The 57,671-nt window shown below is 70.2% G+C and carries 46 protein-coding genes and 1 riboswitch (1 of these 47 running past the window's edge); of the genes, 15 read left to right on the top strand and 31 right to left on the bottom strand.

All coding sequences use genetic code 11. From position 1 onward, the window contains the following. Positions 1-41: the end of a hypothetical protein gene (locus tag MRBLWO14_RS04050; RefSeq protein WP_341935182.1), read on the top strand. 763 nt of this gene lie to the left of the window's left edge; the window shows 41 of its 804 coding nt (coding positions 764-804); the start codon falls outside the window, past its left edge; its stop codon occupies positions 39-41. Between the two features lie 190 nt (positions 42-231). Here the strand turns inward: MRBLWO14_RS04050 and MRBLWO14_RS04045 are convergent, their stop codons facing one another. The 7 genes from MRBLWO14_RS04045 to MRBLWO14_RS04015 all read right to left on the bottom strand — a co-directional run bounded on the left by MRBLWO14_RS04045 (position 232) and on the right by MRBLWO14_RS04015 (position 8,942). After that, a complete protein-coding gene (locus tag MRBLWO14_RS04045; RefSeq protein ID WP_341935181.1) occupies positions 232-1,680 on the bottom strand; it encodes a GH1 family beta-glucosidase in 1,449 nt (482 codons plus the stop codon). Beyond that, positions 1,677-3,908, bottom strand: coding sequence for an alpha-xylosidase (yicI, locus tag MRBLWO14_RS04040; RefSeq protein WP_341935180.1), 2,232 nt, complete (start codon positions 3,906-3,908; stop codon positions 1,677-1,679). Before yicI ends, MRBLWO14_RS04045 begins: the two co-directional genes overlap by 4 nt. Then, positions 3,908-4,795, bottom strand: coding sequence for a carbohydrate ABC transporter permease (locus tag MRBLWO14_RS04035; protein WP_341935179.1), 888 nt, complete (start codon positions 4,793-4,795; stop codon positions 3,908-3,910). Before MRBLWO14_RS04035 ends, yicI begins: the two co-directional genes overlap by 1 nt. After that, on the bottom strand, positions 4,795-5,772 hold the full coding sequence (locus MRBLWO14_RS04030; protein ID WP_341935178.1) for a sugar ABC transporter permease: 978 nt from the start codon (positions 5,770-5,772) through the stop codon (positions 4,795-4,797). The genes MRBLWO14_RS04035 and MRBLWO14_RS04030 overlap by 1 nt, the downstream gene beginning before the upstream one ends. 55 nt (positions 5,773-5,827) lie before the next feature. Beyond that, positions 5,828-7,135, bottom strand: a complete 1,308-nt coding sequence (locus MRBLWO14_RS04025; protein ID WP_341935177.1) for an extracellular solute-binding protein — start codon at positions 7,133-7,135, stop codon at positions 5,828-5,830. 125 nt (positions 7,136-7,260) lie between these two features. Further along, entirely contained in the window at positions 7,261-8,274 is a 1,014-nt protein-coding gene (locus tag MRBLWO14_RS04020) for a LacI family DNA-binding transcriptional regulator (RefSeq protein WP_341935176.1), read from the bottom strand. Between the two features lie 209 nt (positions 8,275-8,483). Next, positions 8,484-8,942, bottom strand: coding sequence for a GNAT family N-acetyltransferase (locus MRBLWO14_RS04015; protein WP_341935175.1), 459 nt, complete (start codon positions 8,940-8,942; stop codon positions 8,484-8,486). Positions 8,943-9,063: 121 nt separating this feature from the next. On the opposite strand from MRBLWO14_RS04015, the gene MRBLWO14_RS04010 reads away from it, so the two are divergent. Continuing rightward, on the top strand, positions 9,064-11,283 hold the full coding sequence (locus tag MRBLWO14_RS04010; protein WP_341935174.1) for an NADP-dependent isocitrate dehydrogenase: 2,220 nt from the start codon (positions 9,064-9,066) through the stop codon (positions 11,281-11,283). A 78-nt stretch (positions 11,284-11,361) separates the two neighbouring features. Here MRBLWO14_RS04010 and MRBLWO14_RS04005 read toward each other — a convergent pair whose 3' ends face one another. Next, positions 11,362-12,867: a L,D-transpeptidase family protein gene (locus MRBLWO14_RS04005; RefSeq protein ID WP_341935173.1), complete on the bottom strand. Its 1,506-nt coding sequence runs from the start codon at positions 12,865-12,867 to the stop codon at positions 11,362-11,364. Between the two features lie 129 nt (positions 12,868-12,996). Then, a complete protein-coding gene (locus MRBLWO14_RS04000) occupies positions 12,997-13,401 on the bottom strand; it encodes a RidA family protein (protein WP_341935172.1) in 405 nt (134 codons plus the stop codon). Positions 13,402-13,426: 25 nt separating this feature from the next. Here MRBLWO14_RS04000 and MRBLWO14_RS03995 point away from each other — a divergent pair, with 25 nt between their 5' ends. From MRBLWO14_RS03995 to nagB, 5 genes are all read left to right on the top strand, one after another. After that, complete coding sequence (locus MRBLWO14_RS03995; protein ID WP_341935171.1) at positions 13,427-14,644, top strand: alanine racemase; 1,218 nt, start codon at positions 13,427-13,429, stop codon at positions 14,642-14,644. Continuing rightward, positions 14,635-17,883 (top strand): family 20 glycosylhydrolase, encoded by a 3,249-nt coding sequence (locus MRBLWO14_RS03990; protein ID WP_341935170.1) that lies wholly within the window; start codon positions 14,635-14,637, stop codon positions 17,881-17,883. Before MRBLWO14_RS03995 ends, MRBLWO14_RS03990 begins: the two co-directional genes overlap by 10 nt. A 98-nt stretch (positions 17,884-17,981) precedes the next feature. Next, positions 17,982-19,169 (top strand): ROK family transcriptional regulator, encoded by a 1,188-nt coding sequence (locus MRBLWO14_RS03985; RefSeq protein WP_341935169.1) that lies wholly within the window; start codon positions 17,982-17,984, stop codon positions 19,167-19,169. Between the two features lie 40 nt (positions 19,170-19,209). Further along, on the top strand, positions 19,210-20,175 hold the full coding sequence (locus tag MRBLWO14_RS03980) for an ROK family protein (RefSeq protein WP_341935168.1): 966 nt from the start codon (positions 19,210-19,212) through the stop codon (positions 20,173-20,175). Then, positions 20,168-20,947 carry a glucosamine-6-phosphate deaminase gene (nagB, locus tag MRBLWO14_RS03975; protein WP_341935167.1) on the top strand — a complete coding sequence of 260 codons (780 nt, stop codon included), beginning with the start codon at positions 20,168-20,170 and terminating at the stop codon, positions 20,945-20,947. The genes MRBLWO14_RS03980 and nagB overlap by 8 nt, the downstream gene beginning before the upstream one ends. A gap of 13 nt (positions 20,948-20,960) precedes the next feature. On the opposite strand, the gene MRBLWO14_RS03970 is transcribed toward nagB, so the two are convergent. The 6 genes from MRBLWO14_RS03970 to MRBLWO14_RS03945 form a co-directional block, all read right to left on the bottom strand. Further along, positions 20,961-21,365 (bottom strand): NUDIX domain-containing protein, encoded by a 405-nt coding sequence (locus tag MRBLWO14_RS03970; RefSeq protein WP_341935166.1) that lies wholly within the window; start codon positions 21,363-21,365, stop codon positions 20,961-20,963. Then, on the bottom strand, positions 21,358-22,740 hold the full coding sequence (locus tag MRBLWO14_RS03965; protein ID WP_341935165.1) for an FAD-linked oxidase C-terminal domain-containing protein: 1,383 nt from the start codon (positions 22,738-22,740) through the stop codon (positions 21,358-21,360). Before MRBLWO14_RS03965 ends, MRBLWO14_RS03970 begins: the two co-directional genes overlap by 8 nt. A gap of 60 nt (positions 22,741-22,800) precedes the next feature. Beyond that, on the bottom strand, positions 22,801-23,172 hold the full coding sequence (locus tag MRBLWO14_RS03960) for a YrdB family protein (RefSeq protein WP_341935164.1): 372 nt from the start codon (positions 23,170-23,172) through the stop codon (positions 22,801-22,803). A gap of 71 nt (positions 23,173-23,243) precedes the next feature. After that, complete coding sequence (locus tag MRBLWO14_RS03955; RefSeq protein WP_341935163.1) at positions 23,244-25,316, bottom strand: sigma-70 family RNA polymerase sigma factor; 2,073 nt, start codon at positions 25,314-25,316, stop codon at positions 23,244-23,246. A 471-nt stretch (positions 25,317-25,787) separates the two neighbouring features. Next, entirely contained in the window at positions 25,788-26,948 is a 1,161-nt protein-coding gene (nagA, locus tag MRBLWO14_RS03950; RefSeq protein ID WP_341935162.1) for an N-acetylglucosamine-6-phosphate deacetylase, read from the bottom strand. 2 nt (positions 26,949-26,950) lie between these two features. Then, a complete protein-coding gene (locus MRBLWO14_RS03945; RefSeq protein ID WP_341935161.1) occupies positions 26,951-28,465 on the bottom strand; it encodes a family 20 glycosylhydrolase in 1,515 nt (504 codons plus the stop codon). Positions 28,466-28,519: 54 nt separating this feature from the next. Continuing rightward, positions 28,520-28,604: riboswitch (ZMP/ZTP riboswitch) on the top strand. 38 nt (positions 28,605-28,642) lie between these two features. Here MRBLWO14_RS03945 and glyA point away from each other — a divergent pair. Then, positions 28,643-29,917 carry a serine hydroxymethyltransferase gene (glyA, locus tag MRBLWO14_RS03940; protein ID WP_341935160.1) on the top strand — a complete coding sequence of 425 codons (1,275 nt, stop codon included), beginning with the start codon at positions 28,643-28,645 and terminating at the stop codon, positions 29,915-29,917. Further along, entirely contained in the window at positions 29,914-30,792 is an 879-nt protein-coding gene (locus tag MRBLWO14_RS03935; protein WP_341935159.1) for a bifunctional methylenetetrahydrofolate dehydrogenase/methenyltetrahydrofolate cyclohydrolase, read from the top strand. Before glyA ends, MRBLWO14_RS03935 begins: the two co-directional genes overlap by 4 nt. 118 nt (positions 30,793-30,910) lie before the next feature. On the opposite strand, the gene MRBLWO14_RS03930 is transcribed toward MRBLWO14_RS03935, so the two are convergent. The 8 genes from MRBLWO14_RS03930 to MRBLWO14_RS03895 all read right to left on the bottom strand — a co-directional run bounded on the left by MRBLWO14_RS03930 (position 30,911) and on the right by MRBLWO14_RS03895 (position 39,460). After that, the gene (locus tag MRBLWO14_RS03930; protein WP_341935158.1) at positions 30,911-31,630 is read right to left on the bottom strand and encodes a DUF6882 domain-containing protein; all 720 of its coding nucleotides are present in this window, start codon (positions 31,628-31,630) and stop codon (positions 30,911-30,913) included. Between the two features lie 46 nt (positions 31,631-31,676). Next, positions 31,677-32,903, bottom strand: a complete 1,227-nt coding sequence (locus MRBLWO14_RS03925) for an MFS transporter (RefSeq protein ID WP_341935157.1) — start codon at positions 32,901-32,903, stop codon at positions 31,677-31,679. Between the two features lie 118 nt (positions 32,904-33,021). Further along, positions 33,022-33,825, bottom strand: coding sequence for an HpcH/HpaI aldolase/citrate lyase family protein (locus MRBLWO14_RS03920; RefSeq protein ID WP_341935156.1), 804 nt, complete (start codon positions 33,823-33,825; stop codon positions 33,022-33,024). Next, entirely contained in the window at positions 33,810-34,595 is a 786-nt protein-coding gene (locus tag MRBLWO14_RS03915; protein WP_341935155.1) for a fumarylacetoacetate hydrolase family protein, read from the bottom strand. Before MRBLWO14_RS03915 ends, MRBLWO14_RS03920 begins: the two co-directional genes overlap by 16 nt. 10 nt (positions 34,596-34,605) lie before the next feature. Next, positions 34,606-35,742 carry a 3,4-dihydroxyphenylacetate 2,3-dioxygenase gene (gene hpaD / locus MRBLWO14_RS03910; protein WP_341935154.1) on the bottom strand — a complete coding sequence of 379 codons (1,137 nt, stop codon included), beginning with the start codon at positions 35,740-35,742 and terminating at the stop codon, positions 34,606-34,608. A 30-nt stretch (positions 35,743-35,772) separates the two neighbouring features. Continuing rightward, positions 35,773-37,269: a 5-carboxymethyl-2-hydroxymuconate semialdehyde dehydrogenase gene (hpaE, locus tag MRBLWO14_RS03905; protein WP_341935153.1), complete on the bottom strand. Its 1,497-nt coding sequence runs from the start codon at positions 37,267-37,269 to the stop codon at positions 35,773-35,775. Next, positions 37,266-37,964: a GntR family transcriptional regulator gene (locus MRBLWO14_RS03900; RefSeq protein ID WP_341935152.1), complete on the bottom strand. Its 699-nt coding sequence runs from the start codon at positions 37,962-37,964 to the stop codon at positions 37,266-37,268. The genes hpaE and MRBLWO14_RS03900 overlap by 4 nt, the downstream gene beginning before the upstream one ends. Then, positions 37,961-39,460, bottom strand: a complete 1,500-nt coding sequence (locus tag MRBLWO14_RS03895; protein ID WP_341935151.1) for a fumarylacetoacetate hydrolase family protein — start codon at positions 39,458-39,460, stop codon at positions 37,961-37,963. Before MRBLWO14_RS03895 ends, MRBLWO14_RS03900 begins: the two co-directional genes overlap by 4 nt. 152 nt (positions 39,461-39,612) lie before the next feature. Here MRBLWO14_RS03895 and MRBLWO14_RS03890 point away from each other — a divergent pair, with 152 nt between their 5' ends. From MRBLWO14_RS03890 to MRBLWO14_RS03880, 3 genes are all read left to right on the top strand, one after another. After that, positions 39,613-40,992 (top strand): MFS transporter, encoded by a 1,380-nt coding sequence (locus MRBLWO14_RS03890; protein WP_341935150.1) that lies wholly within the window; start codon positions 39,613-39,615, stop codon positions 40,990-40,992. 5 nt (positions 40,993-40,997) lie between these two features. Next, the gene (locus MRBLWO14_RS03885) at positions 40,998-42,863 is read left to right on the top strand and encodes an FAD-dependent monooxygenase (protein WP_341935149.1); all 1,866 of its coding nucleotides are present in this window, start codon (positions 40,998-41,000) and stop codon (positions 42,861-42,863) included. Between the two features lie 397 nt (positions 42,864-43,260). After that, positions 43,261-43,641 carry a VOC family protein gene (locus MRBLWO14_RS03880; protein ID WP_341935148.1) on the top strand — a complete coding sequence of 127 codons (381 nt, stop codon included), beginning with the start codon at positions 43,261-43,263 and terminating at the stop codon, positions 43,639-43,641. A 15-nt stretch (positions 43,642-43,656) separates the two neighbouring features. On the opposite strand, the gene MRBLWO14_RS03875 is transcribed toward MRBLWO14_RS03880, so the two are convergent. The 3 genes from MRBLWO14_RS03875 to MRBLWO14_RS03865 form a co-directional block, all read right to left on the bottom strand. After that, positions 43,657-44,091: an NUDIX domain-containing protein gene (locus MRBLWO14_RS03875; RefSeq protein WP_341935147.1), complete on the bottom strand. Its 435-nt coding sequence runs from the start codon at positions 44,089-44,091 to the stop codon at positions 43,657-43,659. 176 nt (positions 44,092-44,267) lie between these two features. Next, positions 44,268-45,119, bottom strand: coding sequence for a PhzF family phenazine biosynthesis protein (locus MRBLWO14_RS03870; protein WP_341935146.1), 852 nt, complete (start codon positions 45,117-45,119; stop codon positions 44,268-44,270). Positions 45,120-45,145: 26 nt separating this feature from the next. After that, on the bottom strand, positions 45,146-46,810 hold the full coding sequence (locus tag MRBLWO14_RS03865; protein ID WP_341935145.1) for a thiamine pyrophosphate-binding protein: 1,665 nt from the start codon (positions 46,808-46,810) through the stop codon (positions 45,146-45,148). Between the two features lie 166 nt (positions 46,811-46,976). Here MRBLWO14_RS03865 and MRBLWO14_RS03860 point away from each other — a divergent pair, with 166 nt between their 5' ends. Next, positions 46,977-47,486, top strand: coding sequence for a phosphoribosyltransferase (locus MRBLWO14_RS03860; RefSeq protein ID WP_341935144.1), 510 nt, complete (start codon positions 46,977-46,979; stop codon positions 47,484-47,486). A 19-nt stretch (positions 47,487-47,505) separates the two neighbouring features. On the opposite strand, the gene MRBLWO14_RS03855 is transcribed toward MRBLWO14_RS03860, so the two are convergent. After that, positions 47,506-49,029 (bottom strand): ATP-dependent DNA ligase, encoded by a 1,524-nt coding sequence (locus tag MRBLWO14_RS03855; protein WP_341935143.1) that lies wholly within the window; start codon positions 49,027-49,029, stop codon positions 47,506-47,508. Between the two features lie 80 nt (positions 49,030-49,109). On the opposite strand from MRBLWO14_RS03855, the gene MRBLWO14_RS03850 reads away from it, so the two are divergent. Further along, entirely contained in the window at positions 49,110-49,511 is a 402-nt protein-coding gene (locus MRBLWO14_RS03850; protein ID WP_341935142.1) for a hypothetical protein, read from the top strand. A 7-nt stretch (positions 49,512-49,518) separates the two neighbouring features. Continuing rightward, entirely contained in the window at positions 49,519-54,327 is a 4,809-nt protein-coding gene (locus MRBLWO14_RS03845) for a DUF5724 domain-containing protein (protein WP_341935141.1), read from the top strand. Between the two features lie 22 nt (positions 54,328-54,349). On the opposite strand, the gene MRBLWO14_RS03840 is transcribed toward MRBLWO14_RS03845, so the two are convergent. Genes MRBLWO14_RS03840 through paaC form a run of 4 tightly spaced genes read right to left on the bottom strand, consistent with a single transcriptional unit; the run spans position 54,350 to position 57,650 of the window. Continuing rightward, complete coding sequence (locus MRBLWO14_RS03840; protein ID WP_341935140.1) at positions 54,350-55,120, bottom strand: enoyl-CoA hydratase-related protein; 771 nt, start codon at positions 55,118-55,120, stop codon at positions 54,350-54,352. Between the two features lie 25 nt (positions 55,121-55,145). Further along, the gene (paaE, locus tag MRBLWO14_RS03835; RefSeq protein WP_341935139.1) at positions 55,146-56,348 is read right to left on the bottom strand and encodes a 1,2-phenylacetyl-CoA epoxidase subunit PaaE; all 1,203 of its coding nucleotides are present in this window, start codon (positions 56,346-56,348) and stop codon (positions 55,146-55,148) included. Positions 56,349-56,364: 16 nt separating this feature from the next. Beyond that, positions 56,365-56,871 carry a 1,2-phenylacetyl-CoA epoxidase subunit PaaD gene (gene paaD, locus MRBLWO14_RS03830; protein ID WP_341935138.1) on the bottom strand — a complete coding sequence of 169 codons (507 nt, stop codon included), beginning with the start codon at positions 56,869-56,871 and terminating at the stop codon, positions 56,365-56,367. Beyond that, positions 56,868-57,650, bottom strand: a complete 783-nt coding sequence (gene paaC, locus MRBLWO14_RS03825; protein ID WP_341936158.1) for a 1,2-phenylacetyl-CoA epoxidase subunit PaaC — start codon at positions 57,648-57,650, stop codon at positions 56,868-56,870. The genes paaD and paaC overlap by 4 nt, the downstream gene beginning before the upstream one ends. Positions 57,651-57,671: the final 21 nt, after the last annotated feature.

Raw genomic sequence — 57,671 nt, 5'->3', positions numbered from 1 at the left:
CCGCGTGGAACGACCGGAAGCAGCGGCCCGACAAGCGCTAGTCGAGGCGCTCACGCGGTGGGGGACGCGCTCACCGCCGCGCTCGCGCTCACGCGCTCACGCGGTGGGGGACGCGCTCACCGCCGCGCTCGCGCTCACGCGCTCACGCGCTCACGCGCTCACGCGGTGGGGGCCCGCTCACCGCCGCCCTCGCGCTCACGCGCTCACGCCACGTGCCCTCGCGGGCTCACCTCACTCCCGGATGATTCGCGACCGTACGAGTTCGCGGTACCAGTGTCCCGAGTCCTTCACGGTGCGTTCGAGCGTGTCGAAGTCGACGCGCACGATGCCGAATCGCTTGGCGTAGCCGTAGCCCCACTCGAAGTTGTCGAGGAGCGACCACACGAAGTAGCCGCGCAGGTCGACGCCTCGCTGCAGGGCTCGGTGCGCGGCCGTGAAGTGCCTCCGCAGATAGTCGGTGCGCTCGGGGTCGGGGACGCTGCCGTCGTCGGCGACCTCGTCGTCGAACGCCGCGCCGTTCTCGGTGACCATGAGCGCCTGCTCGGGGAACTGCTGCGAGAGTGAGACGAGGAGCTCTTCGAGACCCTCCGGTGCGATGTTCCAGCCCATGGCCGTGTACGGGCCCGGCTGCTCGACGAATTCGACGAGCTGGTCGCTGCCTGGCCAGGCGGTGCCTCCCTCGGCGCCCTTGTGGCCGTCGTTCTGCTGCTTCTCCGACACACCGTCCCAGAGTCGCACGGTGGCGGTGGAGTAGTAGTTGACGCCCAGCACGTCGATCGGCTGGTGCACGGTCGCCAGGTCGCCGTCTCGGACGAACGACCAGTCGGTCACGGAGGCCGTGTCCGCGAGCAGGTCGGAGGGGTATTCGCCGCGCAGCATCGGACCGGTGAATGCGCGGTTCGCGAGCGCGTCGATCCGTCGCATCGCCTCGGCCGCCCCGTCGCCCTGTCCGCGCAGCACATGGAAGTTCAGCGTCACGGAGTAGTCGGGGTCGCCCGTCGAGGTGGCGCGGAGCGCCTGCAGCGCTCGACCGTGGGCGAGGTTGAGGTGGTGCACGGCGGCGAGAGCGGATGCCGGTTCGTGGCGCCCTGGCGCATGACCGCCCTGCCCGTATCCGAGGTAGGCGGAGCACCATGGCTCGTTGAGCGTGGTCCAGGTGTCGACGCGGTCGCCGAGCGCTGCGCCCATGACCTCGGCGTACCGTTCGAACGCGTCCGTCGTCTCGCGGGCGGTCCAGCCGCCGGCGTCTTCCAGGTACTGGGGGAGGTCCCAGTGGTAGAGCGTCGCCACCGGGCGGATGCCGCGGTCGCGCAGACCGTCGACGAGGCGCGAGTAGAAGTCGATGCCCGCCTGGTTCACGGCACCCGAGGCCGTGGGCACGATGCGCGGCCAGGCGATCGAGAACCGGTACGCCTGCAGCCCGAGGTCGGCCATGAGGTCGAGGTCCTGCTCGACGCGGTGGTAGTGGTCGCAGGCGACGTCGCCGGTGTCGCCGTTCCACACCTTGCCCGGCGTGCGGCTGAACGTGTCCCAGATCGAGGGGGTGCGGCCGTCCTCGGCTGCTGCCCCCTCGATCTGGTACGAGGCGGTCGCCGAGCCGAACACGAAACCCTCGGGCAGCACGAGGCCGCTGCCGCGGTAGTCGCCCGCCGGCCCGAGCCCCCTCGTGTCGTGGCTCATCGCGTCACCTGGCCGAGGTCGACGTCGTACGTTCTGCGGTCGCCGTCGGGGGCGGTCACGGTCACCGCGACGATCCCTTCGCCGCCGGGGAACACCCGCACCTCGAGACCCTCGTGGTAGTCGTAGTCAGGGCGATCGGTGCGCGCGCCCCACGGCAGAGCGGTGCCGGGGCGGACGTACAGGGGCAGCGAGTCGAAGTCGTGGGTCTCGCGACGCCATCCGCCCCCCGTGACCGTCTCGCCCGTGAGCAGCGACGTCCATTCGCCGTCGGGCAGATAGAACTCCACCGACCCGTCGGCCGAGAACACCGGAGCGACGAGCAGGTTCGACCCGAGCATGTACTGGCGGTCGAGGTACCCGACCGCTGGGTCCTCGGGGAACTCCAGCTGCAGGGGCCGCATCAGGGGGATGCCGGTCGCGGCAGCATCCAGTCCCTGCTGGTACAGGTACGGCATGAGCCGCATCTTCAGGTGGGTGAACCGGCGGGTCACGTCGACGGCCTCGTCGTCGAACGCCCACGGCACGCGGTACGAGCTCGACCCGTGGAAGCGCGAGTGCGAGCCCAGCAGACCGAAGGCCGTCCAGCGCTTGAACACCCCGGCGTCCGGCGTGCCCTCGAAGCCGCCGATGTCGTGGCTCCAGAAAGCGAAGCCGCTGAGGGCGAGGGAGAGCCCGCCGCGCAGCGTCTCCGCCATCGACGCGTACGTCGACGTGGAGTCGCCGCCCCAGTGCACCGGCATGCTCTGGCCGCCCGCCGTCGCGGAACGGGCGAAGAGCACGGCGTCGTCGGCGCCCCGTGCCTCGGTCAGCACGTCGTGCACGGCCCGGTTGTACAGGTCGGTGTAGAGGTTGTGCATGCGGAGGGGGTCGGAGCCGTCGGCCCAGACGACCTCGGTGGGGATGCGCTCGCCGAAGTCGGTCTTGAAGCAGTCGACGCCCTGCTCGACGAGACGGCGCAGGTGCGCCTGGTACCAGGCGGTCGCCTCGGGGTTCGTGAAGTCGACGAGTCCCATGCCGGCCTGCCACAGGTCCCACTGCCACACCGAGCCGTCGGGGCGGCGCACGAGGAAGCCCTGGTCGGCCGCCTCGCGGAACAGGGGGGAGCGCTGACCGATGTACGGGTTGATCCACACGCAGACGCGCAGGTCCTTCTCGTGCAGGCGCGCGAGCATCCCGTCGGGGTCGGGGAACACGCGGGGATCCCACTCGAAGTCGCACCAGTTGAACTCGCGCATCCAGAAGCAGTCGAAGTGGAACACCGACACTGGCAGTTCACGTGCCGCCATCTCGTCGATGAACGACGTGACCGTCTGCTCGTCGTAGTCGGTGGTGAAGCTCGTCGACAGCCACAGGCCGTACGACCAGGCGGGCACGACGGGCGGGCGGCCCGTGAGCGCGGTGTAGCGGCCGAGCACGTCCTTCGGGGTGGGGCCGGCGATGACGAAGTACTCCAGCACCTCGCCGGAGACCGAGAACTGCACGCGCTCGACCGCCTCGGAGCCGATCTCGTACGAGACGTGGCCCGGATCGTTCACGAGCACGCCGTAGCCCCGGTTCGACAGGTGGAACGGGATGCTCTTGTAGGCCTGCTCGCTGGACGTGCCGCCGTCGGCGTTCCAGATGTCGACCGACTGGCCGTTCTTGACGAGTGGGCCGAAGCGCTCGCCGAGTCCGTACACCAGTTCACCGACGCCGAGGTCGAGCTGCTCGTGCACGAATGCCGTCGCGGTCGCAGGAGACCCGCCCTGACGGGCGTTGTCGACGATGCCCGCGTCGACCTGCGCGTCGGGGGCGAGGCGCACGTAGCCCTGGGCCTTGTGGCCGCTGCCCGTGACGCGCCGTCCGTCGATCTCGAAGGAGAGGTCCCACGGCGCCCCCGGTGCGATGCGCGCGACGAGCGCACCGGCATCCAGGGACCCGCCGGCGTCGCCGAGCGACACCCGAGCCGAGCCCGTACCGGCGCCCGTGAGCGCGAAGCCGCCGTGCCACTGCGCGCCCTCGTGGTGGGCGATGCGCACGCGGACGACTCCTTCCGCGGGGGAGGAGAGCGTCGTCGTGAGCACCGGGCGGTTGAGCGTGTCGCCTCGCTTGGCGATCACCATGGTCGGCGCGGTGACGACGATGCCCGGACCGTCGGGGGTGGAGGTCTCGGCGATGTCGTAGGCCTCCTGCGCGTAGAGCGCCGTGACGCCCGGACGCAGCTGCCAGAACCCGTCGGTGAACTTCATTACTTGACTGCTCCTGCCGTGATGCCGCGTGTCAGCGTGCGCTGGAAGATGAGGAAGAAGATGAGCGTGGGGATGATGCCCAGCAGGGCCGACGCGCTCGTGGTGGTGACGTCCATCAACCGGTCGCCCTGCAGCACGCTGATCGCGACCGGGACGGTCTGGTTGGCGTTCGAGGCGAGGAACGTCAGGGGGATGAGGAACTCGTTCCACGTCCAGATGAAGAAGAAGATGAGCAGCACCGACAGCGTCGGGCGGCTGATCGGGAACACGACGCGCCAGAGGATCTGCCAGCGGTTGGCTCCGTCGAGGGACGCGGCTTCGAGCACCTCCTTGGGGAACGTGCCGTAGACCGACGAGAGCAGGTAGGTGCCGAACGCCGCCTGGATCACTGTGAACACGATGATGACCGACCACACGTTGTCGTAGAGCCCGACGGACTTGAACATGTAGTAGAGCGGGTAGAGCAGCGCCTCCTGGGGCAGCAGGTTCGCGAGCAGGAAGAGCAGCACGATCCAGGAGCGACCGCGCACGCGTCCGATGCCGATCGCGAAGGCGTTCAGCATCGAGATCACGACTGCCAGCACGGCGACGATGCCCGAGATGAAGATCGAGTTCCAGACCTTCTCGGGGAAGTTCACCCGCTCCCAGAACTTGATGATCCCGCCGAAGTCGAGGCTCTCGGGGAACGCGAGGGGGCCGGAGGTCGCGTAGTCGACCGGTGACTTGAACGAGTTCACGAGCACGAGGTAGAACGGCGCGATCACGAGCAGCGCACCGATCACGATGAGCGCGAGCAGCAGCCAGTCGACCGGGCGCTTCTTCGTCATGCCGCCGCGGGGACGGGTCTTGGTCGGTTTGCCGGTGACGATGGCGGTGGTGGCGTGCATCACAGACCCGCCCTTTCCTTGCGCTCGAGCGAGTTCTGCACCCGGATGAAGATGATCGACACGATGACCACGACGATGGTGAGCACGGTCGCGATGGTCGCGCCGTATCCGACGTTCCGCTTGGTGAAGAACTCCTGGTACGCGTAGTACGCGGGCACGAGAGTCGAACCGGCCGGTCCGCCGCGCGTGATGATGTAGACCGGGCCGAAGACCTTGAGCGCGGCGATCGTGCAGGTGAGCGTCACGACGAAGATCTCGGGACGGATGATGCTCATGGTGATGGCGGAGAAGCGCTGGAACCAGTTCGCGCCGTCGAGCTCTGCCGCTTCGTACAGCTCGGGGTCGACGCGCTGCAGCGCGGCCATGAACACCACCACGGGGTAGCCGAGCTGCACCCAGACCATGACGACCATGAGCACGATCAGCGCGGAGGGCATCTGGCCGAGCCAGTCGTAGGACGGGATGCCGAAGGCGCCGAGGATCTGGTTGAGGGCGCCGTCGCCGCCCGGCCGCACGATCCATCCGATGACGATGCCGGCGACCGCGATGGGCAGGATCTGCGGGAGGTAGTACGTCGCGCGGAGGAAGCTGCCGACCTTGCCGCCGAACTTGCGTCCGACGACGTCGAAGAGCAGGGCGGCCACGACCAGTCCGACGATCGTCGGGACGACCACCATCGCGATGATCATCCACACGGAGTTCCCGAACGAGGTCCAGAAGTCGCTGTCTGTGAGGATCTTCTGCCAGTTCTCGAGTCCGATGAACTCCGGCGTGCGCACGCCCTTCCACTTCGTGAAGGTGAGGTACACGTTCCAGATCAGCGGCACGATGACGACGACCAGCAGCAGGACGAAGCCGGGCAGCAGGTACATCCAGTACGCGCCGGTGCCGCCGCGGCGCTGCGGGATCGACGGCTGTTCGGGCGGCAGCTTGGTGCGGCCCTTGCTCGTGCGGGGTTCGCGCGTGGCGAGTGTCATGTTCTTCTCCAGGAGGATGCGGAGGGCGACGCGGGCGCCGCCCTCCGCGAATCGATCAACGGAATTCCGCTGTGCCCTCGTCGTACTGCTCGCCGAGGTTCTTGTCGGTGGTCTCCGCGTCCTGCGAGCCCGTGATGAGGCCCTGGAGCTCCTGCACGATGACGTCGTAGAAGCCGGGTGCGGGCCAGTCCGGGTAGAACGAGAGGCCGTCGGCGTCGAGCACGCCGTTGAACGTCTCGATGAGCGCGGCGCTCTTCTCGTCGGTGATGTCGGCGGTGTCGGCGGCGACGGGCAGCCCGCCGTTGTTGCCGATGATGGCCTGGATCTCGGGGCGCATCGTGATGTCGATGAACTGGTAGGCCAGCTCCTTGTTCGCGGCGTTCTCGGGGACGACCCAGAGGTTGCCCGAGGAGCCGAGCGACAGGTCGGCACCGGGGAAAGCGGTCATCGTCCAGTCGAAGCCGGTCGCCTCGGCGACGAAGCGGCCGAACCACCACGAGCCGGACACGAAGATGGGCGAGGTGCCGTTGATGAACGAGACGCCCGCGTCCTCGGCCTTGACCGACGAGACGTCGGAGGCGATGTACCCCTTGTCGACGTACTCCTTCAGCGTCTCGGTCGCGGAGCTGATCTCCGGCCCCTGCCAGTCGACCTCGCCGTCGTACAGCTGATAGGCGTCGACGAAGCTGCGGTCGCCCTCGAGCAGCGCGAGCTGGTACCAGAGCTGACCCAGCGGGTACTCGGCCCCTGCCTCGGCGAGCGGGGTGACGCCCTTCGCGACGAACGCGTCGAGCACGGCCACGAACTCCTCGTAGGTGGTGGGGATCTCGAGGCCGGCCTCGGCGAACGCGTCCTGGTTGTAGTAGACGCCCACGAACTCGCCGTAGTTCGGGATGCCGAACCAGGTGTCGCCGCCCATCACGCCGTCCTCCGAGTACTTCGCGGTGGTCTGCAGCGAGGGAGCGAGCTTCTCGTCCCAGCCGTACTCGTCGACCGCGTCGGAGATGTCGGCGATCAGGCCGGTCGAGGCCAGGAATCCGGCCGTCGCGTTGCCCTTGTTGAACTCCATGAGGTCGGGGGCGGCGTCGGTGTCGAGCACCTGGCTCGCCGTCTTCTGGATCTGCTCGAACGACTTCTCCTCGAACTCGACCTTCGCGCCGGTCTCCTCCTCGAAGATCGAGATGGCCTCCGCCCAGGCCTTCCCCATGGCGCTGTCCGCGCCCTCGTAGTGCCAGAGCTTCAGGGTCTGGCCGTCGCCGCCCTCGTCTCCTGAGCCGGCGCCGCAGCCGCTCAGGGCGAGCCCTGCCGCGGTGAGCGCGGCCACGGCGGCCAGCGTCTTGGTCGTGCGGATGTTGCGTGCCATCGTCGGCACTCCTTTCTCGGTGGCCTCTCGGGCCGGGACACTTCTTCGGGTCGTCTTCAGTTGTGGCCTGCACGTCATCGAAGCGTTTCGACAACGCGCAGACGATCGCGACGAGGAGCGGTTCGCTACCCCCGGGCGGGAGCGATCGAGCCGGCCTCGCGGTACTCGGGTGGGATGAGGTGGATGCGCGGCGTCGATCCGCCGCTCTCGACGCTGCCGACGGCGAGGTCGACCGCGAGCTCGCACGACTGCTGCGGCACGAGGGGGATCGTGTCGACGGCGACCGACAGCTCGGTCGTGTCGAAGGATGCCGCGGCCGAGACGACCGAGACGTCCTCGCCGACGCGCAGTCCCCGGTCGGCGACGGTCGCGAGCAGGATCTCGTGCACGTCGCCGACCGCGTGCACGATGAACGCGCGGTCGCCGCGGTCGAGGGCGGCCTCGCACGTGGAGCGCACGGACGCGGCATCCGTCGTCGTGTCGCCGGTCGTCGCCCAGGCGAGGGCGATGTCGCGGTGCGCGGCGCGGTCGGTGACGCCGGCGAGCAGCCGCCGGGGGAAGTTCGACTTGCGGTATGACACCTCGGTCTGGCCGAGCAGCATGACGCGTCGGTGCCCGGCATCGGCGAGCCGGTCGATCGCGAGCGCGCCCGCCGCCTCGAAGTCGAGGTCGACGCAGGTCAGGCCCTCCGCGTCGTCGGGGATGCCGATGAACACCGTCGGCGTGCGGACGCTGCGCGCGATGGCGGCGCGGTCGTCGTCCGGCGCGACATCGAGCACGAGGATCGCGTCGACGAGGCGGCTCGCCGCGACGCGGTTCATCCCGTCCGAGGTCTGCTCGTCGGTGAGGAGGAGGATGTCGTAGCCCCGGCGCCGGGCGGCGACAGCCGTGGCGAGCACGAAAGCCATGTGGGTGGGGGCGTGCGTGTCGGCGCGCAGCGGCTCGGTGAGGGCGAAGATGTGGGTACGGCGGCCCGCCAGCATGCGGGCGCCGGCGTCCGGCTCGTAGCCGAGCGTGCGAGCCGCATCCTCGATGCGGCGTCGCGTCTTCTCGGAGACCGGGCGCTTGCCGCTGAGCGCGTAGGAGACGGTGCTGATCGACACCCCGGCGGCGTGCGCCACCTCATGGATCGTCGTCATCGGGACTCCGTCGTCGCTCGTTCGGGAACATCGTCGAAGCGCTTCGCCAGCGCTCTGAAGCGATGATAGGCACGCTCGGCAGGGGAGCGCAAGCTTTTTGTGGCGACTCGCAACAAATACGTGATCTCCGCCGCGGGAGAACATCGGAGGCCCGTGCCGACAGGGCGACGGGCCTCGATGAGGGTGGGGGCGGCGACCCCGCCGCCGGCCTACGGCGTGACGCGGATCTCGGCGATGACCTCGGAGTACTCCGTCTCGCCGACCGGCGTGAAGCCGACGCGCAGGAAGAAGGCCTCAGGGCCGTCCTCCCCGGCTTCGTAGATGACGTTCACGTGGTCGACGCCGCGGGAGCGGGCCTCCTCCACGAGCTGCTCGACGGCGAAGCGACCCACGCCCTTGCCCTGATCGTCGGCGTCGACGTTGATGCGCCACAGGACGGAGCGGAAGTGCTCCTCGGGCGCCTCCGAGTCGAAGTTCGCACTCACGAAGCCGACGACCTGGTCGCCGTCGAGCACGACGCGCTGCCAGGAGGTCTGCGGGTTGATGACGGTCGCCGCGATGCCGTAGGACACCGGAGCGAGGAACTGCTCCTGTCCGGGCTTGAGCGACAGGTTGTTCACGGCGACGATCGTCGCAGCGGAGAGTTCGACCATGCGCAGTTCGGACATAGACACAGGCTAACCCCTCCGGCCCGCTCCTACCCAGAGACGAGCAGATTCTCGGGGTCGAGAAGCCCTCAGGTATCTTGGTATCGAGACAATTCTGCCCTCGTGAACGGAGAACCTCCCGGTGACCGACGACGCCATCATCTACACCTACACGGACGAGGCTCCCGCGCTCGCCACAGCTTCCTTCCTCCCGATCATCCAGGCCTTCACCGGCCAGGCGGGCATCGACGTCGAGACGCGGGACATCTCCCTCGCCGGTCGCATCCTCGCCGCCTTCCCGCAGAAGCTCGCTCCGGAGCAGCAGGTCGGCGACGCACTGGCCGAGCTCGGCGGACTCGCCACCCTGCCCGAGGCGAACATCATCAAGCTCCCGAACATCTCGGCATCCATCCCGCAGCTGAAGGGCGCGATCGCCGAGCTGCAGGCTCAGGGCTACGACATCCCCGACTTCCCCGACGAGCCCTCGTCGCTCGAGGAGAAGGACATCCGCGCGCGCTACGACCGCATCAAGGGCTCCGCCGTGAACCCGGTGCTGCGTGAGGGCAACAGCGACCGCCGCGCGCCGCTCGCCGTGAAGAACTACGCGAAGAAGCACCCGCACCGCAACAAGCCTTTCGCCGAGGGGTCGAAGACCCGCGTCGCGACGCTCGGTCACGACGACTTCAAGCACAACGAGCGCTCCTGGGTGGCCGCCCACGACGACGTGCTGAGCTTCCGCCACATCGCCGCCGACGGCACGGTCACCGTGCTGAAGGAGGGCCTCAAGGTCCTGCCCCGCGAGATCGTCGACGCGACCTTCCTGTCGGCGTCCCACCTCGACGCGTTCCTCGCGGAGACGCTCGAGACCGCGAAGGCCGACGACGTGCTCTACTCGGTGCACCTCAAGGCCACGATGATGAAGGTCAGCGACCCGATCATCTTCGGTCACGTCGTGAAGGCGTTCTTCGCCGACGTGTTCGCCCAGTACGGCGAGCAGCTCGCCGCCGCCGGTCTCAACCCGAACGACGGCCTCGGCTCGATCCTCGCGGGGCTCGAGGGCATCGCCGGGGGAGACGAGATCGCCGCCGCGTTCGCGAAGGCGATCGCCGAGGGGCCGCGCCTCTCGTATGTGAACTCCGACAAGGGCATCACGAACCTGCACGTCCCCAGCGACGTGATCGTCGACGCCTCGATGCCCGCGCTGGTGCGCAACGGCGGAAAGCTGTGGGGCAAGGACGGCGGCGAGGCCGACACCCTCGCGGTCATCCCCGACTCCTCGTACGCGAGCGTCTACCAGGCCGTGATCGACGACGTGATCGCGAACGGCCCGCTCGACCCCGCCACGATCGGCACCGTCCCGAACGTCGGGCTCATGGCTCAGGCGGCCGAGGAGTACGGCAGCCACGACAAGACCTTCGAGATCGCCGCCGCCGGCACCGTGCAGGTGCTCGACAGCGAGGGCACCGTGCTCATCGAGCACGAGGTGGGCGAGGGCGACATCTGGCGCGCCACGCAGACCAAGCACATCCCCGTGATGGACTGGGTCAAGCTCGCCGTCACGCGCGCCCGCGCGACGGGTGTGCCCGCGGTGTTCTGGCTCGATGCGAACCGCTCGCACGACGCGCAGATCATCGCCAAGGTGCACCAGGGTCTCGCGACGCTCGACACCAAGGGCCTCACGATCACGATCCTCGCTCCCGAGGAGGCCACTCGCTACACGCTCGCGCGCATGCGTCACGGCCTGGACACCATCTCGGTGACCGGCAACGTGCTCCGCGACTACCTCACCGACCTGTTCCCGATCCTCGAGGTCGGCACGAGCGCCAAGATGCTCTCGATCGTGCCGCTGCTCGCCGGCGGCGGACTGTTCGAGACGGGGGCCGGAGGCTCCGCGCCGAAGCACGTGCAGCAGCTGGTCGAGCAGAACTACCTGCGCTGGGACTCGCTCGGCGAGTTCTTCGCGCTGGCCGCCTCGCTCGAGCACTTCGCCGACCGCACGGGCAACGAGAAGGCGCGCGTGCTCGCCGAGACGCTGGATGCCGCGACCGGCACCTTCCTCGAGGAGGACCGCTCGCCCGGACGCGCGCTCGGCACGATCGACAACCGCGGCAGCCACTTCTACCTGGGCCTGTACTGGGCGCAGGAGCTGGCCAAGCAGTCGAAGGACGCCGAACTCGCCGCAGCCTTCGCGCCCGTCGCCGCGAAGCTGGCCGAGAACGAGGAGAAGATCGTCTCCGAGCTCAACGCCGTGCAGGGCTCTACCGTCGAGATCGGCGGGTACTACCGCCCGGACGACGCGCTCGTCTCCGCGGTCATGCGCCCCTCGACGACGCTGAACGAGATCGTCGACGCGCTCAGCTGATTCCGCACAGAGAAAGGGCCGGATGCTCAGCATCCGGCCCTTTCGCGTATCCGCTCGGCGCCCGTCGGGGCGAGCGACTCAGTTGTGGACCGAGACCTCCATGCCCACGGGCGACCACTCGTACACGAACTTGGCGACGTCGATCGGCATGTTCACGCAGCCGTGGCTCATGCGGTTGCCGAAGTTGCTGTGCCAGTAGGTGCCGTGGAAGCCCTCGTCGCCGTTGAAGTAGGTGACCCAGGGGACGTTCGGCGTCTCGGTGATCGAGCCGTCGGGCTCGCGGCTCTTCATGGTCTGCGAGCGCACGTGGGCGTAGACCTTGAAGTTGCCGACGTCGGTCGGCGTCGCAGCCTTGCCGGAGGAGATCTTCCACGACCGCACGACGGCGCCGTTCTCGTAGAGCGTCGCGGTCTGCGAGCTCAGGTTCACGTCGATCTTGCGCAGGAGCGTGACGGCGGTGAACGGGGTCTCGGTGACCGAGATCGGGAACACGCCCTCGCCGGCCTCGAGCTTGTCGGCCACGTCGGACGCGAGGTTCGAGGTGTCGCTCAGTGCGCGGCCGTTGACGCCCTCGGACTCGGTGCGCAGCACCTTGCCCGACGAGTCGACGATCTGCGTGGCGTTGACCGGTGCGCGGTCGACGGCTGCGGGCAGCGCGTCGACGGTCGCCTGGATCGCCGCCTGATCCGCCTCGATGCGGAGCGTGCCGTCGTCGTCGACCACGGTGAACCAGGTCGAGGCGGTGGCGGCGTCGACGGGGACCGTGCGCTCCTCGCCGAGGTAGAAGCCGATCGTGCCGAGCATCGTGTTGATCGAGGTCGCCAGGGTCGTGGCGTCCTCATCGGTCACGGCCGGAGCCGCCTCGGCGGGACCGCCGGGGAATTCGAAGCTCTTGCCGCCGTCGGCGATCGTGTCGGTGAACGCCTCGCTCAGCGCCGCGACGTCGACGCCGGTGCCGGTCGCGGACGGAGTGATGACGTAGCTGCCGGTGGCGGCGTCGAAGACCACGCCTGCGTCGACCGGGTCTTCGAAGCTCGTCGGCACGGCGTCGCGCAGGGCGGCGTCGGCGGTCGAGGGGTCGAGGGTGATCTCACCCGCGACGGGCTCGCCCGTCCAGGCGCCGACGTTCCACATCGGGTGCTCGGCGAAGGCTTTGTCGGCGAGGGCGCTCGCGTCGACGGCTGCTCCGAGCTCCGAGCCGGTGAGCACGACGTCGTCGCCCGCACCCGTGAGGGTGACCTCGGTCTCGGCCACGTGCGCGCTGATGACATCGGCGGCCGCGCCGGGCGTGAGCCAGCCCACGGGGATGCCGGCGACCGTGGTGCCGGGGGCGATCAGGATCATCGAGGCGGCACCGGCGCCGATCACGACGGCCCCGACGCCCAGGCCGATCCACAGTCCGAGGCGCTTCTTCTTGGGCGCCGGTTCGATGGGAGCCCAGGCCAGCGGCTGGTCGCCGCTCTGCGGCGGCATCGAGTCGGTCGGGGTGTCATCACCCGACGGAGTCAGAGCGACCGTGTCGGCGGAGCCCGCCTCGGTCAGTTTCTCAGTCTTCGCATCCTGCGCTGAGATCAGATCGGTCACGAACTTCACCCCCCGGTTCTCACGTGGCCTTTATCACATTCAATGCTACGGGATCGAAGGTAACGAGGGGGCAACGGTCGTGCGGGCCCTCTCGGACCCGCACAGATCAGGCGACGGAGTCGCCCGCGGTCACTCGACGACGGCGATGCCGTCGATCTCGACGAGCATCTCTTCGCGGGGCAGACCCGTGAAGACGGTGGTGCGCGAGGGGAGGACGCCGCTCGGCGTGTTCGCCTCGACGAAGGCGCCATACGCCTCGTTCATGATCGGGAAGTCCTCGCGCTTGGTGAGGTAGACGCGCAGCATCACGACGTCGTCGAACGTCGCTCCCGAGGCCTCGACGATGGCCTTGACGTTCTCGAGCGTCCGCGTGGTCTGCGCGGCGACGTCGCCGGGGTAGAGGTACTCGTTGGTGACGGCGTCGACCGGGCCCTGGCCGGAGACCTGGACGAACGGGCCCTTGCGCACGCCCTGCGAGAAGGTGTGGGCGGGGGCGGGGGCGGCGTCTGTCGTGATGCGGGTCTTCGAAGTCATGCTGCAAGCCTAGTAGCCTTGTTAGATGCCTCTACAAATTCCGGATCCCGAACTCGGCACCTGGGCGAAGGGCTTCCCGGCCCTGGCGGCAGGGCTGCGTCTCTCCGAGATCGCCGACGCCGACCTCCACCTCTCGGATCTGGTCACCCCGGTGCTCACCGTGCACGAGGCGGCACTGACCCACAACGAGGCGACGGTGTTCTCCTGGGCGGCCGAGCAGGGCGTCCGGCTCGCGCCGCACGGCAAGACGACCATGGCTCCCGCGCTGTGGCAGCGTCTCCTGGACGCGGGCGCCTGGGGGATCTCGATGGCCACGCCGTGGCAGGCGGAGGTCGCGGTTCAGGCCGGCGTGTCGACCGTGCTCATCGCGAACGCCGTCACCGATGCGGCAGCAGCACGGCGATTCGGCGAGCTGCTCGCCGCCGACCCCGAGCTGCGCATCCTGTGCTGGGCCGACTCCGAGCGGACGGTCGAGATCCTCGCGGGTGCGCTCGAGGGCGCCGCTCGTCCCCTCGACGTGCTCGTCGAGCTCGGCGGAGCAGGGGGACGCACGGGGGCCCGCACGATCGAGGAGGGCAAGCGCATCGCGGGCGCGATCGCCGCGGCATCCGGTCTCCGCCTCGCCGGCGTCACGGGCTACGAGGGCCCGTTCGGCCCTGACCGCAGCGACACCTCGATCGCCGCCGTCGACGCCTATCTCGGCACGCTCGTCGAGCTGCACTCGCGCCTGGCCTATCCGGAGGGCGTGCGGCCCGTGCTGAGCGCCGGCGGCAGCTCGTTCCCCGACCGTGCGGCGGCCGTGCTCGCACCGCACGCCGACGCGGCCGACGTGGTGCTGCGCTCCGGCGCGTTCCAGATCCACGACGACGGCTTCTACTCGCGCATGTCGCCGTTCGGTCCGCTGACGGGCACCGCGTCCCTGCGGTCGGCCATGCACGCGTGGTCGCGCGTCGTCTCGCAGCCCGAGCCCGGCCTCGCCCTGCTCGACGCGGGGCGTCGGGACGTGCCCTTCGACATCGACCTTCCCGTCCCGCAGTCGGTGGCAGGCTCGGTCACGGCGCTGAACGACCAGCACGCCTTCCTGAGCCTCGACGCCGACGCGGCTGTCGCGCAGGGCGACGTGGTGCGGTTGGGCCTCTCGCACCCGTGCACCGCGTTCGACAAGTGGAAGGTCGTCGCGGTGATCGACGACCCCGACGCCGACGACCCGCGCGTGATCGGAGCGGTGGCGACGTGCTTCTGAGCAGCGAGAAGCCGGTGCGCGTCTACCGGGACGGCACGGTCGTCGACGGCACGGGCGCGCAGCGCTACCGCGCCGACGTGTACGTCGAGGGCGCGAGGGTCGTCGCGCTCGTGCGCGAGGGGGCGGGTGAGGCGCCTCAGCTGCCCGATGCCGCTGTCGAGGTCGACGCCGCCGGGCTCGTGCTCGCACCGGGTTTCATCGACATGCACGCGCACAGCGAGCTCGCCGTGCTGGAGGGCGCCGCGCACACCGCCAAGATCAGCCAGGGCGTGACCACCGAGGTCGTCGGGCAGGACGGTCTCGGCTATGCGCCGCTCGACGACGCGACGGCCTCGGTCATCCCCGCGCAGATCGCCGGCTGGAACGGTGCGCCGGCGTCGGTGCCGTGGCGCACGATGGGCGACCTGCTCGCCGCATTCGATGCCGCGGCGGTCGCGAACGTCGCGGTGCTCGTGCCGCAGGGCAACCTGCGCATGATGGTGGTCGGCCACGAGAACCGCCGAGCCACCGATGCCGAGATCGCGGCGATGGGGGAGCTGCTGGGCGCGGCGCTGGACGCCGGCGCCTTCGGCATGTCGAGCGGCCTGACGTACACGCCGGGCATGTACGCCGACACGGCGGAGCTCGAGGCCCTGTGCCGCGTGGTCGCCGAACGGGGCGGCTACTGGTCGCCGCATACGCGCAGCTACGGCGGCGCGGCGCTGGACGCGTATCGCGAAGCGCTCGACATCGGACGCCGGACGGGGTGCCCGATCCACCTCACGCACGCCACCATGAACTTCCTCCCCAACCGCGGCAGGGCGGACGAGCTGCTCGCGCTCGTCGACGAGGCGCTCGCCGACGGGGTCGACGTCACGCTCGACACCTACCCGTACCTCCCGGGTGCGACGACCCTCGCAGCGCTGCTGCCGAGCAGGCTGTCGGAGAGCGGGGACCTGCTCGGGACGATCGCGGCGCTCGACGCCGCGGGGCGGGAGGCCGTGCGGGTCGAGCTCGAGGACATCGGCTGCGACGGCTTTCACGGGGAGCGAGCCGACTGGGACGCGATCCAGATCGCCGGCACGGGCGACGCCGCTCTCTCCGGGCTCATCGGCCGCACAGTCGCCGAGATCGCGTCGACCGAGGGTCGGCGCGCGGTCGACGTCGTGCTCGACACGATCATCGAGGATGCCGGTGCCACGAGCATCCTCATGCACATCGGCGATGAGGACAACGTCCGCGAGATCATGCGGCACCCCCGTCACACGGGCGGCAGCGACGGCATCCTGATCGGTGCTCGTCCGCATCCGCGGGGCCGTGGCACCTTCCCGCGTTACCTGGGGCACTACGTGCGGGAGCTCGGCATCCTGTCGCTCGAGGAGGCCGTCCGGCACCTCTCCGGTACGCCGGCCGCGCGGCTGGGTCTGGACAGGGGCGACGCGCCGCGCGGGGTGATCCGCGAGGGCTCGACGGCCGATCTCGTGCTGTTCGACCCCGAGACGATCGCCGCCGGGGCGACGTTCGACGACCCGCACGCGGCGCCCGTCGGCGTCGTGGAGGTGCTGGTCGCCGGCGAGCCGGTCGTGCAGCAGGGGCACGCCACCGGAAGCACTCCGGGGCGCGCGCTCCGCATGCCGCCACCCCCGCATCGGGCGACGGTCCCGCTCGCGCACTCGCGCATCGACCCCGCGGCCGCTCCGTTCGTCTGGACCGCGGAGACGCCGGTCGTCGCCACCGACGACCTCGCCGCGAGCGCTGAGCGCCTCGGTGGGCTGCGGGTCTCCGGGAGTGCGGAGCGCGCGATCACGCTGCGTATCGACGCCGTGCTGGCCGACGCGCCCTTCGCCGAGGGACGTGTCGGCGAGGAGGCGTTCCGCATCCGTGTCTCCGCCGACGGCGTCTCCGTGACCGGCGCGTCGGTCGCCGGCGTGTTCCGCGGTGCGACGACGCTGCGACAGCTGCGCGAGCCCGGCACCGAGCAGTCGCGCATCCCCGCGGGCGAGTGGACCGGTGCACCGGCGTACGCCTGGCGTGGGGCGATGCTCGACGTGGCGCGTCACTTCCGACCGGCCGCCGACGTGCGTCGACTCGTCGATCTGCTCGCCGACCACCACCTCAACGTCCTGCACCTGCATCTGACCGACGACCAGGGCTGGCGGTTCGAGGTGCCGGGCTACCCGCGTCTCACCGAGGTGGGCGCGCGGCGGGAGGCGACGCAGCGCGGGCACGGTCCGCTCGCGACGGTCGAGCCCGGCGTGCACGAGGGGCACTACACGGATGCCGAGCTGCGCGACCTCGTGGCATACGCGGCAGCGCAGCACGTCACGCTCGTGCCGGAGGTCGAGCTGCCCGGTCACATCCAGGCCGGTCTCGCCGCCTACCCGGAGCTCGGCAACACCGACGTCGGCGGTCCCGTCACCGCTCCCTGGGAGAGGTTCGGGGTCAACCCGCGCACGCTCGCGCCGACCGAGGAGTCGCTCGCCTTCGGGCGCGCGGCCATCGACGCGCTGTGCGACCTCTTCGACTCACCGTGGATCGGCATCGGCGGCGACGAGGTTCCCGTGACGGAGTGGGAGCACAGTGCGGCGGCGCAGGAGCGGATGCGGCAACGGGGCCTCGCGTCGGCCCACGACGTGCAGCCCTGGTTCACGGCGCACTTCGTCGCGCACGTCCGCGCACGGGGGCGCACGGCGCTCGCCTGGGACGAGGTGCTGGAGGGCGACGTGCCCGACGGCGTCGAGATCCTCGCCTGGCGTGGTCCCGTCGCGATGCGGGAGGCGCTGCGCCGCGGCATCCCGGTGATCGCATGCCCTGATCTGAGCGTCTACCTCGACTACCCGCAGTCCGACTCGGAGGAGGAGCCGATCCGCGTCGGACCGCCGCTGCCGATCGAGCAGGTGTACGGACTGCGCGTGGAGGAGGGGGCCTCCGGCGGGCAGGCGAACGTCTGGACGGAGCATCTGCCGTCGCGAGACCGTGTGGACTTCGCGATGTTCCCGAGGCTGTCCGCGGTCGCGGAGCGGCTGTGGGAGGGCGGGGAACCGGCGCCGTTCGAGGACTTCGCCAGGCGGTTGCCCGTGCACCTGCGCCGGCTGGCCGAGAGGGGCGTGCGGTATCGTCCTCTCGACGGTCCGACGCCCGCTCAGCGCCGCCCCGGCGTCCCCGGGAAGCCGCTCACGCGGGAGGCGCGGGAGGGCATCGTGGAAGGCCTCGTCGCCCGGCTCGTCGAGCGGGCGGGAGAGGTCGACTCGGACGGCTGACATACGGTCGTCATCGTAATGTAACGTTTCGGTAACCCTCCCGGGCGCTCTGCGCGGTGGGGTTGCACAATTTTTGTTCGTAAGGTCTACTAACAAACATGTCCGTATCGGATGAAACGCGCCCGTCGACGACGTCGGAGTACGTCGGGACGAACGCCCACGCCTTTGGCCCCGCGCGGCATCTGCGCTCGCGCGCCAAGGTGCTGCCCGAGCACGCCCGCGGCCATAACCGGGCCCTCGTGCTGCAGACGCTCTATCACTCCGGCGCGATGAGCCGCGCCGACCTCTCCCGGGAGACCGGACTCACCCGCGTCACGATCTCCGACCTCGTCGCGGAGTTCATCGCCGACGGCATCGTCATCGAGATGGGTGTCCGCGAGACGGTCGGTCCGGGCAAGCCGCCCATCCTCATCGACATCGACCGCGTCGGTCACCAGATCATCGGCATCGACCTCTCTGCCCCGAGCGCCTTCACCGGCGCGCTGTTGAGTCTCGACGGCGACGTGATCGGCCGCCGCGAGGTGCCGCGTCCGGAGACGCCGGACGGCGACGCCGCGTACGCCGCCCTGCTGCAGCTCGCCCGTGAGCTCGTCGCGGACGCCACGCAGCCCATCCTCGGCGTCGGCATCGGCACCCCCGGTGTCGTGCGTCCGGACGGGATGGTGCTCAGCTCGCCGAACCTCGGCTGGTCCGACCTGCCGCTCGAGGCCAAGCTGGGCGTCGATCTCGACCTGCCCGTGCTCGTGCGCAACGACGCGAATGCCGCCGTGCTCGCCGAGTACACGTTCGGCGAGGCCGAGGCCGACTTCATGCTCATCAAGATCGGTCGAGGCGTCGGCGCCGGCGTCATCACCGGCAGCCAGCCGCTGCTCGGGAGCCGATTCGCGGCCGGCGAGATCGGGCACGTGGTCGTCGGCACCGACGGCGGCCCGCGCTGCGCCTGCGGCAAGGACGGATGCCTCGAGGCCTGGCTCAGCGAGAGCCGCCTGCGCGCGGCCATCGAGGCCGCACCGGACTCCCGCGACGACATCCTCCGCGACGCCGGGACGCGGATGGCCATCGCGATCGCCCCCATCGTCGCCGCCCTCGACCTTTCCGAGGTCGTGCTGTCGGGGCAGGGCGACCTGCTCGACGGCGTCCTGATCGACGCGGCGGTGGAGACCCTGCACGCCCGCACGCTCGAGGGCGTGTTCGAAGACGTCGTGATCCGGCGCACTCTGCAGTCCGACATCGTGCTGCGCGGTGCAGCCGTGATGGTCCTGTCCGGCCAGCTGGGCGTCTCGTGAGCGGCGCCCTCGACTCGACCACGGGCAGGAGCACCATCCGATGACGGATGCCATCACCGTCGACCTCGCCGGTCGACGCATTCGCGTCGGCCTGGACGTCGGAGGCACCAAGATCGACGCGGTCGCCGTCGCGCCATCGGGTGAGATCCTCGCCCGCCTGCGCCGCCCGACCGGCTGGGGAGAGGACGCGGTGGTCGAGAGCGTGTCCGCGGCCGTGGTCGATCTCGCCGCCGAGGCCGGTCTGACCGTCGCCGACATCGACTCCGTCGGCATCGGCATCCCCGGTCTCGTCGACTCGGTATCGGGACGGGTGCTGCACGCGGTGAACCTCGGCGTCGAGTCGCTCGACCTCGCCGAGCGCGTCGCCGCCCGGCTCGGAGCGGTCGTGCGGGTCGAGAACGACGTGAAGGCCGCGGCCCTCGGTGCTGCAGCGCTGCGCCGCATCGAGGGATCGATGGCGTATCTGAACCTCGGCACCGGAGTGGCCGCCGGCATCGTCGTCGACGGCGCGATCTGGCGCGGCGCCCGCGGTACGGCGGGGGAGGTGGGCCACCTCTCGGTCGACCCGGCCGGTCGCCTGTGCGGCTGCGGCCAGCGCGGCTGCATCGAGACCTTCTGCGGCGGCGGAGCCCTGGCCAAGGCCTGGGGACGCCCCGGCGCGCACCCCGTGCGCGACATCCTCGACGCCGCCGACGAGGGCGATCCGCTCGCCGCGTCGCTGCGCGCCGACCTGTTCCACGGGGCGGCAGCGGCCGTCCGTGCACTCGTGCTCTCGGCCGACGTCGAGCGCGTTATCATCGGCGGGGGCCTGACGGCTCTCGGCGCCCGCCTCGAGGCAGGCGTCCGAGACGCCCTGCACGCGGGTGCGGAGGCCTCCGCGTTCATGCGCTCCCTGCACCTGGACGACCGGATCGAACTGCTCCCGCTCGGCTCGCCGGCGGCTGCCGTCGGCGCCGCGCTTGTCGGAGCCACCTCACCACTCAAGGAGATCGTCACCCATGGCTGAAGTCGTCATCGTCGAGAACGCCGCCGCCGCGGGCGCCCTGGTCGCCGCGGAGATCGTCGAACTCATCGACGCGCGTCCGGATGCCGTGCTCGGCCTCGCGACGGGATCCACACCGCTGCCCGTGTACCAGGCGCTGCGCACGCAGCTCGCCGGTCGCGATGTCTCGCGGGTGCGGGGATTCGCGCTCGACGAGTACGTCGGTCTCGACCCCGCGCACCCGGAGAGCTACCGCTCGGTCATCACCAAGGAGGTCGTGGAGCCGCTGGGACTCGACCCGCAGCGCATCCACGTGCCCAACGGCGCCGAGGCGACGATCCAGCACGCCGGCGAGGACTACGAGACGGCGATCGACGAGGCCGGTGGCGTCGACCTGCAGATCCTCGGCATCGGCACCGACGGGCACATCGGCTTCAACGAGCCCGGGTCGTCGTTCGCCTCGCGCACGAGGGTCAAGACCCTGACGGCGCAGACCCGCGAGGACAACGCCCGCTTCTTCGACTCGATCGACGACGTGCCGATGCACTGCATCACCCAGGGGCTCGGCACGATCCTGCGCGCGCGCCACCTCGTGCTGCTCGCGTTCGGCGAGGGCAAGGCCCAGGCCGTGGCGGATGCCGTCGAGGGGCCGCTGTCGGCGATCCTCCCCGGCTCGGCGATCCAGCTGCACCCGCACGCGACGGTCGTGGTCGACGAGGCCGCGGCGTCACGACTGAAGCTCGCGGACTACTACCGCTACACCTTCGCGAACAAGCCGGCCTGGCAGGGCATCTGACCCTGCACGTCTGTCAGCTCCCGCGCGCCCAGGCGAGCGGGAGCAGGTGCTCCACGCTGAGGGGCGCGAGCGGCAGCGTCTCGGCATCCTGAGGCGTGATCCAGCGCAGTTCGGCGAGTTCGGCCTGCACGGTCACGTCGGCCTGGGCGATGTCGACCGCGAACGCGTCGGCGACCACGCGATGACCCGGCTCGTTCGCGGCGGCCGACACGAAACGGCCGAGCGGCGCGAGGTCGGCGTCGACGAGACGCAGGCCGAGCTCCTCGTGCAGTTCGCGGATCAGTGTCTGCGCCGGGGTCTCGCCGGCCTCCGGCTTGCCACCCGGCTGCATGAACCGGGTCGTGCCGTGCTTGCGGACGACGAGCACGCGACCGGCGGGGTCGACGATCACGGCGGCGCTCACGTGGATGTCAGGCATCGGCGGCGAACACCTTCCCCGGGTTGAGGATGCCGAGGGGGTCGAAGACACGCGCGATCTGCCGCTGCAGCTGCCACTGATCGTCGCCGAGCTCGTCGGCGAGCCAGCGGCTCTTGAGCGTGCCGATGCCGTGCTCGCCCGTCAGGGTGCCGCCCAGGGCGATGGCTGCACGGAACAGCTCGTCGGCAGCCGCCCAGATGTGCGGGGGAGTCTCCGACCCCTCGAAGATGAAGTTGGGGTGCAGATTGCCGTCGCCGGCGTGCGCGACGGTGGGGATCGTGATCCCGTACGCCTGCTCGATGCGGGCGATCTCGTCGAACATCGCGGGCATCGCGCTCCGGGGCACGGAGACGTCTTCGATGAGGGTCGTGCCGAGCGACGCCATCGCCGCGTGCATGGACCGGCGGATCGCCAGCAGTCGCTCGCCCTCCTCGCGGTCGGACGACACCTGCACCGCACCGTCGTGGGCCGCGAGGACGTCGGCGATCACCGCGGCCTCGGCGGCCGCGGCCGGTCCGTCGGTCTGGATGGTCAGTTGAGCGCTGCCTTCGCCGGGAGAGGGCAGGTCGAGCAGGGCCGCCACGGCGGCGAGGCTCGCGGCATCCATCAGCTCCATGATCGCGGGCTGGACTCCGGATGCCGTCACCGCGGCGGACGCGGCGGCCGCGCGGCGCACGTCGGGGAAGACGGCGGCGATCGTGCACGTCGTCCCGGCGACGAGGCGGCGCAGCTTCAGCGTGGCGCCGACGACCACGCCCAGCGTGCCCTCGGACCCGATCACGAGGGAGGTCAGGTCGAGACCCGTGACCCCCTTCACGCTGCGGTGGCCGAGGTGCAGGAGGCGGCCGTCGGCGAGCACGAGGTCGACGCCGAGCACGGCATCGCGCACGACGCCGTACTTCGCGCACAGCAGGCCGCCGGCGCCCGTGGCGATGTTGCCGCCGACCGTCGAGATCGCACGGCTCGCGGGGTCGGGAGCCCACCAGAGCCCGTGCTCGGCGAGGGCGTCGTTGAGGTCGGCGTTGAGGATGCCTGGCTCGACGACCGCGAGCAGGTCGTCTGCGCGCACCTCACGGATCGCGGTCATGCGGCGCGTGGAGAGGACGATCTCGCCGTCGCCGGCGTTCGCCGCCCCGGCGAGTCCCGTGCCGGCTCCGCGCACGACCACGGGCGTGCGCGTGCGGGTCGCGATGCGCATGACGGTCTGCACGTGTTCCACGGTCTCCGCGTGAACGACCGCGATCGGGCGACCAGGGGCGGCGTGACCGGAGCTGTCGGCTCTGGCCTGTTCGAGCACGGCGCCGTCGGTGTCGACGAGACCGCCGAGCGCGTCGACGAGCAGGTCGAGGGTCGTCGTGCCGGACGCCGTCGTCATGGCCGCACCCTCACGCCCGAGGCGCGGGCTCGATAGCGCGGATGCCGGAGTCGCCGGTCGTCATGCGATGCGCCGCCGGCCGCTGACGACCCCGGCGCCCACGGCGACGAGGGCGAAGGCCAGACCGATGACGGGCTGATCCATGAGCCACCACGCGATCGTGACGCTGACGTAGATGAGCAGCTCCACCGCCGCGCGCAGGAAGGGGTGCAGGCGCAGCACCGGTCGCGGCGACAGGAACAGAGCCCAGACGAGGATGACGAGAACCGGTGCCCCGATGCCGAGGACGATGTTCCAGGGCAGCGGCCAGGTGGCGAAGCCCCACAGCGCGAGCGTCGCGACGGAGATCACCAGGACGATCGAGCGGATGACGTCGAGCGCGGTGATGGTCGGGCGGTTCACGCCGGGTACGGCGGAGGGTTCCTCGGGCATGGTTCCAGTCTAATTCGCCGCGGATCAGGCCGATTCGCCGCCGGAGCTCGCGAGCGAGCGGTCGGCCGCGATCAGGGGACGAGAAGAACCGCGTCGATCGAGGTCGACTCGTCCACGAGGAGCTCCTGGACAGGCGCGTCGACCACGGTGAACGCCTCGTTCTCGGCCGGTGCCTGCTCGACCTGTTGCTGCGGCGCCGGTGCCTGCTCCGCCGGAACCTGGGCCGGCTCGACGACGGGCGCTGGCTCGACGACGGGTGCGGGGCTGGTGTCGGCATCCGCCGGCGAGGTGGTGTCTGCGGGAGGCTCGGCGTCTGCCGGAAGCTCGGCGTCTGCGGGAAGCTCGGCGTCTGCGGGGACGTCGGCGGGAGCGTCAGCGCCCTCCTCCGGTACCAGGGAGCAGAGGATGATGCCCGGATCGAACGAGTGCAGGTCGCGGAGCGTGGTCGTGGTGGCGGTGCCGGTCACGCCGTCGCCGACGTAGAAGAACTCGACCGTCGCGTTGGTGCAGAGCTGCTGCAGCGTCGGCCGCAGGTCGATCGTGCCGTAGCCGACGGCGGGGTCGGTGTCGGCAGCCGTGAGCACCGTCTGACCGGTACCGCCGGAGCCTCCGCCGATGCGCGACCCGACCGTGGCGCCTGTGGCACCCGACACGGGGACGACGTAGTGGGTCGTGACGATGTTGGGGCCGCCGATGACGAACTCCGCAGTCGCCCGCGAGAAGCCGGGTGACCCCGCGGGAACCCCGGGCTGCTCCGTGCCGGGCTCTTCCGTTCCCGGCTCTTCGCCGCCGGCTTCTTCGCCACCGGGCGTGGTGACGGGCGGCGCGATCGGGGCGACCGGCGCTGCCGCGGCGGGCGCGGTCGTGGGGGCCTGGTCCTCGGCGGGCTCGGGCGTCACCGGAGTCTCGACCGGGGGGACGACGGGCTCGGGGGCCGGGGTCTCGACGGTGACGGGCTTGTCGGCCGCCATCGCCTCGTCGGGACCGACGTCGGCGCTGATCGACGACGAGTCGCTGTCGCCCGCGCTGGGCAGAGACGCCGCGGGGTTCGCTCCGGCGAGTCCGGGGATGATGGTCGCCGCCGTGACGACGCCGGCGACGATGAGGGCGGCTGAGCCTGCGCCGACCAGGGCCCCCACTCCGCTGAGCACGCCTCCGCCTGCGGCGCCGGCACCACCGGACCCGCCTGCTCCTGCTCCTCCGGCGCCCGACGAGCCTCCTCCGGCGCCCGACGAGGCGCCTCCGGTGGCGGCGGCGCCGGAGCCGACGACGACGGCGCCCTGGGTGATGGCCGACGGCATCGCGGCGAGCGCGACGACGGGGGCTCCGCCCGCCTGCAGGGTGGCCAGGTAACCGGTCGCGCCGGTGACGCCGAGCACGAGCGGAAGGAGCACGAGGGCGAGGCGCGTCGAGACGTCCTTGGCCTCCGCGGCGACGATCATGCAGCGCGCGCAGTCCTCGAGATGTGCTTCGAGACGCTTCTTGTCGCGCACGCCCAGGTTGCCGCGCGAGTACGCGCCGAGGTGTTCGATGGTCCACTGGCAGTCGGAGCCGGGCTCGGCGCTGCGCAGGTGCGCCTGGATCCAGGCCTCGCGCAGACCTTCGCGAGCGCGGAAGGCGAGCTGCGAGACGGCACCCGCCTTCATGCCGAGAAGGGGGCCGGCTTCGGCCGGCTTCATCTGCTCGATCTCGGTGTACCAGAGCACCTCCTGCCACCGCGAGGGGAGGCTGCGGAAGGCCTGGGCGGTGAGGCTGCGGTCGAGAGCCTCGTTCGTGGCCTGCTCGGTGCTGTCGGGGTCGGCGACCGTGTCGAGCTCGTCGATGGCCGACTCCCGGCGCGAGCGCCCCCATGCGGCCGCGGTGTTGCGGATGCTCGTGAACAGGTACGCGCGGAAGGAGCCGTTCGGGCCGCCGCCCTTGATGATCGCCTGATAGATGCGCGTGTACGACTCCTGGACGAGGTCGTCGGGGTCGATGGACGAGGTGATGGAGCGGGCGACGGACATGCCCGACGGGTAGTGACGTCTCCAGAGTTCGCCGAAGGCGGCGGCGTCACCCGAGCGGGTGCGCAGTACGAGGTCGGCGTCGGCGATGATCTCTTCGTTCGAGACCTTCTGGTCGTTCGCTGTGGTGTCCTGGCTCACTGTCATCCATCTGTCATGGAGAGCGGATGCGTCTCCACATGAAGAGACGCGTGAGACCGTCCTTCATCACGCGCCTCCTCCATTCTCCCTCCGATCTCCCAGGTTCGCCACCCCGGGCTGGAACTCTCATCGATCGCCTCCCGACGGGAAAATCCCAGGTCAGAGCGATTCCACATGGGGGCTCAGAAAAAGTCCGAAGAAAATCTGAGAAGTCGCGTAATGAATCGCGAGGACCTTCGTCTCATCCCATAGAGACAGCCATGGTCCTCCACCGGGGGGCGGAAGGACCAGGCGCTGGTGCCGAGGGGCATGAGCACCGGTGAATGGCGGGTCGGGCACCTCGGGGGAGGAGTTCCCGGCCCGCCAGCTCTGAGAAGGGAAAGTGCGGGGGCCGCCATTCTGGGGAAAGGCGGCCCTCCACCCTGAAAAGAAGACCGGAGAGCGCAGAGCTGCGCGTCGTCGCGCAGCGAGCTAGGGGAGTTCGCCCACCCAGATGCGCGCGACGCGCAGCTCCGCATCCAGCAGCACGGCGTCGCCGGCGTACCCGGGGGAGAGCGCGCCGAGCCGGTCGCCGTATCCGATCGCGGACGCGGGGGTGCGCGTGAGGGCGCGGACCGCGACGGGGAGCGGGATTCCTGCGGCCACCGCGCGCTGCAGAGCGACGTCCTGCGTGAGCGTCGAACCGGCGATCGATCCGGTGTCGTCGGCACGGGCGATGCCGTCCTGCACGGTCACGCTCACGGCGCCCAGGTCGTAGTGCCCGTCGGCGCTTCCCGCTGCGGCCATGGCGTCGGTGATCAGCGCCACGCGGTCGGGAGCGGAGTCGAAGAGCAGCTTCACGACATGCGGGTCGAGGTGCACGTCGTCGGCGATCGCCTCGAGCACGACGCGGTGGTCGGCTGCTGCCGTCAGCACCGGGCCCGGCGCGCGGTGATGGATGCCGGGCATCGCGTTGAACGCGTGGGTGAGGATCGACGCTCCGGCGTCGAACGCCGCGCGGGCCATCTCGGCGTCTGCGTCGGTGTGGCCGACGGCCGCCGCCGCTCCCGCCTCGACGATCAGCCGCACGGCATCCAACCCGCCTGGCAGCTCCGGCGCGATCGTGACCTGGCGCACGGTGCCGGAGCCCGCCTCGAGCAGTCGGGCCACGTCCGCCGCCACCGGAGCGCGGAGCAGGCTCGGTTCGTGGGCGCCGTGGTGTCCGGGGTCGAGGAACGGCCCCTCCAGGTGCGAGCCGAGGATGTCGCGGTCGCTGCGCATGAGCTCCGCGATCTCGGCGACGCGGTGCGCGAGGTCGTCGAGCGGTGCCGTGACGAGCGACACCACGGCGCGGGTGGTGCCGTGTGCGCGGTGCAGGGCACGGGCCGTGCGGATCGCGTCGATCCCGTCGTCGAAAGCCGCTCCCGCGCCGCCGTGCCCGTGGATGTCGACGAAGCCGGGGGTGAGCACAGCGCCCCGGCCTGCGGCCTCCTGCGCATCGACGATCAGATCAGCCGGATCCCACGTGCTCCCGGTGCCGGTCGAGACGACGAGGCCGTCCTCGATGCGCACCCAGGCGTCGTCGACGACGGTGCCGCCGTGCACCAGCCGTGCGCGGTGGATCACGAGCGACCCAGAGGCGGTCGGCGCCACCGTCACTGCTCGACCCAGTCGATCTCGGGTGAGGCGTGGAAGTTCACGCCGCGGGCGCGCCACCCCGGTGCGAGCGTCGCGATGCGGTCGCGGAACGATTCCCAGTCGCGCCCTTCGCCCTCCTGCGGCGACCAGGCGACCTCCGCGAGCGCCGCCGCGCGCGGGAACACGAGCTGCTCGACGTCGGCGTAGGTGCGGGTGGTCTCGCTCCACAGCGGCGCCTCGATGCCGAGGATCGCGGTGTCGGGGACGTCGAGCACGGCGGTCGGGTCCCACGAGTACGCGCGCTGCACGTCGACCACGGCGGCCCAGGTGAGGCCGAGCGGGAAGTCGGGCGTGTACTTCATGTCGAGGTAGGCGGCGTCCGCGGCCGACACGATGAGCGCTCCGCCGCGTTCGACGAAGCGCGCCGCCTCGGCGGCGTGCGTCTCGGAGGGCGTCGTCATGCCCCAGTACTGGCCGACGGTGCCTTCGGCGATGCCGGCGGCCGACCCCATCTCGTGCCAGGCGACCGGGATCCGGCCCTCCTCGATCACGATGGCGGTGGCGCGCTCGGCGAACAGGTCGAAGTCGGCCTGCGGAGTGCCGAGCGACTCGTCGCCCCCGATGTGGATGTACGGTCCGGGGGTGAGCTCGACGAGCTCACGGATCACATCGCGCACGAAGTCGTACGTGCGCTCCTCGTGGATCCGGACGCTCGAGTGGCCGACACCCCAGCCGAGGTACGGCTCGCCCTTCACGGGGAGCGGCTGATCGAGCTCCTTCGCCTGCGACACGAGGGCGTCGTTGAGCACGGGTTCCTCGACGAGGTCGGGGTAGGCGACGCCGATCGCGTGCGTGTGCCCGGGGAGGTCGATCTCGGGGATGACGATCATGTGCCGCGCGGCCGCGTACGCCACGATGTCGCGGTACTCGTCCTTCGTGTAGAAGCCGCCGCGGTCGCCGTCGGCCGCCGACGCCGATGACAGCTCCGTGAGCTTCGGCCACGAGTCGATCTGGATGCGCCAGCCCTGGTCGTCGCTGAGATGCAGGTGCAGGTGGTTGTACTTGAGCGCGCTGGTCTCGTCGATGAAGCGCTTGACCTCGGCCACGTCGAAGAAGTGGCGGGTGACGTCGAGCATGACTCCGCGGCGGGGGAACCGCGGAGCATCGGTGATCTCGACGCGGGGGAGGCTCCAGACGCCGCTCTCCTCGGTCAGCAGCTGCAGGAGCGTCTGCACGCCGTAGAAGAGCCCCGCCTCGTCGCCGCCGACGATCTGCAGGTTCTCCCCGATCGAGAGGCGGTATCCCTCCGTCGGTGCGGCGCCGGACTCCACGCGCAGGGTGATCGCGCCGGGCTCGGCGACGTCGGTCGTGGTGAGGCGGATGCCGGTGCGGTGCGCCACGGCATCCATCAGCTGGATCGCGGCGGGGGAGTCGCCGATGACTCGCATGCTCTCGGTGACCGGCATCCGCCCTTCGCCGACGATGGCGGAGGCGGGGAGGGGGACCAGAGGGAGGGGAAGAGGACGGACCATGAACAAAAACCTACCCTGCGGACGCGCCGCCACGACAGGGCGGATCCGGTATGCTCGAACCGTCGCGACTGGCGTCTGGGTGGACTACCACCGGGGAGCGACTGACCACGGACTTCGACCGCGCGCCTGGGCCGATAGGAACACCCTTCGATTCCGTTGTCAGAGGAGCATGTCACCATGACCGACCGTTACTTCAACGCCCCGCTCGCCGAGGTCGACCCCGAGATCGCTCAGGTACTCGACCGCGAGCTCGCCCGTCAGCAGACGTTCCTCGAGATGATCGCGTCCGAGAACTTCGTGCCCGTCTCCGTGCTGCAGTCGCAGGGCTCCGTCCTGACGAACAAGTACGCCGAGGGCTACCCCGGCCGTCGCTACTACGGCGGCTGCGAAGAGGTCGACGTCGCCGAGGAGCTCGCGATCCAGCGCGCGAAGGACCTGTTCGGCGCCGAGTTCGCCAACGTCCAGCCGCACTCCGGCGCGTCGGCGAACGCCGCCGTCCTGCACGCGATCGCCCGCCCCGGCGACACCCTGCTCGGTCTGTCGCTCGACCAGGGCGGCCACCTCACGCACGGCATGAAGATCAACTTCTCCGGCCGGCTCTACGACATCGTCGCCTACGGCGTGAACCCCGAGACCTCGGTCATCGACATGGACGAGGTGCGCCGCCTCGCTCTCGAGCACAAGCCCAAGGTCATCATCGCCGGCTGGTCGGCGTACCCCCGCACCCTCGACTTCGAGGCATTCCGCGCGATCGCCGACGAGGTCGGAGCGCTGCTCTGGGTCGACATGGCGCACTTCGCCGGCCTCGTCGCCGCCGGTCTGCACCCGAACCCCGTGCCGCACGCACACGTCGTGTCGTCGACCGTGCACAAGACGATCGGCGGCCCCCGCTCGGGCTTCATCCTCACGAACGACGCCGACATCGCCAAGAAGATCAACACCGCGGTCTTCCCCGGTCAGCAGGGCGGCCCGCTCATGCACGTGATCGCGGCGAAGGCGACCGCGTTCAAGCTCGCGGCGACGCCCGAGTTCGCGGAGCGCCAGCAGCGCGTCCTCCGCGGGGCCTCGATCATCGCCGAGCGTCTGTCGCAGCAGGACGTGAAGGATGCCGGCATCGGCGTCCGCTCCGGCGGCACCGACGTGCACCTCGTGCTGGTCGACCTGCGGGATGCCGAGCTCGACGGCAAGCAGGCCGAAGACCTGCTGCACGAGATCCACATCACCGTGAACCGCAACGCGGTGCCGAACGACCCGCGGCCGCCGATGGTGACCTCGGGTCTGCGCATCGGCACGCCCGCCCTCGCGACGCGCGGATTCGGCGACGCCGAGTTCACCGAGGTCGCCGACGTGATCGCTCTGGCGCTCATCCCCGGTGCCGACGTCGAGGCGCTCCGCGCTCGGGTCGACGCGCTCGCCGCCGCCTTCCCGCTGTACCCGGACCTGCAGCAGTGACCGCTCGCGTTCTCGACGGCAAGGCGGCGTCAGCCGCGATCAAGGCCGAGCTCACCGAGCGGGTCGCCGCGCTGAAGGAGAAGGGGATCGTCCCCGGCATCGCCACGGTGCTGGTCGGCGCCGACCCGGCATCCCAGCTCTACGTCGGCATGAAGCACCGGCAGTCCGAGGCGATCGGCATGAACTCGATCCAGCGCGAGCTGCCGGCCGATGCGACGCAGGCCGACGTCGAGGCTCTGATCGACGAGCTCAACGCCGACGACAGCTGCCACGGCTACATCGTGCAGCTGCCGCTGCCGAAGCACATCGACACCGACGCGATCCTCGAGCGGATCGACCCGGCGAAGGATGCCGACGGCCTGCACCCCACCAACCTGGGGCGCCTCGTGCTCAACGTCAACAGCCCGATCCACACCCCGCTGCCGTGCACGCCGCGCGGAGTGATCGAGCTGCTGCTGCGCAACGACTACGACCTGAAGGGCAAGCACGTGGTCGTCGTCGGCCGCGGCGTGACGATCGGTCGTTCGATCGGGCTGCTGCTGACGCGCCGCGACCTGAACGCCACCGTCACGCTGACGCACACGGGCACGGTCGACATGCCGCGCTACCTGCGTGAGGCCGACGTGATCGTGGCCGCCGCCGGGGTGAAGCACCTCATCCGCGCCGAGGACGTCAAGCCGGGCGCAGCGGTGCTCGACGTGGGCGTGACGCGCGAGACCGACCCCGAGACGGGCAAGAACCTCGTCTTCGGCGACGTGCACCCCGACGTGGCCGAGGTCGCGGGCTGGGTGTCGCCGAACCCGGGTGGCGTGGGGCCGATGACGGTCGCGCTGCTCATGACGAACGTGGTGGAGGCCGCGGAGCGGTTGGCCTGACAGGCGCTACGGTCGCAGATCAGCTTCGGTGTCGCAGGGATTCTCCGGATTCCTGCGACACCGCTGCATGTGTGCGACGCGCGGGTCAGCTGTCGGACGCCCGGCCGAGTCGTTCGACCTAGCCCTGGGGCTGCAGGCTGCTCTCGATGTTCGCGATGCGCGCCTGGTCGTCGAAGCGGAACGTCGCCGAGCCGCTGGAGTCGGTCACCGTCGCGCCCGAGAACGACTCGTCCGTCCAGCTGAGGTTCCAGCCGGCGAGGCGAGCGGCGTCCCACACCGAGGTGCGTGCGTCGGGAAGAGCGAGGCCCGACAGGATACGGGGGAGCGCGATCGCGGCGGACGCGACCGTGAGCGGTGCGATCGGGGCGTCGAGGAGGAACACCGCGGAGGTCCCGCCACCCACCGGGGCCACGTAGTACGGCGAGCGGCCGGTCAGCTCGACCGCGACCGCTCCGACGGTGTGGCCCGCCGAGGCGATCCACTCGTCGCCCCCGGCGTCGGCGGGGAAGGGGAGCTCGGCGTCGCTGAGCGCGGGGATGCCGTGCTCGGTGCCGTAGTCCCGCAGCTGGGCCGCGATCCCCGCGGCATCGCCCTGCGGGTGCGCCCATGCCCAGAGCAGCGAGCGGGGTCCGGGGGCGATCGTGGCGACGAGGTGCGCGCGGGCGACGAGCTGGCGTGCCGGATCGGCGTTCGACGTGAACGTGATCGTGCCGGCGGCCATGTCGGCATCCCAGCGGTTGTCGCCGAGCTTCTCGAGCTCCTGCGCCAGGGCGTCCTGACGGAGGGCGGTGAACAGTGCGGCACGGTCGGCGAGGGGCTGGAGCGCGGCGAAGGTCATGCTCACAGTCTCACCCGGATTGCTATGAATCCGCCAACCCGCTGGGTCAGCTGCCGAGTGCTTCGGCGGGCCGACCCATGCGCCAGACGCTCGGCACCGCGAGGGCGAGCAGGGCGATCACGGCGTATGCGGTCCCCGACCAGATGAGCACGGTGACGACGTCGCTGTGCGAGACGAGCCAGCCGTAGACGAGGGTGCCGACGGGCAGCACCACGTAGCTGCCGAGCATGTCGTAGCTGTAGACGCGCGAGAGCTTGTCGCCCGGCACGTTCTCCATCATGGCGACGTTCCATCCGGTGCTGAAGACCTCGGCGCCCGCTCCCGCGACGAACGCGGCGATCGCGAGGAGCACCACGGCGGGGTGGACGCCGAGCACAGTGAGGGGGATCGCGAACGTCGCCATGCCGATCATGCCGTACCGCAGGGGGCGCTTCAGTGGGAACCACATCAGCACCAGCGTCATGAGGAGGATGCCGAGGCCCTCGGCGCTCACCACCCACCCCCACCCGGCGACGCCGAGCCGGTCGTCGTTCTTCGCGATGTAGGGGCCGACGACGCCCCAGGCTCCGATGTGGATGGCGTTCATGATCATGAACGCCACGACGATCGTCCACAGCCAGGTGCGGCTCGAGAACTCCTGCCAGCCGACACGGAGGTCGTGGAACAGGGAGGTGCCGCCCCCGTGCACGGGGGGAGGGAGTCGCACCATCGCGAGGATCGGGATCGCGACGGCCCACGCGACGGCCTGCGCGACCATGACCCAGGCGGGGCCGGCGGTGGCGACGACGATGCCGGCGATGATGGGTCCGCCGATGGTGGTCGCCGAACGCACGAAGGACAACATCGCATTGGCCTGCTGCAGGTGCTCCGGCGTGGTCAGCTGCGGGATGATGCCCTGCATCGCCGGGAGCACGAACGCGGTCGACGCGCCGTTGAGCACGGAGAGCAGCGCGAGCAGCGGGATGGTCGCCGTGCTGGTGAACAGCAGGGCGGCCATCGCGCCGATGCTGACGATGTCGATCACGTAGCAGGACTGGATGATGAGCGCCCGAGGCAGACGGTCGGCCACGACGCCGCCGAACAGCAGGAAGACGACGTTGCTGAGCGTGAAAGCGGCGAGCACGAGAGACAGCGACTGCGGGTCGTTGTCGATCTCGAGCACCGCGAACGCGAGCGCGATCGACGACATCGACCCGGTGATCATCGTGATCGCGCGGGCGAGGAAGAACCAGCGGAATCCACGGTCCTGCATCGCGGCGAGAGCGCGGATCATCGCGCGGGGTCACTCGTGTGCATCAGACCATCCTGGCACCGGCCGGCCGACTTCGAATCGCGCGAATGGCGACTGTGGACCTGCCGAAAGTGCGATTCGCGCGATTCGAAAGGACTGATCAGTAGCTCGCGCGGTCGGAGCCGTCGGATGCCGGGATGAACCGCGCGGCGAGAGCCTCGGACGCGCGGGCGAGGAGTGCCACGTCGGCGCCGACCGCGACGAAGGCGGCGCCGGCGGCGATGTACGCATCAGCGGCGGTCGGATCGAACGCGTTCACGCCGACCGGCTTCCCCGCCGCCCGCACGGCCGCGAACACGCTCTCGACGGCGGCGACCACGTCGGGATGCGTCTGCTGACCGAGCAGTCCCATCGAGGCCGACAGGTCGGACGGGCCGACGAAGACGGCATCCACTCCGTCGACGGCTGCGATCTCGGATGCCGCGGCGACGCCCGCCGCGGTCTCGATCTGCACCGTGAGCGAGGTGTGCCGGGAGGAGTCGCGGAGGTATCCGTCGACGCGATTCCACCGGGCGCTGCGGGCGAGCGCGCTGCCGACGCCGCGGACGCCGTCGGGCGGATAGCGGGTGGCGGCGACGGCCGCGCGGGCCTCTTGGGCGGACGACACCATCGGCACGATGATGTTCTGCGCGCCGAGATCCAGCACCTGCTTGATCGACACGGGGTCGTTCGACGGCACCCGCACGACGGGTGTGATCGGATACGCCGCGACGACCTGCAGCTGCACCAGGGTGGACTCGAGCGTGTTCGCCGAGTGCTCCATGTCGATCAGCAGCCAGTCCAGCCCGGATCCCGCGGCGACCTCGGTGACGAGCGGACTGCCCGAGCACGCCCACATCCCGATCAGGGGACGGGGTGATCCCGTGAGGGCTTCGCGGAACGACGCGTCTAGACGAAGCGGCATGTGATGGTTCCCATCGGTCCGTAGTCGCACAGCACCTCGTCGCCGCGCGACACCCACAGGGGGCGTGTGAACGATCCTGCCAGGATGATCTCGCCCGCTTCCAGGCGCGCGCCGTGCTGATGGAACTTGTTCGCGAGCCAGGCCACGCCCGTGGCCGGGTGCCCGAGCACTCCGGCGGCGACGCCGGTCTCCTCGATCTCTCCGTTGCGTGACAGCACGCCGGGCACCCAGCGCAGGTCGATCTCGTCCGGCCTCCGGCGCTCGGTGCCGAGCACCATCGCCCCGTACGCCGCGTTGTCGCTGATCGTGTCGACGATCGTGCGCCCTTCGAGCTCGATGTGCGAATTGAGCACTTCGAGGGCGGGGACGGCATAGTCGATCGCCGCGAGTGCGTCGTCGAGCGTGCAGTCGGGGCCCTCGAGCGCGGTCTTCAACACGAAGGCGAGTTCCACCTCGATGCGCACGTTCGAGAAGTGGTCGGTCGGGATCTCGGCCCCCGACTCGTACACGGTGTCGTCGAACATGACGCCGTAGTCGGGCTCGGTGATGCCGGTCGCCTGCTGCATCGCCTTCGACGTCAGGCCGATCTTGCGGCCGACCAGACGGCGACCCGCGGCGATCTGCGCATCGCGCCACACGCCCTGGATCGCATAGGAGTCCTCGACCGTCGCCTCCGGATAGCGCGCGGTGATGCGCTGGATGACGCCGTGCGCGCGGTCGGCTTCCGCCAGCTCGGCGGCGATCCGTGCGATGTCGTCGTGAGAGAGCATCCGTGTCCCCTTACAGCTGGTTGCCGAGCTTCTTCTCGCCCTCGTCGGCGCGCGTGTACGAGAAGCCGTCGGCGCCGATCGTCACGGCCATCTCCGAGCTGTCGGTGCGCGCGACGACCGGCTGCGGGTTGCCGTCGAGGTCGAGAACGAGCGAGGCGTCGGTGTACCAGGAGGGCACGACCGGGTTGCCCCACCAGTCGCGACGCTGATTGTCGTGCACGTCCCACGTGATCACGGGGTTGTCGGGGTCGCCCGTGTAGTAGTCCTGCGTGTAGACCTCGACGCGGTGCCCGTCGGGGTCGCGCAGGTACAGGTAGAACGCGTTGCTCACCCCGTGGCGGCCCGGCCCGCGCTCGATCGCGTCGGACCGCCGCAGAGCGCCCAGCTTGTCGCAGATCGCGAGGATGTTGTGCTTCTCGTGGGTCGCGAAGCACACGTGGTGCATGCGGGGTCCGTCGCCGCCGGTCATGGCCGTGTCGTGCACGGTGGGTTTGCGCCGCATCCAGGCCGCGTAGACCGTGCCCTCGTCGTCCTGGATGTCCTCCGTGACGCGGAATCCGAGGTCCTGCATGAACTTCACGGCGCGCGGCACGTCAGGCGTGACCTGGTTGAAGTGGTCGAGGCGGACGAGCTCGCCGGGGATGTGCAGGTCGTACCGCCACGACATCCGCTCGACGTGGTCCGACCGGTGGAAGAACTCGATCGGGAAGCCGAGCGGGTCGACGACGCGCACCGAATCGCCGACGCCCTTCACGAAGCCCTCCGGGTTGCGGCGCACGTCGCAGCCGAGCTCCGAGTAGAACGCGACGGCGAGGTCGAGGTCCTCGGCAGAGCGCACGCGGTACGAGAACGCGGCGACCGCCGCGACCGGGCCCTTGCGCAGGACGAGGTTGTGGTGGATGAACTCCTCGGTCGAGCGCAGGTAGATCGCCTCGTCGTCCTCCTCCGTCACGTACAGGCCGAGCACGTCGACGTAGAACACGCGCGACGCGGCGAGGTCGGTGACGACGAGCTCCATGTACGCGCAGCGCAGGACGTCGGGCGGGGTGCTCTGCGGCGTCGCGATCGGGTTCTCCGTGCGGATCGGCGCCTCCTGGCTCACGTAGTAGCCGGCGGAGGTGAGGGTCATCTCGTGGCGGTCGGTCATGTCAGCGTCCTTGCTGTCTCGTGGCGGTCGTCAGTTCTTGCCGAAAGTGGGGTTGTGCGCCCCGCCGAGTGTGATGTGCACGCTCTGCTGGTCGGTGTAGAAGTCGATCGAGCGGTAGCCGCCCTCGTGACCGAGGCCGGACGCCTTCACGCCGCCGAACGGGGTGCGGAGGTCGCGCACGTTGTTGCTGTTGAGCCACACCATGCCGGCCTCCACCGTTTGCGCGAAGTTGTGGGCGCGCTTCAGGTCGTTGGTCCAGATGTACGCCGCGAGGCCGTACTTCGTGTTGTTCGCGAGCGCGAGAGCATCGTCGTCCGAGTCGAACGGCGTGATCGCGACGACCGGGCCGAAGATCTCCTCCTGGAAGATGCGTGCGTCGGGAGAGACGTCGGCGAACACGGTCGGGGCGACGAAGTTGCCCTCCTCGAACCCGTCCGGACGGCCGCCGCCGGCGACGAGGCGGCCCTCGGTCTTGCCGATCTCGACGTAGCTCATCACCTTGTCGTAGTGCTCGGGGTGCACGAGGGCGCCGACCTCGGTGGCGGGGTCATGCGGGTAGCCGACCTTCACGCGCTTCGCCTGTGCTGCGTAGCGCTCGACGAACTCGTCGTAGATCGACCGCTCGACGATGATGCGGGACCCGGCGGTGCAGCGCTCGCCGTTGAGCGAGAACACGCCGAAGATGGTGGCATCCACCGCTGCCTCGATGTCGGCGTCGGCGAACACGACTGCCGGCGACTTGCCGCCGAGCTCCATCGACAGGCCCTTCAGGTACGGCGCCGCGTTGCCGAAGATGATCTGCCCCGTGCGGCTCTCGCCGGTGAACGAGATGAGGGGGACGTCCGGATGCTTCACGAGCGCGTCGCCGGCATCCTCGCCCAGCCCGTTGACGAGGTTGAAGACGCCCTGGGGCAGACCTGCCTCCTCGAAGATCCCCGCCCAGAGCGACGCCGAGAGCGGGGTGAACTCGGCGGGCTTGAGCACGACGGTGTTGCCGGTGGCGAGCGCCGGGCCGAGCTTCCACGACTCGAGCATGAACGGCGTGTTCCAGGGCGTGATGAGGCCCGCGACGCCGATCGGCTTGCGGTTCACGTAGTTCATCTGCTTGCCGGGGACCTTGAAGGCGTCGTCGGACTGGGCGACGATCAGATCGGCGAAGAAGCGGAAGTTCTCGGCGGCGCGGCGGGCCTGGCCGAGGGCCTGCGTGATGGGGAGGCCCGAGTCGTACGACTCGAGCTCGGCGAGGCGCGCGTCGCGCGATTCCACGATGTCGGCGATGCGGTGCAGCACGCGCGAGCGCTCGCGCGGCAGCATCCGGGGCCAGGGGCCCTCCTGGAAGGCGCGCGTCGCTGCGGCGACGGCGAGATCGATGTCGGCCTTCTTGCCGGCGGACGCCGTCGTGTAGCTCTGGTTGGTGACGGGGTCGAGCACGTCGAACGTGTCGCCGTCGACCGAGTCGACGAAGGCGCCGTCGATGTAGTGCTGGATGTGGTCGGGCAGGTCTGCGGGGATGCGGGAATCGGTCATGACTCGTCTCCAGAGGTGTCAAGGAAGCCGGGGTGAGGCGTACGGGTGTGCAGGGCGTCGAGGAAGGCGTCCCTCGTGCGCCAGCGATGGTTGCGAGCCGCGAGCTCGATCTCCAGGGGGTCGGCGCCGATGCGGATCAGTTCGACGATCTGCGCGTGCTCCTCGACGGAGTGGTGAGCGCGACCGGGCACCGACGCGAACGTCGAGTCGCGGATGCCGGAGAGCCGCGACCATCCACGGTGCACGAGCTCCAGCAGATGCGGGTTGGGGCACGGCTCGAACAGCACGGAGTGGAACTGCCGGTTGAGCTCGGTGAACGCGTGCGCGTCGAAGTGGTCGAGCATCCGCGCCATGCGGTCGTTGATCCGCAGGGCCTCGTCGAGAGCGTCCTCGTCGAGCAGGGGAGCGGAGAGCGCGGTGGCCGCACCCTCGACGATCCCGAGCGTCTGCATGGTGTGCGCGTACTCGCTCTCGTCGACGAGGGTGACCCGTGCGCCGACGTTGCGCTCGAACGTGACGAGCCCCTCGGCTTCGAGACGGCGGATGGCCTCGCGCACCGGGACGACGCTCATCTTCAGGTCCTCGGCGATCGAGCCAAGCACGAGCCGGTACCCGGGGCTGAACATGTGGCCGGTGATGCGCGAGCGGATCCACTCGTACGCGACCTCGGACTTGCTCGTCGCCACCGCGGTCACGACCGGGCCTCGTACCGCGCGCGCCACTCGGCGTTCATCGGGAAGAGCCCGTCGACCGGGTGACCGGCGGCGACCTGCTCGGCGATCCACGTGTCCTCGTCCTCCTGGGCGAGGGTCGCGTCGACGACGTCCTCGACCAGCGCCGGCGGGATGACGATCACGCCGTCGCTGTCGGCGACGATGACGTCGCCCGGCTGCACGGTCGCCCCGCCGCACGAGATCGTGACGTCGACGTCCCACGGGACGTGACGGCGACCGAGCACCGAGGGGTGCGCGCCCTGCGAGAACACCGGGAGCCCCATCTCGGCGACCGCGTCGAAGTCGCGCACCCCTCCGTCGGTGACGACGCCGGCCGCGCCGCGGGTCTGGGCGCGCAGCGCGAGGATGTCGCCCAGGGTGCCGCTCGTCGCGTCGCCTCGCGCCTCGATCACGATGACCTCGCCCTCGCCGACCGCGTCGAACGCGCGCTTCTGCGCGTTGTAGCCTCCGCCGTGCGCCGCGAACAGGTCTTCGCGGAACGGCACGAACCGCAGCGTCTTCGCCGTGCCGACGATCTTCACGCCGGGGATGTTCGCGGCGAGGCCGTCGACGAAGCAGGAGTGGTGGCCGCGCTTTCGCAGTTGCGCGGAGAGGCCGGCGGTCGGGGCGGCGAGGAGCTTCCGGCGGAGTTCGGGGGAGAGGGTTCCGTGGCTCTCGCGGCGTTTCGTCTCGTCGCTGCGCTCCTCGCGCGACGACGGGTCGGTCGATGCCGCGAGTCCGGCCGCCTCTGCCGACCCCCAGGCCTCGGTGCGCTGGAGGTCGTCGACTGCGGGCAGCGAGCCGAGCTCCGGATCGAAGGGCACGTCGCCCTGGACCACGGTGCTGACGAGGCGTCCTGACGAGGGCGCGCCCGCGGCATCCGGGGCATCCACTTCGATCTCGACGACGTCGCCCGGCACGATGACCGACGACCCGGCGGGAGTCCCGGTGAGGATGACGTCGCCGGTCTCCAGCGTGAAGTGCTGCGAGAGGTCGGCGACGAGCTGCGCGAGCGGGAAGATCAGGCCGGCGGTGGTGTCGTCCTGCCGCAGCTCTCCGTTGACCCAGGCGCGGACGCGCAGGGCAGTCGGGTCGACGGTGCGGGCGTCGATGAGCTCCGGTCCGAGCGGGGTGTACCCGTCGCCGCCCTTGGAGCGCACGTTGGAGCCCTTGTCGTTGGCGCGCAGGTCGTAGAGGCCGAGGTCGTTCGATGCGGTGACCCACGCGACGTGGTCCCATGCGTCGGCGAGCGCGACCCGGCGCGCGGGGGCGCCGATGACGAGCGCGATCTCGCCCTCGAAGGCGAGCAGCTCGGTGCCGGCTGGACGCTCGACGGTTCCCCCGGAGACGCCGACGGAACTCGCCGGCTTGAAGAAGTACGACGGGGCGGCGGGGCGCCTGCCCCTCTGATCGGCGCGGGATCCGTAGCTCAGATGGATCGCGATGATCTTGCCGGGGCGGGTGATGGATGCCGTCACGGGGCGCCTCCTCGCGCGTCGTCTGCGGTGTCGTGCCGGACGCTTGTGCGTCGTATTCGAAATCGTATATCATCGTGTCCACGCCAGGCAAGCACTCGACCCGATCGAGGGGCGTGCCGTGACAGTGCGGTCACCATCAAAGGAGATACCCCATGAGCGGGCAGCCACAAGCCGGTTTCACCCCCACCGGCACCATCGCGACGGCAGCCGACCGGCGTCGCGTCGTCTTCGCCACCGTCGTCGGAACCACGGTCGAGTGGTACGACTTCTTCATCTACGCCACCGCCGTCGGACTCGTCTTCGGTCAGCTCTTCTTCGCGCCCCTCGGCGCCAACAGCGCGCTGATCGCCTTCGCCACGGTCGGTGTGAGCTTCCTGTTCCGCCCGCTCGGAGCGTTCCTCGCCGGGCACTACGGCGACAAGCTCGGACGCAAGTCCGTGCTCATGTGGACACTCATCCTCATGGGTGCCGCGACCGCCCTCATCGGCATCCTCCCCACGTACGAGGCGATCGGCATCACCGCCCCCGTGCTGCTGGTGCTGCTGCGCATCATCCAGGGCATCTCGGCCGGTGGCGAGTGGGGCGGCGCCGTGCTCATGGCCGTCGAGCACGCCCCCAAGGCGAAGCGCGGCATCTTCGGCGCCTCGCCGCAGATCGGCGTGCCGCTCGGCCTGCTGCTCGCGTCGGGCGTGATGGCGCTCATGACGGCGATCGCGCCGGGCGACCAGTTCCTCACCTGGGGATGGCGCGTGCCCTTCCTGCTCAGCGTCGTGCTGATCCTCGTCGGCTACTACGTGCGTCGTCGTGTCGAGGAGAGCCCGGTGTTCGCCGAGCTCGCCGAGCGCAAGGAGAAGGCCAGGATGCCGATCGTGCAGCTGTTCAGGAAGCACCTGCTGCTCGTCATCATCGCGGCGTTCGTGTTCGCCGGCAACAACGCCGTGGGATACATGACCACCGGCGGATACATCCAGGGCTACGCCACGAACGCCGAGGGGCCGATCGGCCTCGAGCGCGGCCCCGTGCTGTGGGCCGTCGCGGGCTCCGCGGTGACGTGGCTCATCACGACCCTGCTCGCGGGCTGGATCTCCGACCGCATCGGCCGGCGCACCACCTACATCATCGGCTGGATCCTGCAGCTCGTCGGCGTGTTCGCGCTGTTCCCGCTCGTCAACACGGGGCAGATCGGTCTGCTGTTCGCGGGCCTCGCGATCCTCACGATCGGCCTCGGCTTCACCTACGGCCCGCAGGCGGCGCTGTACACGGAGCTGTTCCCCGCCAGCATCCGCTTCTCGGGCGTCTCGATCTCGTACGCGATCGGCGCGATCGCCGGCGGCGCCTTCGCCCCGACCATCGCCACCGCCATCGTCGGCGCGACCGGCTCGACCGAAGCCGTCACCTGGTACCTCGCGGGCATGACCGTGCTCGGACTCGTCGCCACGCTGCTGCTGCGCGACCGCTCGCGGATCCCGCTCGGACCCGACCACGAAGAGGAGCAGTCGGTGAGTCCCGTCTACGGCCTGGCGAGGGTGTGACCCCGATGCAGTTCCACCACCACGGCTATGTGTCCGGAGACCCGCGCGTGCTGCCGGCGGGTTCCGCCGACCGTCCGGCCGATCTGCCGGACGAGGTCGACGTCCTCATCGTCGGGTCGGGGCCGGCGGGGATGCTCCTCGCCGCCCAGATGTCGCAGTATCCGGACGTGACCACGCGGATCATCGAGAAGCGCGACGGCCGCCTCGTGCTGGGGCAGGCCGACGGCATCCAACCGCGCAGCGTGGAGACGTTCCAGGCGTTCGGGTTCGCGGAGCGGATCATCGCCGAGGCCTACAACATCGGCTGGATGAACTTCTGGGGGCCGAACCCCGAGAAGCCCGAGGAGATCGTCCGTACGGCGCGCACCGCCGACTACGCGTACGACATCTGCGAGTTCCCGCACCTGATCGTGAACCAGGCGCGCGTGCTCGACTACTTCGCGGAGGCCGCCGCGAACGGGCCGGGGCGCATCGCGCCCGACTACGGCGTCGAGTTCACGGGCCTCACCGTGCACGAGGAGGGCGACTACCCGGTCGAGGTGGGCGTGCGCCACTCGGCCGGGGAGCGGGCGGGCCAGGAGCGCACGATCCGCGCGAAGTACGTCGTCGGGTGCGACGGCGCGCGGAGCGGAGTGCGCCAGGCCATCGGCCGCACGCACGTCGGCGCGAGCGCCGCGCACGCCTGGGGCGTCATGGACGTGCTCGTGAACACCGACTTCCCCGACTGGCGCACCAAGTGCGCGATCAACTCCGAGGCCGGCAACATCCTGCACATCCCTCGCGAGGGCGGCTACCTCAGCCGCATGTACATCGACCTCGGCGAGGTCGCGGCCGATGACGACCACCGCGTGCGCCAGACGCCCATCGCGGAGATCATCCGGCGGGCCAACGACATCCTTCGCCCCTACACGCTCGACGTGAAGGAGGTCGCCTGGCACAGCGTCTACGAGGTGGGGCACCGCGTGACCGACGGCTTCGACGACGTGATCGACGGCTCGGGGCGCACGCCGCGGGTCTTCCTCACCGGAGACGCCTGCCACACCCACAGCGCCAAGGCCGGACAGGGCATGAACGTGTCGATGCAGGACGGCTTCAATCTGGGCTGGAAGCTCGGATCGGTACTCACCGGGCTGGCGCCGGAGGCCCTGCTCGCGACCTACTCGGCCGAGCGGCGGCCGGTCGCGCAGCAGCTCATCGACTTCGACCGGGAGTGGTCGTCGCTCATGGCGCGCAAGCCCTCGGAGATCACCGACCCCGGTGACCTCGCGACCTACTACCTCGCGACCGCCGAGTTCCCCTCCGGGTTCATGACGCAGTACACGCCGTCGATGATCACCGCGTCGGATGCGCATCAGCGGCTCGCGGCGGGATTCCCGGTCGGCAAGAGGTTCGCTTCAGCGGAGGTCGTGCGCGTGGCGGACGGCAACGTCACCCATCTCGGGCACCACGCCCGCGCCGACGGGCGGTGGCGTGTCTACGCGTTCGGCGACCGCGACGGGTCGGCGCTCGCCGCGTGGGCGGAGGAGGCCGCTGCGGTGTTCGCGCGGTACACCCCGTCGGATGCCGATGTCGACGCCGTGTTCGACGTGAAAGCCGTGTATCAGCAGCCCTACGAGGAGGTCGAGGTCACGACCGCGCCGGCGCTGTTCCAGCCGCGGACCGGGCCGCTCGGGCTCACCGACTGGGAGAAGGTCTATGCGGCCGGACCTTCGAAGTGGACCGAGGTCGACATCTTCGAGGCCCGTGAGCTGTCCCGTGACGGGGTCGTCGTGGTCGTGCGCCCCGACCAGTACGTGGCGGCGGTGCTGCCGCTCAGCGCGGTCGACGAGCTGGGTGCGTTCCTGGAGGGGATGCTGCTGCCGGCATCCTGAGCGGTCCGCCGCCGCGAGTGCGCGCCCTCTCGTGGGTGCACGGGCTCGTGGGTGTGGCGCGTGACGCGGGAGATCGCGCGTGAGGCGGGAGATCGCGCGTGATGCGGGAGATCGCCCGTGATGCGGGAGATCGCGCGTATCGAAGGAGAACGCCCATAATGCAGGAGATTCCCCGCGCTCGGGTCCTTCGTTGCGTGTGATCTCCTTCGTTACGCGTGATCTCCTTCGTTGTGTGTGATCTCCTTCGTTGCGTGTGATCTCCGGTTCGCTCGCGGCGGGATGCTGTCGCCATTCCGATATACCGCCAGAGGGCGGCGCGAGCACTGGTGCGATGTCGGTGGCCCGGCGTACGGTGAGTCCCGTCGGGCGAGGTCGCCCGCCGGAAAGGGTGTGTGCCATGTCGTGGAAGATCGAGCTCATCTTCGTGCCGGTGAGCGATGTCGACCGTGCGAAGGAGTTCTACACGAAGATCGGGTTCAACCCCGATCACGATCACACGCCGACCGAGGGGCTGCGGTTCGTGCAGATGACCCCGCCCGGGTCGGCGTGCTCGATCGCGTTCGGCACCGGGCTCGACATCCCGCTCGAGCCGGGTCAGCAGAAGACGATCCAGGTCGTGGTTCCCAACGCCGAAGAGGCGAAGGCGCAGCTGACCGCCCAGGGGGTCGGGGCCAGGGGAGTGGAAGACCTCGGCTGGGGGCGGTTCGTCTGGTTCGACGACCCGGACGGCAACACGTGGACTCTGCAGGAGCTCCCGGACTACAGCGCGCAGTCCTGACCTCCTCGCTGCTCGTCATCGCTCCGCGAGGGCGAGCAGCGCTTCCGGGGCGCCGGCGGGGAACAGCACGCGGGCGCCGGAGGTGATGTCGGCGACGGGAATCCACCGCACCGGACTGCCCTGGTCGAGGATCTCCAACACGGCGTCGAGCGGCACGGCATCCAGCGCGCTGCTCGTCAGGGCGAAGACGTGGGCGATCTCGTGTCCCGGCTCGCCCTTGTAGGTGAAGATGTTCTCGAAGACGCCCAGCGGTTCCGCGCTGTCGAGCTCGACTCCGAGTTCCTCCATGAACTCGCGATGCAGTGCCTTGACGGCGGTCTCGCCGAATTCGATTCCCCCGCCGATCGCGCGGAGGAAGTGGAGGTCGCGGGAGCCGTCATACCCCTCGAGCGCGAGCACGTGACCCTGCTTGAGGGGAAGACCGACGGCGATGTTGCGGATGGCAGGCATCCCGGCAGGTTAGCGCAGCGACGCACGCTCACGTTCTGCGGTGATCGGTCACTTCTGCGGCCGTTCGCGCTCGGCGTGGCCGCAGAAGTCACCCGTGGCCGCAGAAGGTGCGGGGAGGGACAGAGGTCGGGCTGGGGCAGGGGCCGTGGGCAGAGGATGCCTGCCGGGCTGGATCGTCAGCCCTGCAGCCTGGTCGCACCACCGGTCACCTCGATGCCGCCGACGTCGGGGATCGTGACTGCGAGCAGGCTCGGCCGGCGCACGTGGGCTCCCTGGTGGATGCGGATGCTGCGCTCGGGGTAGCCCAGATCGCGAAGGTACGCGCCGACGGATGCCGCGGCGGAGCCGGTCGCCGGGTCCTCGGTGATGCGGCCGACGGGGAACAGGTTGCGCGCGTCGAAGTCAGTGGGACCGATGGCGTGCAGTACGGTCACCGTGCCGAGCCAGCTCTGCTCGCGCATGAGCGCAGCCATCTGCGGCGGCGCGAACCGGAACTGGTCGAACAGCTCCCGGCCGGCGATCGTCACGACGGGGTGCCAGTTGCCCGCGAACGACTCCTTCGGCGGGAAGCGGGGATCGAGGTCGGCGCGGGCAATTCCGAGAAGCGCGAGCAGCCGGTCGAGCACGTCGTCGTCGAGCGCGCGCACCTCGGGGGCGACGCTCGTGAACGACACGACGACGTCGCCATCGGCGATGCGGGAATGCAGCGTGATCGGCCCGGCATCCGTGTCGAAGACCACGTCGCCCACCCCGTCGCGCTCGGCGAGGGCGACGGCTGTGGCCACGGTCGCGTGTCCGCAGAACGGCACTTCCGCGGCGGGCGACCAGTAGCGCACCCGGTATCGGGGAGTCGGCGCATCGGCGGCGCGCGCGACGATGAACGCGGTCTCGGAGTATCCGACCTCGGCGGCGATCTGCTGCATCCGCTCGGCACTCAGACCTGCGGCGTCGAGGACGACGCCGGCGGGGTTTCCTCCGTCGGGCGTCGCGGCGAAAGCGCTGTAGCGCAGCACATCGGAATCGGTCATGTCGTGAGCCTACCGAGACGGCGCGGTCAGGAGTTCACGCGAATGATCTCCTGCTGATACGGCGCGATCACGTCGCCCGAGATCCGCAGGTCGAGGAGGAGGAAGCGGCGATCGGCGGGCGCTTCGGCCGCCCAGGTGCGCAGGCGCTCCAGGTCGCCGAGGGTGCGCACGACAACGCCCTCCGCGCCGACCGCAGCACCGAACGCGGCGAAGTCGACCTCGGGGATGCGCATCGGTCCCTCCGCCAGGCCCTTGAGGCCGTAGAGGTTCACCTCGGCACCGTAGGCGGCGTCGTTCCAGATGACCGCCATGCCTCGGCCGCCGGCTGCTCTGACGGCGGATTCGAGGTCGGCGATCGCCATGAGCCCTCCGCCGTCGCCCGAGGTGAGCACGATCGTGGAGTCGCGGCGGGCGAGGGCGGCGCCGACGACGCTCGGCCAGCCCTGACCGATCGACTGGAAGGCGGTGCCGACCATCATCATGCGATCGGGCGCGGCGACCGGCCAGTACATGTTCGCCCAGCCGATGAAGTGGCCGCCGTCCGAGACGACGACGCGGTCGTCCGGCAGCAGCTCGCCGATGCGCGTGGCCGCCGACCGCGGGTCGAGCCGGCCATCGGGTGCGAGCTCGTCACCGGTCTCGTAGGCGCGCGCCGCGGTGACGTCGACGGATTCGCGCCACGGGCCAGCTGCGGTGTGCGACGGTGCATCTTCGGCTCGCAGTCGAGTCAACAGTGCTTCTGCGGCGAGCCGGGCATCGGCTCGCACGAAGCCGCCCACGTGCGGATGCGTCGCCGCCGGCGCGGTGTCGATCTGGAACACGCGGGTGCCGGGTGCGAACAGTTCGCCGAAGCGCATCGTGAACTGGTTGAGCGACGCTCCGAACACCACCGCGACGTCGGCGGAGCCCACGAGCTCCATGGCTCCGTCGGCGCCGAAACCGCCCGTGACGCCCAGGTCGTAGGCGGTCTCGGGGAAGACTCCGCGGCCGAGCGCCGACGAGGCGGTCAGGGCCCCGGTGCGGGCCGCGAGTTCTCCGAGGGCGTCGCTCGCTCCGGCCAGCCACGCTCCACGGCCGGCGAGCAGGAACGGACGCGCAGCGCCGCGCAGGGCGGCGGCGATCTCGTCGAGCATGCCCTCCGCGAAGGCTCCACGAGGAGCCAGCGGTGCGGGGATGCGGGGCTCCGGCGCGGCAGGGACGGGGCCGGCCTCCAGGGCCGCGACGTCGTAGGGGATCGCGAGCACCACGGGCACGCGATAGGTCAGGGCGTGCTCGATGGCGATGACGGTGGTGGCTGCGGCATCCGCTCGTCCGACGGTATAGGTGCGGGCGCCGACCGCGGAGGCGAGGGCGATCTGATCGACATCCCACGGCCGGGGGCCCGAGGTCGGCTCGTCGCCGACGACGAGCACGAGGGGCACGTGCGCCTGCACGGCCTCGGCCAGCGCGGTGAGGGTGTTGGTGAACCCGGCGCCGTAGGTGGAGGTGCCGGCCGCGATGCGCCCTGAGGCGCGGAAGTGGGCGTCGGCGGCGACCACGGCGCCCTGCTCGTGGCGGACCGCGGTGAACACGGCATCCGTGCGGGTCTCGAGAGCGTCGAGGAAGTAGGCGTTGCCGTTGCCCATGACGCCGAAGACGGCGTCGATGTGCTGGGCGAGGGTGAGGGCGACGTGCGCGGACACGGTGGGCATGCGAGGGCCTTTCGAGACAGTGACGGAGAGAGATGCGTTCCGTATGTGTCTCGCCGCCGCGTCGCTGCGAGGGGCTTCGTGCCTCTTTTTCAGGCACCGGCTCGGAGCCGGACTCCTCGATTCTAGTGCGGGTCGGGCGCCGGGGAGCGTGAGGGAGAATGGACCGGTGACGGATGCTTCGATCGAGCGCGAGACGCTCACCTGGGATGGTTTCGGTTCGGCGACGCGGGATCTCGCGCGGTCGATCCTGGAGAGCGGCTTCGAACCGGAGGTCGTGGTGGCGATCGCCCGCGGGGGACTGCTGCCGGCCGGGGCCATCGCCTACGGGCTCGGAGCGAAGAACTGCGGCGCGATCAACGTCGAGTTCTACACCGGGATCGGGACGGTGCTGGACGCGCCGGAGGTGCTGCCGCCCGCCCTCGACATGGACTACCTCGACGGGCGCCGCGTGCTGCTCGTCGACGACGTCGCCGATTCGGGGCGGACGCTCGCGCTCGCGGTGCAGCTGTTGAAGGACAGGGGCGCCGACGTGCGGTCGGTGACGATCTACACGAAGCCGTCGACGATCATCCAGCCGGACTACGCCTGGAAGGACACCGACCTGTGGATCAACTTCCCGTGGTCGTTCCAGGGGACGGTGCGCGAGGAGGACCTGGGCCTCCCGCCCACGGCCTGACCATGCAGGTGCCGGGGTGTCACCCGCGCAGTAGTCCCCGCAGCGTCTGGATCGTGTCGGCCTCGGCCGGGGTCTTGTCGGTGCGGTAGCTCTTCACCCGTGCGAAGCGCAGCGCGATCCCGCCCGGGTAGCGCGGTGACCGCTGCACGCCGTCGATCGCTATCTCGACGACGAAATGCGGATCGAGGAAGACGGTGCTCTGGGTGCGGCGGGTCTCGTGCTCGGGGAACTGCTCGGTCTGCCACCGCAGCAGCTCGTCGGTGAGCCCTTTGAACGTCTTGCCCACCATGACGAAACCGCCCGGTTCGCCGAACTCCCCGTCGGGGTCGCGTGCGCCGAGGTGCAGGTTTGACAGCCATCCCTGGCGGCGCCCCGATCCCCACTCGGCACCGAGGACCACGAGGTCGTAGGTCAGGACCGGTTTGACCTTGACCCAGGCCTTGCCGCGTCTGCCTGCGGTGTACGTCGAATCGATGCCTTTGACGAGCACCCCCTCGTGGCCGGCGGCGAGCGCGTCGCGTGACAGCTGCTCGGCGGCCGCCGGGTCGGCGGTGATGATCCCGGGCATCCGCCATTCTGCCGCGACGCGCTCGAGCTCGGCGAGGCGCACCGACAGCGGCTCGTCGATGAGGTCGCGGCCGTCGACGTGCAGGACGTCGAAGAACCAGGGGCGCAGCGCGAGCTCGCGGGCGGCATCGGCGCCGAAACGCGACATTGTCTCCTGGAAGGGGCGGGGGCCGCCGTCTTCGTCGAGCGACAGCGTCTCGCCGTCGAGGATGACGTCGTCGACGGGCAGGCCACGGACGATCTCGACCAGTTCGGGAACGCGGTGCGTCACGTCGGCCAGGCTGCGCGTGTAGACGTGGACGTCGTCGCCGTGGCGGTGAACCTGGATGCGTGCGCCGTCGAGCTTGTACTCGACCGACGCCTCGCCGGTGACCTCCAGGGCAGCGGTCGGGCTGGAGGCGGTCCCCGCGAGCATGGGCAGCACGGGGCGTCCGACGGCCAGTCCGATCGCGTCGAGCTCCTCCTCTGTTCCGGTGAGCGCGACCACGGCCGTTTCTCCGAGGTCTCCCGAGAGCATCGCCGCGCGGCGCACGACTTCGGACGGGCGATCGGATGCCCTGGCGACCGCGTCGAGCAGCACCCCGGCGAGGGCGCCCGTGCGCAGTTCGCCGAGCATGGAACGGGAGAGGAAGTCCCACTCGGTCGCCGTCGCGCGCGAGGCGAGGTCGGTGAGGAGGCGGGTGCGAGCCGCAGCGGATCCTGACCCGGACGACGCCGCGAGCTCGTCGAGCGCAGCGTCGACGTCTGACAGACACAGACCCGGGGTTGCGGCGTGCGTGGCGTCGAGCGCCGACAGCCCGCGCCATCCGACTCCGAGCTTGCCCTGCCGCGGGGCGGCGAGGAGCAGACCGACGAGAACCGGCAGCTCCTCGGAATCCGCCGTCGAGAGCAGGGTCGCGAGGGCGTCGATCTTCGCGAGACGGGAGGAGGTCGACGTCACCTTCTCGGCGGTGGCGACGACGTCAGCGAGCTTCATCCCCGAAGTCTGGCATCGACATAGGACATTCGCCCAGGCCCTTGCGCGCCGATGTCCGCGCCGCATGCCACACTGTTCGCATGCTCGTCGAGACCGCTGCCATGGGAAGACGCACGCTCGGCGAACCGCTCGCGATCCGCGGCGCCGAGGGTGACCTGAGCTTGCGCGCCCTGCTGCGTATCCTCGTCGATCACGAACTGGCGGAATACGCGACGCATCGCGAGAGGTCGGCGATGCTGCGGGTCCTCACGCCCGTGGATCTGGTGCGGGGAGCCGAGACCGGGCGATACGGAAACGAGGGACGCGAGCTGCCGGCAGCGCCTCCCCCCGACGACGCCCACGCTCGCGCGATCGAGGCGTTCGACGACCAGCTCTTCTTCGTCTTCCTCGACGACGTCCGGATCACCGATCTCGACGCCATACAGACGATCGGACCGCACTCCCGCCTTCGGCTCGTGCGCCTCGTCGCCCTGACCGGATAGGACTCCCGTGCTGACTGCCGACCAGGCGACCGCCCAGCTGAACACATTCTGCTCGTGCAAGGAGGGAGTGACGCAGCCCGTCCGCGTGCGGGGGATCACCGCCCCGCGTCTCGCGCGCCGCATCGCCGACAACCTGAACGACAAGAGCGGTGCCCACGACGAGGCGGCCAGCGCGGTGGTGCGGGCCACGGCACGCGGTCTCGCCGACGAGTTCGATGCTCTGGACGGACGAGCGGCGACCAAGGTGCTGTCGGCGCTGTGTCCGACAGCCGGCGACGCGCTCGCATTCTGGTGGGACTGGTCGCGGTCGCGCCCGTACCTGCAGGGCCGGTGGGGCTCGCAACCCTTCCGCTCCTCCGACAGTGCGTCCACGCTGTCCTCGCGCTGGGATCGTCTCACGTGGCTCATCCGGCACTTCACGCACTACCCTCAGCCGATGGCATGGCATGCCACCTGGCTCATGCACCTGTCGGAGCACACCCGTCTCGGCGATCTCCTCGCCTCGGCGGTGGACGCAGGCGACAGCGAGGTTCGTCGCATCCTGGTCGAGAGCCTCACCGGCTCGCCCGCGATCGGCGGGCCGTCAGCGCATGCCTATGTCGCGCTGCTCGCATCGGCCGACCCGCGCGCCTGGGACGTCGTGGTGGAGCTGCTGCGTGGTGCCGGGCGCGAGGAGGGCCTGCGAACGACGATCCTCGCCGCTCTCGACAGCGGTCACCCCGACGCGATCGAGCGCGTGCTCGGCGTCGTCGTCGACGAAGGCCTCGGGCGGTTCTCGAGCACGGTCCGCACCCTGGCGGGGTGGGTCGGCGAGGAGTTGACCGTGCGGGACGCCGATGCCGTGCGCACGGCGTTGGAAACGGTCGTCGGCTTCCTGCGAAACCCGCCGACGGCCGAGCGTCTCCGCGATCTCGACCGTGTCGACGCCTACTTCGGCCTGTGGGCCCTGTCGGCGCGGGATGTCGCGGTGGCGGTCGACGTCGCGTCGGAGCTGCTGCGCACGGGCGATGCCGGTCACCGCCTCGCCGCGGCGCGGATGCTGGTCGCGCTGTGGCATCCGTCGACCACCGAACCGCTCGTCCGCGCTCTCGGAGACGACGACCTGGCGGTGTTCACTGCGGCCCTACAGGCGTGGCCCGTCAGCAATGGCTCGGCGCTGCGCGACCTCCCCCTGACGCCGGAGGGGGTGTCCGCTCTGCGGCGGCGCCGCCGCGAGTCGACCGCCGCGCGCGAGGTCGACACCGGCATCCTCGTCCGGCGCCCGGTGTCGGTGACACCGACGGGAATCGCCGACGTCATCAGTGTCTACGCGCACGGTGATGAAGTCGAGCTGTCGGATGCATCGCCGGACGTGCGCCGCGCGACAGCCATGCGGTACGGCAGGGACGTCGACCTGCACCGCGTGCCGCTGTTCGCACTCCTCTTCGATTCCTCGTCGCAGGTGAGGTGGGTCGCCCGCAGGGAGTTCGACGTCGACCGCATCACCGCCGAAGAAGCCGTCGAGCTGGAGGGCTCTCTCACCCGCAAGGCCGACGACGTCCGCAGGACCGCGCTCCGTCTGCTGCAGCTGCAGGATGCCGAGGGGATCGCGGCATCGGTCGAGCGCCTTCGTGCTGGTGCGGCGCTGCAACGTCGAGCGGCCGAGGACCTTGCGGAGGTCGCGGGGGTGGCAGGGGCGACTCCCGCTGAAGAGGCGACCACCGACGCCGTTCCCGTCGAAGGAAACCCGTATGCGGACCGCCCGGCCCTCCTCCGATTCGGTGTCGAGGAGCGTACCCCCGCCGTGCGACCTTCGGCTCCACCGCGGTCGCGCTGGGATCAGTATCACCCCGGAGCGCGCCGCATCTGGTTGTCGTTCGAGGCATGGATGGACGAGCACGCCGGAGTCGAGGTGCAGTCGACGAACGGCGTCCAGCTGCTCGAGAACGTCGACTGGCATCAGGTCCGCGCCGGCGAGGACGGGACCATACCGCTGGCCGAGCTCGTCGACCCGTGGTGGGAGCGCGTGCGCGGTGAACTCGTCGACGGGGGCGTTGAACTCGCGTTGCTCGACGTGCTCGGCGCCGACCATTACCTCGGCCTGCGCGTTCTCGGAGACATCGGCAGGGACGGGAGCGACAGGCACTCGTCGTTGCGCTCGACGCTCCTCGGGCACCTCGCCCGCCGCGAGCGCCGAGCGTCCTGGGCGGAACCGATCATCGATCTGCTCGCGCTCACCGCAGCCGAACTTGCGGTCAGCGATCTTCTCACCCCGCGTACCGTGAAGTTCTCCGGGGGCCCGAGACTCGTGGCCGACTGGGATCCACGGGAAAGAAGCGTATTCGACGATGCGCTCACTTATCTGGATCCGGCGACCCTCGACGACGAGCAACTGCGCCGACTGTGGGGCATCCTCCGGTTCATCGACGAGCCCGAGGGCGCGGTCGACCAGTGGGCGGGGCCGAAGGTCGAGTGGGCCGACCCTCACCATCGGGGCGCCACCGAGTCCGTCGTCGACCAGCCGTTCCGGTTCCGCCCGCCGCTCGCGATCGTCCGTGCGGCCTTCGAACGAGGGATCGCCTCGCGCGAAGACCTCGTGGATTGGGCGTTCACCCGTCCAGCGGTGCGCAACGAGCCGCACGGTACCGTTGACAACCCGCTCGCGGCGTTCAGCGCCATCACCGATGCCGCTCCCGAGACTCAGGCCGTGGTCGAGGCCGTGCAGCGCACCGTGATCGAACTCGAGCTGCCGCGCGGCGACGTGGCGACCAGTTACACGAAGATGGCGGCGACGCTGTCGCGAGCGACGGGTGCGGAGACCCTCGTCGCGACGTTGCGTGCGCTCGGGCGTCGACCGATCATGCGCCGTTACGTGAACCTCTACTGGAGCGACCGCGAGGCGGTGTTCGCCCACCTGCTGCGCGTCCATCATCCGGCTCCGGACGAGTCCGGTGAGACACTCGCCAGGGCGCTCGCCGGGTCGAAGATCCCGGAGAGTCGCGTGATCGAGACGGCCGTCTACGCTCCGCAGTGGGCCGAGGTCGTCGAGAAGCACCTGGGCTGGGTCGGTTTCGCCTCGGCGGTCTGGTGGCTGCACGCGCACACGCCGATCGATTCCTGGGAGCTCGGCCAAATGATCGAGAATCAGCGGGCGCGGGAGATCGCGAAGCGCACTCCGGTGCCGACGGAGGACCGCTACCGCGGCTGCGCGGACGCCGAGTGGTTCCACCAGATGCACGACGAGCTCGGCGACGAGCGCCTCGACCGCGTACTCAAGGCCGCGAAATACGCCTCCGTGTCGGGCGAGCACAAGCAGGCTGAACTGTTCGCGAACGCGCTGCGCGGTCATGTCGATGAGAACGAGCTCTTGACGCGCATGCACGAGAAGCGCCACCAGGATGCCGTGCGCGCCTTCGCGCTGCTGCCGCTCCCGGACGACGACCCCGACGTGCTGCTCCGGCGCTACGAAGTGCTGCGTGCGTTCGTGGGTACGGGAAGATCCAACGGTCCGCAGCGTCGCGCAGCCGAGACCGCCGCGGTGCACACCGCGCTGGAGAACCTGGCGCGCAACGCCGGGTACCGCGATCCGCAGCGGCTGATCTGGGCGATGGAGGCGCGCACCGCGGCCGACCTTGCTAACGGAGCCGTCACCGCGGTGGACGGCGACGTGACCGTCAGCCTGTCGATCGACGACCAGGGGATGCCGGTCATCGCCGTCGACCGTGCGGGGAAGGCCCTCGCGGCCGTGCCCGCGAAGAGCCGAAAGGTCGAGGCGATCGCGGCGCTCACCGCCCGAGCCAAAGAGCTCAAGAAACAGACCCAGCGGATGCGGTCGTCCCTCGAGGCGGCGTGCGTGCTCGGCGATGTGTTCGAGACCGAGGAGCTGGCGCTCCTGCACGGTCACCCTGTCCTCGGCCGGATGCTCACCCAGCTCGTGCTCGTCGACGCCGAGGGGCGTGTGGGCTTTCTCGGGGTGTCGGGTGCCGACCTCGTGACCGCCGACGGCACGACGATCGTGCCGGTCGGCGGACTCCGCATCGCCCACCCCGTCGACCTCCTCGCCAGCGGTGACTGGCCCGAGCTCCAGCACCTGATCATGATGCGCGGCCGCCCGCAGCCGTTCAAGCAGGTGTTCCGCGAGCTCTACACGCCCACCGAGAACGAGCGGGGTGAGGGCGGTGTGTCCTCGCGTCGTTACGTCGGGCATCAGATCGATGCGCGTCGCGCCTCCGGGCTGTTCACCGCGCGGAACTGGGTGCGGGACTACGGTCGTGGATTCGAGCGCACCTTCCACAACGAGAGGATCCACGTCTTCTGCAACGTGGAGGACGCCTGGGGGACGGCCGGAGAGGTCGAGGACGCGACGATCGACGACGTTCGCTTCGGGCCGGTGGGCTCATGGAATGCGATCGGGCTCGAAGAGGTGCCGCCGAGGGTGTACTCCGAGACGATGCGCGATCTCGACCTTGTGGTCTCCGTCGCGCACTCGAGCGGCGTCGACCCGCAGACGTCGGAGTCGACGGTCGAGATGCGCTCGCGCATCGTGGACGAGACGTGCCTGATGCTCGGAATCGACAACATCGAGGTGTCCGGTCATCACGTGCGCGTGAAGGGGGCCCTCGGCACGTATTCGGTGCATCTCGGCTCAGGCACCGTGCATCGGATCCCCGGCAACACCCTGTTCATCATCCCGGTCGGCGCACAGCATCGCGGTCGCGTCTTCCTCCCGTTCGTCGACGACGATCCGCGCACGGCCGAGATCGTCTCGAAGGTCGTCATGCTGGCTGCCGACGACAGGATCAAGGATCCGACGATCCTCAGCCAGCTGGTGCGATGAGCGACCGCCCGGAGTCCAGGCCTCAGTGTCCTCGGAACTCCGGGCGGCGCTTCTCCTGGAAGGCGGCGAAGCCCTCGCGGTAGTCGTCGGTGTCAGAGAGCGCGGCCTGAGCGGCGTTCTCGACGTCGACGGAGTCCCAGAGCGCGAGCCGCTCGTCACGGATGCGGGCGACGAGCTGCTTGCTCGCGAGGAACGCCGCGGTGGCGCCGCGGGCGGCTGCGGCCGCGGCATCCGTCGTGGCCTGCACGACCTCGTCGTCGGGGAACACGCGCGAGAACAGCCCGGCGCCGACCGCCTCCGCTCCGCTCATGAGCCGACCCGTGTAGATGAGGTCGAGGGTGCGGTGCGCTCCGAGGCGGTCGACGAAGAGGGCATGCCCGCCGGAGTCGAGCGTCGCGCCGAGCGCCGCGAACGGCGACCCGATCTTCGCGGACTCGGCGACGTAGACGACATCCGTGGCGATGAGGAGTCCGAGACCGACGCCGAGGCACGCGCCGTGCGCGACCGCGAAGGTCGGGGCGGGGAACGTCGACATGCGCTGCAGCAGCGGCGTCACGAGGCCGCCGAGGTAGCCGATCACGTCGTCGTCGCGGGGGTCGACGCGCGAGATGTCCCGTCCGGCGCAGAAAGCGCGCCCCTCACCGCGCAGGATGAGCGCGCGGACGCCCGACTCCTCGGCGTCGTCGTAGGCGCGCCCCAGGTCTCGCAGCGCCTGCTCGTCGAGCGCGTTGAGCGTGGACGGCGCGTTCAGGACGATCGTGGCGACATCGTCTGCGATCCCGAGTTCGATCACCTCATGCTCCTTCTGACACGTCGGCTCACACGTCGTAGTCGACGACGACGCGTTCGCTGGTGGGGTGGGACTGGCAGGTCAGCACGTAGCCGCGCTCGAGCTCGTCTGGTTCGAGCGCGTAGTTCTCGGTCATGGTGACGCTGCCCGCCAGCACGCGCGCCCTGCACGTGCCGCACACGCCGCCCGCGCACGCGAACGGTGCATCTGGGCGTACGCGCAGCGCCGCGTTCAGCACGGACTCGTGCGCGTCGACCGGACTCTCGACGGTCGACGACACCCCGTCGAGGGTGACCTCGATGCGCACCGTCTTCTCTCCGGCGCGCACGTCGACCGGCCGCGCGGTGCGGACCGGCTCGTCTCCGGTCGTGAACAGCTCGAATCGCACGTGCTCCTTCGCGACCCCGACGTCGGCGAGCACGTCTCGGCAGAGGTCGACCAGTGCGAGGGGCCCGCACAGGAACCACTCGTCGACGTCGGCCGGGTCGATGAGCGAGGAGAGGATGGTGCGCAGCCGCTCCTCGTCGAGTCGCCCGGAGAGCACGGGGGCGGTGCGCTGCTCGCGCGACAGCACGTGGTGCAGCGTGAGCCGGGTCGGATAGCGGTCTTTGAGGTCGGCGAGGTCCTCGAGGAACATCACGTCGACCGTGGCCCGGTTCGTGTAGAGGAGCGTGAACCGTGCCGTGGCCGACCGGCCGAGTACCGTGTGCGCGAGAGCCATGAGGGGTGTGATGCCGGAACCGGCGGCGATCCCGACGACGTGCCGGTGATCGAGGTCGTCGAGGCCCGAGGTGAACGTGCCCTGCGGGCTCATGACGTCGATCTCGAATCCCGGATGCAGTCCGGTCTGCGCCCACGTGGAGAACAGGCCGCCCTCGTCGCGCTTGACGGCGACGCTCAGCCGGGTCGGTGCGCCGGCGGCCACCTGTTCGGGCGTCCGCTGCTCCGGTGGTCGGCACAGCGAGTACGAGCGTCGCACGTCGACGCCGTCGAGCGTCGTCCGCAGAGCCACGTACTGGCCGGGGAGATGGTCGTAGTCGTCGGCCAGCTCGGCGGGGACCGCGAACGTCACCTCGACGGCATCGTCGGTGAGCGGGCGGACGCTCTCGACCGCGAGAGTGTGGAACGTCGCGCGCCGGCGAGCAGGGGGCCGGTCTGCGGATGCCGGGCGCGGCGCCGCATCGGTCCGCTGCGCTTCGTTCGATGCAGGACGCGTCGTGAACAATCCCATCAGTGCACCCCGCTCATCAGTGCACCTTGAAGTGATCGAAGGGTTCGAGGCAGGCGCGGCATTCGAACAGCGCTTTGCACGAGGTCGATCCGAAGCGGGAGACCTCGCGGGTGTCGAGCGATCCGCAGCGCGGGCACCGCACGCTGATCGCGAGGCGGATGGGTCCGGACGAGACGGCCGCGCGTCCGGAGGGCGGGGCGATGCCGTAGCGTTCGAGCTTCTGCCTGCCCGCATCCGACATCCAGTCCGTGGTCCACGCGGGCGAGAGCACGAGTCGGACGTCGACGCGGGCGGCTCCCGCCGCGGTGAGTGCGAGGATGACGTCGTCGCGGATCGTGTCCATGGCCGGGCAGCCGCTGTAGGTAGGCGTGATGTCGACGCGCACGGTCTCGCCGTCGATCTCAACCGCGCGCAGCACGCCGAGGTCCTCGATCGTGAGAACCGGCACCTCGGGGTCGGCGACGCCCGCGGCGATCGTCCACGCGTCGTCGCGGGAGAGGGAGCGTGCGTCGCGCAGGGTCACCACGACGCCCCCGGATGCCGTCGCGCGAGCACCTGCATCTCGGCGAGCAGATGTCCGAACGGCGTCGCATGCGCACCGCGGCGCCCACCCGCGGACGAGGCGGCGGTGGAGGGCGTCTCCAGCTGAGCTTCGGCGAAGACGGCGTCGATGACCTCGTCGAAGCCCGCCCGCAGGGTCGAGGGGCGGACGACGGTGTCGCCGAGGCGCTCGACGAGGTCGTCGTCGCGGAACAGCTCGTCGACGTACGGCCAGACGTCGCCGATCGCGCGGATCATGCGACGGCGCGACTCGTCGGTGCCTCCGGCGAGCCGCAGCACCCATTGCACGGAGTGGTCTCGGTGGTAGTCGACCTCCTTCAGCGCTTTCTCGGCGATCGCGGCGAACGTCTCGTCGGTGCTGGCACGCAGTGCCGCGTACAGCTCGAACATGTAGGTGGAGACGACGAACTGGCGTGCGATGGTCTGTGCGAAGTCGCCGTTGGGCTGCTCCACGATCCACGCGCAGCGGAATTCCGCCTCGTCGCGGAAGAACGCGAGGTCGTCCTCGCTGCGTCCGTCCCATGATCCGGCGTAGCGGAGGAAGGAGCGCGCATGGCCGAGAAGGTCGAGCGCGATGTTGCCGAGCGCGACGTCCTCCTCGAGCTCGGGCGCGCGGGAGATCCAGGCGCCGAGCTGCTGGGAGAGGATGAGGGCGTCGTCGCCGAGTCGGAGCGCGTACTCGGCGACGTCGGCGGATGCCGCGACCGCGCCGCTTCCGGAGAGCTCGGCGCTCAGGCGCAGTTCGTCGACCGACACGTCTCC

The organism is Microbacterium sp. LWO14-1.2 (genome assembly GCF_038397715.1).
In the GTDB taxonomy this organism is placed as follows: domain Bacteria; phylum Actinomycetota; class Actinomycetes; order Actinomycetales; family Microbacteriaceae; genus Microbacterium.
This window is presented reverse-complemented; position numbering and strand designations above follow the sequence as displayed.

What these genes read in the sequence shown, in the direction of transcription:
- MRBLWO14_RS03865 (WP_341935145.1), bottom strand. Translation starts at nt 46,810, where the DNA reads ATGCCCACCGTGTCCGCGCACGTCGCCCTCACCCTCGCCCAGCACATC.
- MRBLWO14_RS03890 (WP_341935150.1), top strand. Translation starts at nt 39,613, where the DNA reads ATGAGCGGGCAGCCACAAGCCGGTTTCACCCCCACCGGCACCATCGCG.
- MRBLWO14_RS03925 (WP_341935157.1), bottom strand. Translation starts at nt 32,903, where the DNA reads ATGATCCGCGCTCTCGCCGCGATGCAGGACCGTGGATTCCGCTGGTTC.
- MRBLWO14_RS03930 (WP_341935158.1), bottom strand. Translation starts at nt 31,630, where the DNA reads ATGACCTTCGCCGCGCTCCAGCCCCTCGCCGACCGTGCCGCACTGTTC.
- MRBLWO14_RS03880 (WP_341935148.1), top strand. Translation starts at nt 43,261, where the DNA reads ATGTCGTGGAAGATCGAGCTCATCTTCGTGCCGGTGAGCGATGTCGAC.
- nagB (WP_341935167.1), top strand. Translation starts at nt 20,168, where the DNA reads ATGGCTGAAGTCGTCATCGTCGAGAACGCCGCCGCCGCGGGCGCCCTG.
- MRBLWO14_RS04020 (WP_341935176.1), bottom strand. Translation starts at nt 8,274, where the DNA reads ATGACGACGATCCATGAGGTGGCGCACGCCGCCGGGGTGTCGATCAGC.
- hpaD (WP_341935154.1), bottom strand. Translation starts at nt 35,742, where the DNA reads ATGACCGACCGCCACGAGATGACCCTCACCTCCGCCGGCTACTACGTG.
- MRBLWO14_RS04025 (WP_341935177.1), bottom strand. Translation starts at nt 7,135, where the DNA reads ATGGCACGCAACATCCGCACGACCAAGACGCTGGCCGCCGTGGCCGCG.
- MRBLWO14_RS03915 (WP_341935155.1), bottom strand. Translation starts at nt 34,595, where the DNA reads ATGCTCTCTCACGACGACATCGCACGGATCGCCGCCGAGCTGGCGGAA.
- glyA (WP_341935160.1), top strand. Translation starts at nt 28,643, where the DNA reads ATGACCGACCGTTACTTCAACGCCCCGCTCGCCGAGGTCGACCCCGAG.
- paaE (WP_341935139.1), bottom strand. Translation starts at nt 56,348, where the DNA reads ATGGGATTGTTCACGACGCGTCCTGCATCGAACGAAGCGCAGCGGACC.
- MRBLWO14_RS03985 (WP_341935169.1), top strand. Translation starts at nt 17,982, where the DNA reads ATGTCCGTATCGGATGAAACGCGCCCGTCGACGACGTCGGAGTACGTC.
- MRBLWO14_RS03970 (WP_341935166.1), bottom strand. Translation starts at nt 21,365, where the DNA reads ATGCCTGACATCCACGTGAGCGCCGCCGTGATCGTCGACCCCGCCGGT.
- MRBLWO14_RS03850 (WP_341935142.1), top strand. Translation starts at nt 49,110, where the DNA reads ATGCTCGTCGAGACCGCTGCCATGGGAAGACGCACGCTCGGCGAACCG.
- MRBLWO14_RS03995 (WP_341935171.1), top strand. Translation starts at nt 13,427, where the DNA reads ATGCCTCTACAAATTCCGGATCCCGAACTCGGCACCTGGGCGAAGGGC.
- hpaE (WP_341935153.1), bottom strand. Translation starts at nt 37,269, where the DNA reads ATGACCGATTCCCGCATCCCCGCAGACCTGCCCGACCACATCCAGCAC.
- MRBLWO14_RS04045 (WP_341935181.1), bottom strand. Translation starts at nt 1,680, where the DNA reads ATGAGCCACGACACGAGGGGGCTCGGGCCGGCGGGCGACTACCGCGGC.
- MRBLWO14_RS03965 (WP_341935165.1), bottom strand. Translation starts at nt 22,740, where the DNA reads ATGACGACGGCGTCCGGCACGACGACCCTCGACCTGCTCGTCGACGCG.
- MRBLWO14_RS04000 (WP_341935172.1), bottom strand. Translation starts at nt 13,401, where the DNA reads ATGACTTCGAAGACCCGCATCACGACAGACGCCGCCCCCGCCCCCGCC.
- MRBLWO14_RS03945 (WP_341935161.1), bottom strand. Translation starts at nt 28,465, where the DNA reads ATGGTCCGTCCTCTTCCCCTCCCTCTGGTCCCCCTCCCCGCCTCCGCC.
- MRBLWO14_RS03920 (WP_341935156.1), bottom strand. Translation starts at nt 33,825, where the DNA reads ATGCCGCTTCGTCTAGACGCGTCGTTCCGCGAAGCCCTCACGGGATCA.
- MRBLWO14_RS03870 (WP_341935146.1), bottom strand. Translation starts at nt 45,119, where the DNA reads ATGACCGATTCCGATGTGCTGCGCTACAGCGCTTTCGCCGCGACGCCC.
- MRBLWO14_RS04030 (WP_341935178.1), bottom strand. Translation starts at nt 5,772, where the DNA reads ATGACACTCGCCACGCGCGAACCCCGCACGAGCAAGGGCCGCACCAAG.
- MRBLWO14_RS03980 (WP_341935168.1), top strand. Translation starts at nt 19,210, where the DNA reads ATGACGGATGCCATCACCGTCGACCTCGCCGGTCGACGCATTCGCGTC.
- MRBLWO14_RS04015 (WP_341935175.1), bottom strand. Translation starts at nt 8,942, where the DNA reads ATGTCCGAACTGCGCATGGTCGAACTCTCCGCTGCGACGATCGTCGCC.
- MRBLWO14_RS03960 (WP_341935164.1), bottom strand. Translation starts at nt 23,172, where the DNA reads ATGCCCGAGGAACCCTCCGCCGTACCCGGCGTGAACCGCCCGACCATC.
- MRBLWO14_RS04035 (WP_341935179.1), bottom strand. Translation starts at nt 4,795, where the DNA reads ATGCACGCCACCACCGCCATCGTCACCGGCAAACCGACCAAGACCCGT.
- yicI (WP_341935180.1), bottom strand. Translation starts at nt 3,908, where the DNA reads ATGAAGTTCACCGACGGGTTCTGGCAGCTGCGTCCGGGCGTCACGGCG.
- MRBLWO14_RS03875 (WP_341935147.1), bottom strand. Translation starts at nt 44,091, where the DNA reads ATGCCTGCCATCCGCAACATCGCCGTCGGTCTTCCCCTCAAGCAGGGT.
- MRBLWO14_RS03855 (WP_341935143.1), bottom strand. Translation starts at nt 49,029, where the DNA reads ATGAAGCTCGCTGACGTCGTCGCCACCGCCGAGAAGGTGACGTCGACC.
- MRBLWO14_RS03885 (WP_341935149.1), top strand. Translation starts at nt 40,998, where the DNA reads ATGCAGTTCCACCACCACGGCTATGTGTCCGGAGACCCGCGCGTGCTG.